Origin of the sequence: Streptomyces sp. NPDC091649, from assembly GCF_044756785.1 — a bacterium.
GTDB lineage: Bacteria > Actinomycetota > Actinomycetes > Streptomycetales > Streptomycetaceae > Streptomyces.
Map to the genome: position 1 here is coordinate 55,847 of NZ_JBIVTR010000004.1, position 54,876 is coordinate 110,722.

A 54,876-nucleotide genomic window follows, 5' to 3' on the forward strand; every position below is an offset into this window, starting at 1 on the left:
CATGAGTCAGGCGCGGGTGGCCCGGTGCAGGGCCACCACGCCGCCGGTCAGGTTGCGCCAGGCGACCTTCGACCAGCCCGCCCGCTGGAGCAGAGCGGCGAGGGCGGGCTGGTCGGGCCAGTCCCGGATCGACTCGGCGAGATAGACGTACGCGTCCGGGTTGGAGGACACCGCGCGGGCGGCCGGCGGGATCGCCCGCATCAGGTACTCCGTGTAGACCGTGCGGAACGGGGTCCAGGTGGGCTGGGAGAACTCGCAGATCACGACCCGCCCGCCGGGCTTCGTGACCCGGTACAGCTCGCGCAGCGCGACCTCGGTGTCCTGGATGTTGCGCAGCCCGAAGGAGATCGTGACGGTGTCGAACGTCTCGTCCCTGAACGGCAGCCTCATGCCGTCGCCCGCGGTGAACGGCATCCAGGGGTGGCGTTCCTTGCCGACCTTGAGCATTCCGAGGGAGAAGTCGCACGGCACGACGTAGGCGCCCGCCCTCACGAAGGGCTGCGAGGAGGTCGCCGTGCCGGCCGCCAGGTCCAGGATCTTCTGCGCGGGGCGGGCGTCGACCGCCTGGGCGACCGCCCGGCGCCACAGCCGGGCCTGGCCGAGCGAGATCACGTCGTTGGTCAGGTCGTAGTTGGCCGCCACACCGTCGAACATCGAGGCGACTTCGTGCGGCTGCTTTTCCAGGGAGGCTCGGGTCACCCTGCCATTCAAGCAGCCCGGCCGCCGCGGACCGCGCCCGGCGGTGCGGAGGCCCGCGGCGCTTCGCCCCCGGCGGGACGGGAGCACAGGGTTCGAACTGATCTTCACTACTCTTCAACCTTTTGGGCACACCGGCGCTCTGTAAGGGGTGGGAGTCCGCCCCGGGGGCGGCCCCGGGGGCACGGAAGCGCGAGGAGAGGGGAGGGCGGATGCCGGCAGGGCCGGACCCCGCCACGGCGGAGGGCGGGAGCGCCGCGTTCGAGGCGTACGCCCGGACCGCGCAGCGCCGGCTGTACCGGACGGCCTACCTGCTGTGCGGAGACGTCGAGGGGGCGCGGGACCTGACGCAGACGACGCTCGCCAAGCTGTTCCAGCACTGGCGCCGGGCGAGCCGGGCGGACAACCTCGACGCCTACGCCAGAACCGTGCTCGTCCGCACCTTCGTGGCCGAACGCCGCCGTACCGTACGCGATCTGCTCGCCCACCACCGCCAAGCGCCCCGCCCGCACCCCGACCCCGCGCCGGGCGCCGACCTCCGCCTCACGCTGCTCTCGCTGCTCGCCGAACTCCCGCCCCGGGCCCGGGCGATGGTCGTCCTGCGCTACTGGGACGACCTGAGCGTGGCGACGGTGGCCTCGCTGCTGGGGTGCAGCGAGTCCACGGTGAAGAGCCAGTGCTCGCGTTCGCTCGTCCGCCTGCGCGCCCGGATGGGCGACGTCCAGCTCTACTCCACCGGAGGCTGAGGCCGGTCATGGCCCCTGAACCGCACGAGCACCTGCCGCCCCGGACGCACGAGGAAGAGCTGTTCCGGGAAGCGCTGCGCCGGACCGTCGGTCCGCTGTCCCTCCAGCCCGACCTGGTTCCCGACGCCGTACGGGAAGGCCACCGGCGGCGCGCCAGAACCCGGGCGTTCGCGGTCGTGGGCGCCTTCGTCGCGGTCACCGCCGTGACCCTGGGCCTCTCCGTGCTCGGTCCCGGGCCGCCGGCCGGCCCGGGCCCGGACACGGGGCCCGCCGCGCCCGCCGGGCCGCCTCTCTCCTCGCCCGTCCCCGCCCTGTCCCCCCAACGTACGGAGCCACGCCCCGACATGCCGAGCCCCACGTCCACCCCCGAGTCGAAGAGGCCCGCGGCCGGGCCGACGACCTCTCCGGCCTCGATACCGTCCGCATACGCCGACGAGGCCCCGGCAGCACCGAGCGGGGCCGCCTCGTGACGCGCCGCCGCTCCACGGGCACCCTGCCGCCCGCGCCCGGGGAACCGGACCGCGACGAGGAAACGTTCCGGCGGCGCGTGCCGCCTCCCCGGGCCTCCGGCCGCCCCCGGAGCGGCTCCCGGTCCGCTTTCCGCTCGCGGCCCCCTGTCCGTTCCCGTTCCCGGGCCGCGGTGCGGTCCCGGGCCCGGCGCCGGCAGCGCAGCCGGCGCCGGGCGGTGGGCCTCGCCGTGCTGGCGCTCACCGTCGTGGCGGGTGCGGCGTTCCTCGCCGGCCGGCCCTGGCAGGGCGGTGGCGGCCCGGCGGACGCGGCGCCGGCCCCGTCCCGTACGGCCCCGGCGGGCGGACCGGACAGCGCGGCGGAGCCGCTGGAGGACTCCCCTCCGCCTCCGCCCTCGCCCTCGCCGTCGCCGTCCCCGTCCGCTTCCGCCTCCGCCGAGACGGACGCCGAGACGGACGCCGTCCGGGCCGAGGACGTCCCCGCCTCCGGGCCGGGCACGTTCACCGTGGCCCGGGCGGGCGTCACGGCGAAGGGCAAGGGCAGCGCCTACCGGGTCGAGGTGGAGGACGGCACGGGCGTCGACCCGGACCGGGCCGCGGCGGCCGTCGCCGCCGTCCTCGCCGACGCGCGCGGCTGGAGCCACGGCGGCGAGCGCGCGTTCCGCCAGGTCGCCGACGGTTCGGCGGGGCTGGTGATCAAGATCGCCACTCCGGCGACCACGGACCGGCTGTGCGGCGCCTACGGCCTGGACACAGGCGGCGAGGTGAACTGCCGGGGCGGCGAGAAGGTGATGGTCAACCTGAAGCGCTGGCTGCTCGGTTCGCCGCAGTTCGACGGGCCCGTCGCGGAGTACCGGGCACTGATCGTCAATCACGAGGTCGGCCACTGGCTGGGGCGCGGCCACGAGACCTGCCCGGGGAAGGGCCGTCCCGCGCCCGCGATGATGCAGCAGATCCACGGCCTGAAGGGCTGCGTCGCCAACGCCTGGCCGTACGACGCGAAGGGACGCTATCTGGGAGGCCCGTCGGTGCCGTGAGCCTCGCGGCGGGTGCCGCGGAGGTGAGCGGCCCCCGGGCGGAGGGCCTCGGACGCCCCCGCCCCGGGGAGCCTCTCTGAAGAGGACGGGGGCGGGCGGCCGCCGGCGAACGCCCCGCCTCAGCGGGCGCGGTGCACGAGCCTGCCCGCGAGCACCGTCGCCACGCAGGCGGCCGCCCCGCCCGCGCTCAGCGCCGCCTCGTCGGGCACGTCGAAGACCGCGAAGTCCGCACGCCCGCCCGCGGTCAGCGGGCCGTGCGCCGTGCCGGCCAGGTCGCCGCCCGCCGCGAAGGGGTCCAGGTCCGGCCGGCCCCCGCGTACGGGCGCGGGCGGGACCCGCACCAGCCCCGACCGGGAGACGGCGGTGCGCAGCTCGGGGCCGTCCGCGTCGAAGGGGCCCGCGATGTGGGTGGTGCCGTGCCGCAGCATCCGCTGGAGCCCGCGCCGGACGGACCCGGCCCGCCGGGTCGCGTCCATCGTCGCCGCGAGCCGTTCGAACGCCTCGCCCCACAGCGGGAGTCCGCCCAGCTCGTCGGCCTCACGCGGGTCGGGGTGGTAGCACCGGGTGAGCAGTTCGAGGGCCCGGTCCTGGCGCAGTCCGGGCGTGAGGAGGCCGGGCCAGCGGCGGACCCGGGCGGCCGGGTGCGCGGCGGCGACCTCCTCGTACGGGCCGAGGGCCGCGATCCGGTCGCCGTCCACCGCGACCGCACCGTCCGGGACGGCCGCCGCGCCGACCGGGAGGACCAGCGGCGCGGCGTGGATCGTGAGCACGGGGCGAGGGCCTTTCGTCGGGATCAGGCCGGACCGGGGGGCGGGGTGCGCTGCGTGCAGCTGCGAGGCGGAGGGCCGAGGCAACGCGGACGGGGCCTCCCCCGCTCAAGCGAGGCCGAGAGGTCGGGGGAGTGTGTGCCGGGCCCCGCGAGCCCGGCACGATCGAGACGAGGGGCCCCAGGGCGTGGCCGGCGGATCTTGACCGGGTCCGAGGCGCCTGCCCGTCCGCTCCGATCCGCCGGACACGCCTAGTTGGCGTCGAGGAGCTTCAGCTCCGGGTGGGCCGTGCCGCCCTCGATCGCGGTGGAGGAGATGTGCGAGACCACGCGCTCGTCGACCGGGTCCATCGCCGGGTCGTCGTGCACGACGAGGTGCTCGTAGGTCGTGGCGCGCTGGGCGGGGACCCGGTCCGCCTTGCGGATCAGGTCGATGATCTCCAGCCGGTTGGAGCGGTGCTTGGCCCCGGCCGAGGAGACGACGTTCTCCTCCAGCATGATCGAGCCGAGGTCGTCCGCGCCGTAGTGCAGCGACAGCTGGCCGACCTCCTTGCCGGTGGTCAGCCAGGAGCCCTGGATGTGGGCGACGTTGTCGAGGAACAGCCGGGCGATGGAGATCATCCGCAGGTACTCGAAGAGCGTGGCCTGCGTCTGGCCCTTCAGCTTGTTGTTCTCCGGCTGGTAGGTGTACGGGATGAAGGCGCGGAAGCCGCCCGTACGGTCCTGGACGTCCCGGATCATGCTCAGGTGCTCGATGCGCTCGGCGTTGGTCTCGCCGGTGCCCATCAGCATGGTGGAGGTGGACTCGACGCCGAGGCCGTGCGCGATCTCCATGATCTCCAGCCACCGTTCGCCGGACTCCTTGAGCGGGGCGATGGCGGTGCGCGGCCGGGCGGGCAGCAGCTCGGCGCCCGCGCCGGCGAAGGAGTCGAGCCCGGCGGCGTGGATGCGGCTGACGGCCTCCTCGGCGGAGACCTTGGAGATCCGGGCCATGTGCTCGATCTCGGAGGCGCCCAGGGAGTGGATGACCAGCTGCGGGAACGCCTTCTTGATCGCGGAGAAGTGCTCCTCGTAGTACTCGACGCCGAAGTCCGGGTGGTGGCCGCCCTGGAACATGATCTGGGTGCCGCCCAGCTCCACGGTCTCCGCGCAGCGGCGCAGGATGTCGTCGAGGTCGCGGGTCCAGCCCTTGGCGGTGTCCTTGGGCGGGGCGTAGAAGGCGCAGAACTTGCAGGCCGTCACACACACGTTGGTGTAGTTGATGTTGCGCTCGATGATGTACGTCGCGATGTGCTCCGTACCCGCGTAGCGGCGGCGGCGTACGGCGTCGGCGGCGGCGCCCAGCGCGTGCAGGGGCGCGGACCGGTAGAGGTCGAGCGCCTCCTCCGGGGTGATCCGACCGCCTTCGGCGGCTCGGTCGAGGACGGGCTGCAGGTCGGCCTTCTCGGTCACCGGGCTGTCACCTTTCGGCGGTTTTGCTAAAGATCCTCGGACCGATCCAGCCTACGCCAGCCCTTTGCGCCCTCAGCCGCCGGACCGGGTGAGCTTCCCGTACGGGAGTCCCGCGGCGCGTTCCTTCGAGCGGTAGTCCAGGGTGCCGTCGTCGCCGAGGCGGAAGACGAGGTCTGCCTCGGCGGTGGTGCACAGGCCGGGCGTGCTGGGGCGGTCCGGGTCGGTGCGCTCGCGGATGTTCAGCTCCTTCGCGGTGCCCGAGACGAGGGTGCCGACGCTGTTGCAGGTGACGGTGATGCCGAGCTGGGAGATCGTCGTGCTCATCCGGACGACCCGTGCGCCGCGCTTCCCCTCGGTGAAGACGGCGGTGAGGGTGCCGTGCGGCTGACCGGTCGTCTTCTCGGTGACCGGCCCCTCCCAGGTGCCCAGGTACGCCTTCGGCAGCTCGCCGGCCGGGGCCTCGCCCGCGTCGGCGGACCCGCCGGGCGACGGCTTCCCGGGGGCGGGCGCGGTGGCCGGGGAGGACGGTGGGTTCGCCGCGCTGTCGCTGCCCCGGTCGCGGTCCGCGTCGCCGCCCGGGAAGAGGCCGTCGAGCAGCCCCGTGCCGAGGGTGACGGCCGCGAGCGCGCCCGCCACGGCCAGGGCGACGGTGCAGCCGGCCCGGCGGTCGCGGCCCTCCCCGGAGGCCCGCCGGTTCTCGGCGGTGAGGCTGAGGGAGAAGCGGGGGCCGCCGTTCCGCTGTCCCGGCAGCCCGCTCGCGCCGTCACCGCCCTGCCGGTAGGTCCCGGCGTGCGTGGTGGGCGGGGGCGTGGTGGGGGCGGCAGCCGCGGGCGGCGGCGCGGGGGGCGGCGGCGGTGTCCCGTACGGCCGCGCGTCCTGCGGGTCCGGGACGGGCGGCCCGAACTCCCCGCCCGGCGCCGCGACCGGTCCCGCACCCAGCGACGCGCTGCTGAACGGCACCGGCCCCGACCGCACCGGCGCGTCCTGCGGTTCCAGGTCCAGCAGCGCCACCGCGGACCGGCTGACCTCGCGCACCAGCCGGCCCGGCAGCCAGCCGCGCGCCACCATCGCCGCCGCCCCGTCGGGGGCGAGCGCACGGGCGAGGTCGGCCGGGGCGGGCCGGACCGCCGGGTCCTTGGCGAGGCAGGCCGCGACCGCCTCGCGCAGCTCGCCCTCCAGGCCGCCCAGTTCGGGTTCCTCGTGGACCACCTTGTAGAGGAGTACGGCGGAGGAGTCGCCCGTAAAGGGCGCCGCGCCCGTCGCCGCGTACGCGAGCACCGCGCCCAGCGAGAAGACGTCGGCCGCGCCGGAGACGTCCCCGCCCCGGATCTGCTCGGGCGCCATGTAGCCGGGCGAGCCGACGGAGACACCGGTGGAGGTGAGCGAGACGGTGGCCCCGAGGGCGCGGGCGATGCCGAAGTCGATGAGGCGGGGGCCGTCGAGGGCGAGCAGCACGTTGGAGGGCTTCACGTCGCGGTGGACGATGCCCTGGCCGTGGACGACGGCGAGGGCCTCGGCGAGGCCCGCGCCCAGGGTGCGTACCGCGTGCTCGGGGAGCGGGCCGTGCTCGGTGATCGCCTGGGAGAGGGGCGGCCCCGCGACGTAGCCGGTCGCCACCCACGGCACCGGGGCTTCCGGGTCGGCGTCCAGGACCGGGGCCGTCCACTGGGCGCCGATGCGCCGGGCGGACTCCACCTCGCGCCGGAACCGGGCGCGGAACTGCTCGTCGAGGGCGAAGTGGGGGTGGACGACCTTGACCGCGACCGTGCGCCCGCCGACGCTGCGGCCGAGATAGACCCGGCCCATACCGCCCGCGCCGAGCCTGCCGAGCAGCCGGTAGGCACCGATGGTGTGCGGTTCGCCCGCTTCCAGCGGCTGCATATGGACTCTCCCCTGTGAACCCTGCGGACGGTGAAACCGTGGACGGTAAACCCGGTGAACGGTCCGTACCCGGACCGAAGCCTAGGGGGCGCTACCGGCGCGTTCACCGGGAAACGGCCGGACCATTCCCCCTTCTCGGGTCACGAGGGGATCTTTTCGCCCTGAGGAAAGGCGCGAATGTGTTGTTCCACCGCCAGGCCATTCCGTATCCGGGAACGCGGTCCTATCCGGGAGGGGAAAGGGAATTCCCTCCATTCCGCCGGGCTCAGCCGCCGAGCAGCTCCACGTGGACGTCGGCCGGGTAGCCGGTGTCCGGGCCCGTCAGGCGGGCGAACTCCCGGACGCCGGCCAGCTGGTCCGGACCGAAGCGGAAGTCGAGCGTGGTGAAGTACCGCTCCAGCACCTCCGCGTCGAAGACCTCCCAGCGGGCCGCCTGCTCCGCGACCTTGGCGACCTCCTCCAGGGAGAGGTCCCGGGAGGCCAGGAACGCCTCGTGGACCTGGGCCGTCCGCTCGGGGTGCGCGGCGAGGAAGTCCTTGCGGGCCGCCCAGACGGCGAAGACGAACGGCAGCCCCGTCCACTCCTTCCACAGCCGGCCCAGGTCGTGGACCTGGAGCCCGAGCCGGGGGGCGTCGTGCAGGTTGGCGCGCAGCGCGGCGTCGCCGATCAGGACGGCGGCGTCCGCCTCCTGCATCATCACGCCCAGGTCGGGCGGGCAGGTGTAGTAGTCGGGCCGGACCCCGTAGCGCTCGGCCAGCAGCAGCTGGGCCAGCCGTACGGAGGTGCGGGAGGTCGAGCCGAGCGCCACCCGGGCCCGGTCGAGCTGCTCCAGCGGGAGCTGGGAGACGATCACACAGGACATGACGGGGCCGTCGCAGCCGACCGCGATGTCGGGGAAGGCCACCAGGTCGTCGGCGTTGCGCAGGTACTCCACGAGGGTGACCGGGCCGATGTCCAGATCCCCCCTGATCAGCTGCTCGCTGAGCCGCTCCGGGGTGTCCTTGGAGAGCTCCAGGTCGAGCAGGGTTCCCGTCCGCGCCAGGCCCCAGTACAGCGGGAGGCAGTTCAGGAACTGGATGTGGCCGACGCGGGGCCGGCTGCGACGGCCATCGTCGCCTTCGCGGGGGGAGACGGTTGAATTGTCCACATCGCGAGGCTAGACCCGCGATCGGCCGCGAGCACCACCGGGGCCCGCACGCCCCGTCCCCGCCTGCCCGCGCTCCGGTCCGCGCCCCTCCGAGGGGCGCCCCGCGAGCCTCTCCGCACGGCGCCCCGCACGGCTCTCCTCACGGCCCTCCGCGAGGCCCTTCCGTCAGACGCCCGGCGGGCTGTCAAACATTCGAGTGAAGTGATCTTTCCCTCTACCGCTCTCCAGAGACTGCGTGCTAGGCTCGCCCGCAAGTTGCAGTTTGGTTTCCCTTGCAGTACAGAGCCTGCGGAGCATGTAACCCGCAGGCTTTTGTAGTTTTCAGACTTGTTTGCAGGTTCTGGAGCAGGGCAACCCTTTGGCCCAAGGAGGGCTTATGGCTACCGGAACCGTCAAGTGGTTCAACGCTGAAAAGGGCTTCGGCTTCATCGCCCAGGACGGCGGCGGCCCGGATGTCTTCGTTCACTACTCCGCGATCAACGCGTCCGGGTTCCGCTCCCTCGAGGAGAACCAGGTCGTGAACTTCGACGTCACTCAGGGACCCAAGGGTCCGCAGGCTGAGAACGTCACCCCGGCCTAGTTGCCCGGGTCGGTCGATCGCGGCCGTCACATAGCAGTACCCAAGGAGCCCCGCTCCCCCGCTTCGGCGGAGGAACGGGGCTCCTGCCTGTGCACGGTCCGGAGTCCCGGATTCCGTCAGGCCACGGCGGGCCGGTCGGCGACCGCGTCGGCCGGGTCCCAGCCGGCCCGGGGCACCGACGCCGGCAGCAGCCGGGTGCAGGGGTCGCGGGGGTCCGCGAGCACCTCGGCGGTCGGCCCCTGCTCGACCGCCGTTCCCCTACGCGGGCCTCCCGGGGCTCAAGCGGGACCCGGCCGGGGACGCGCAGGCGCGGGCGCCGGTGGCGACGGGCGGCGGGCGGCGGGAGGGCGCCCGTACGGGAGGGAGCCCCCGCACGCGGGCCCTCCCTACGCGGGCGCCGGTGGCGACGGGCGGCGGGAGGGCGCACGCCGCGCCTCCCCGCACGCCACGCCTCCCCGCACGCGCCCCACGCCCCGGCCTTCTACGCCCCCGCCCAGAGCCCGTCCTCCGTGAGCCCGAGCAGTTCGATCGCGTTGCCGCGGACGATGCGGTCGACGACCTCCGGGGCCAGGTGGCCCGTCTGCTCCTGGCCGACCTCGCGCGAGCGGGGCCAGGTGGAGTCGGAGTGCGGGTAGTCCGTCTCGTACAGGACGTTGCCGACGCCGATCGCGTCGAGGTTCTTCAGTCCGAAGGCGTCGTCGAAGAAGCAGCCGTGGACGTCTTCGGCGAACAGCTCGGACGGCGGCCGGTGGACCTTCTCGGCAACGCCGCCCCAGGCCCGGTTCTCCTCCCAGACCACGTCGGTGCGCTCCAGGATGTACGGAATCCAGCCGATCTGCCCCTCCGCGTACATGATCCTCAGGTTGGGGAAGCGCTCGAACTTGCCGCTCATCAGCCAGTCGACCATCGAGAAGCAGCAGTTGGCGAAGGTGATGGTGGAGCCGGCGGCGGGCGGGGCGTCGGCGGAGGTGGTCGGCATCCTCGACGAGGAGCCGAAGTGCATGGCGATCACGGTCCCCGTCTCGTCACAGGCGGCGAGGAACGGATCCCAGTCGTCCGTATGTATGGACGGAAGACCGGGATGGGGAGGTATCCCGGAGAACGCGACCGCGCGCACGCCCCGCGCCGCGTTGCGCCGGACCTCGGCGGCGGCCAGCTCCGCGTCCCACAGCGGGACGAGGGTGAGCGGGATGAGGCGTCCGTGCGTCCGGAGTCGGCGTATCGGGACGGGAGCCGGTCCCGCCAGACGTGAGCGGGCTCCACCGTGTGGTCGTCCACCGAGATGATCTTCGGGAAGGTCTCCATGCGTTCCACGGTAGCGCCGAACTGACGACCCGTCAGCTACCGTGCGGGCACGGGCGTCCGGCCCGGCACGGGAACGGCGCCGGGCGCGGCGCGGGACGCGGTCCCCGAATCGTTGTCGAGGGCTTGTGCGGAGGGTCACCCACTGCTGACGAGTCCGCCCGGGACAAGGCAGACTGTTGAGCGCGATACCAGCGGCTCCGCGCGCAACCGGACGGCTGCCGCACATCGAGGCGCGGCGGGCATACGGGCGCGGGCACCACCGGCAGGATCCGCAGACGAGCGGGACCGGCAGGCGAGCAGGACAGGGGGCATCAATGGACCGTGACAGCGGGCCACGCGTGCGCGTACCGGAGCAGCGCGCTCCGGAGAAACCGAGTACGCCGGACACCCTCAGATTCACCGTGCTCGGTCCCGTACGGGCCTGGCGGGGTTCCGAGCTGCTCTCCTCCGGGTCGCCCCAGCAGCGCGCCCTGCTGGCCGCGCTGCTGCTGCGCGAGGGCCGGACGGCCACCGCGGGCGAGCTGATCGACGCGTTCTGGGGCGAGGACCCGCCCTCGCAGGCGCTGGCCACGATCCGGACGTACGCCTCCCGGCTGCGCAAGATCCTCGGCCAGGAGACGCTGGTGAGCGAGTCCGGCGGATACGCGATCCGCACCGACCGGGCCGCTCTCGACCTGACCCTGGCGCAGGACCTCGCGGTGGAGGCCGAGAAGGCCCGCGCGGCCGGTGACCGCGGCCAGGCCCGCACCCTGATCAACAAGGTCCTGGGCCTGTGGGACGGCGAGGCGCTGGCCTCGGTGCCCGGCCCCTACGCGGACAACCAGCGGACCCGGCTGGAGGAGTGGCGGCTCCAGCTCACCGAGACCCGGCTCGACCTGGACCTGGAGGTCGGCTGCCACGCGGAGGCCGTCTCCGAGCTGACCGCGCTCACCGCCGCCCACCCGCTGCGCGAGAAACTGCGGGAGCTGCTGATGGTGGCGCTGTACCGCAGCGGCCGGCAGGCCGAGGCCCTCGCGGTCTACGCGGACACCCGCCGGCTCCTCGCGGAGGAGCTGGGCGTCGACCCGCGCCCGGAACTGGCCCAGCTCCAGCAGCGGATTCTGCGCGCGGACGAGGAGCTGGCCCGCCCGGCGGACGAGCCGGCCACCGCGCCCGCCCCACTGCGGCCCGCGCAACTGCCTGCCACCGTGCCCGACTTCACCGGCCGGGCCGCGTTCGTGGCGGAGCTGGGCGGCCGGCTGGCCACCGCCGGGAGTTCGGTGATGGCCGTCTCCGCGGTGGCCGGGATCGGCGGCGTCGGCAAGACGACACTGGCGGTGCATGTCGCCCACCAGGCCCGCCGGCACTTCCCCGACGGACAGCTCTACGTCGACCTCCAGGGCGCGGGGGCGCGGGCCGCGGAGCCGGAGACGGTCCTCGGCTCCTTCCTGCGGGCGCTCGGCACGGCCGACTCGGCGATCCCCGACACCCTGGACGAGCGGGCCGCGCTGTACCGCTCGACACTGGACGGCCGCCGCATCCTGATCCTCCTCGACAACGCCCACGACGCCGCCCAGATCCGCCCGCTGCTGCCCGGGACGCCCGGGTGCGCCGCCCTGGTGACGAGCCGGGTGCGGATGGTGGACCTGGCCGGGGCCCATCTGGTGGACCTGGACGTCATGTCGCCCGAGGAGGCGCTCCAGCTCTTCACCCGGATCGTCGGCGCGGAGCGGGTCGAGTCGGAACGCGAGGCGGCGCTGGACGTGGTGGCCGCGTGCGGCTTCCTCCCCCTGGCCATCCGCATCGCCGCCTCGCGCCTCGCGGCGCGCCGCACGTGGACGGTCTCGGTCCTCGCCGCCAAGCTCGCGGACGAGCGCCGCCGCCTGGACGAGCTCCAGGCGGGCGACCTCGCGGTGAAGGCCACGTTCGAACTCGGCTACGGCCAGCTGGAACCGGCCCAGGCCCGCGCGTTCCGCCTGCTGGGCCTCGCGGACGGCCCGGACATCTCCCTGGCCGCCGCGGCGGCTCTGCTGGACCTGGAGCCGCACACGGCGGAGGACCTCCTGGAGGCGCTGGTCGACACGAGCCTGGTGGAATCCGCCGCCCCGGGCCGCTACCGGTACCACGACCTGGTGCGGCTCTACGCGCGTGCGTGCGCCGAACGGGACGAACAGCTGCCGGTGGAACGGGAGCTGGCGCTGTCGCGGCTGCTGGACTTCTACCTGGCGACAGCCGCGGGCGTGTACGCGCTGGAGCGGCCGGGGGACCGGCTGGCCGACCACCGCGAGCCCACGCAGTACAGCGGGCTGACGTTCGCCGACCGGCACAGCGCACAGGACTGGCTCTACACGGAGGCGAACTCCCTGCTCGCCTGCGTACGGCAGGCGTCGGGGGCCAAAGCGGTACGCCGGGCGGTCGATCTGCTCTGGGCCACCAAGGACCTCGCGGAGTCGGGCGCGAACTCCAAGCAGTACGAGGCGGCGGCGATCACCATGCGCGACCTGGCCCGGTCGAGCGACGACGCGCGGGCGGAGGGCCGGGCGCTGATCACGCTGACCAACGCCCGTCTCGTGGGGGGCCGGTTCGACCAGGCGAAGCGGGACGCGCAGCGTGCCATGCGGCTGGCCCACGCGGTGGGCGACCCCCTGCCGAGCTGCTGGGCGCCCAACGACCTCGGCATCATCGCGCTGTACCAGAACCGCCACGCGGAAGGAGAGGCTTACCTCGAACAGGCCATCGCCAACTTCCGGGCCGACGACAACCGTCCGGGCGAGGCGAGCGCCCTGTGCAATCTGTCCCGTATCCACCTCGCGATGGGGAATACCGCCAACGCGGTGGCGCTCGCCCAGCAGGGAATCGACATCTACGACGGTCTGGGCCACGCCCTGCGCGGCGCCAACGGACGGTACGCCCTGGGGCTCGCGCTCACCCAGAGCGGGCGGCTCGCCGACGCGACGGAACAACTCCACGAGGCGCTGGCCGTGTTCCGCGACAGCCGGCAACGCCTCTGGGAGGGGATGGCGACGTTCCGCCTGGCGGAGGTGGATCTGGCCGCCGGACTTCCGGCACAGGCGGCCGCCAAGGCCGAGCAGGCGCTGGCCGTGCTGCGCGGTATCGGCGGGGAGTGGCGGCGCGGCAACGTCCTCACCGTCCTGGGCCAGGCGCTGAACGGCATCGGGCAGCCCGGCCGGGCCCAGGTGTGCTGGCGCGAGGCGCTGGAGATCTACGAGAGGCTCGGTTCGGCGGAGATCGAAGCCGTACGGAAGCTGCTGGCTTCGACGCTGCCCGCGTGAGCCCGTGAGCAGCGTTCATCATTCGTTTATCGCGCCCCGACACGATGGTCCCAGTCGTTCCGTCGCGTCGGGGGGCAGACGGGTCGACCTCGGCCGCGGGGGTAGGTTGAACGGCCGACCGACACCCGCCCGGCAACCCGAACGGGGGAGTTGCCGGGCGGGCATGTCGAATCCGATCACAGCCATTCAGGGAGCTGGAGAACACCATGAGCGATGCGAAGAACAAGCCGGTCGTGAAGCCGCTCGACAACCACGCCACCGGCGGGGAAATGACGACGCAGGACAACCACGCGACCGGCGGCGTGATGAAGCCGCTGGACAACCACGCCACCGGAAGCGCGGCCCAGCCGCTGGACAACCACGCCACCGGCGAGCCCGCCTAGACCTTCCCGACGGGGATACGGGGGGAGCGGCCGCGGTGGCGCCGAGGGGGAGCCGCCGCGGCCGCGGTACGGGGGTGTGTGAGGGGCCCGAGTCGGGGGAAGCGCTCGGGCCCCTCCGCATGTCCTGGCCCGACACGTCCTGGCCCGACGCCTACAGGCCCCGCAGCTGCACCCTCGGCCGGCACAGCTTCCCCAGGTCGTCCAGGTCGGACGTGAACAGCGCCGTCCGGCCGGTCTGCCGATGCGCGACGGCGGCGAGCGCGGCGTCGACGGCGTACTTGTGGCCGTGCAGTCCGGCCTCGCGCAGAAGGCGGATCGCCTCGTCGGCGATGTCCTTGGTGACGGGTTCGACGACGATCCCGGACATCGCCCAGTCCCACACCGGCCGCCGGATCTTGTTGTGGTACGCCTCGACCAAGGTCATCGAACTGGTCACCACACGGATGCCCGCCCGGTGGGCGTCCTTGAGCCGACTCTTCATCTCCGGGTTGCCGAGGGCCGCCCGCGAGACGGCCTCGCAGTCCAGTACGTAAGTGATGTCCGGCATCAGGCGGCTGCGTGGTTCCGGCGTGCGGGAGCATCCGCTTCCTGGTCGGCGAACCACTGCTCGATCTCGCGGCGCTCGGCCTCGGCCGCCGTCAGGTCGGCCTCGGTGACGGCTCCGTATTCGTCCTCCAGGCGCTTCACCAGCTCCCCCAGCCGGTCATGCTCACGCTGCCGCTCTACGGCCCGCGTGACATAGGCGCTGAACGCGCCGGGGCCCACCTCGCTGCGGATCTCTTCCGCCAGTTCCTCCGGCAGGGTGACCGTGTACTTCTTGGTTGCCATACTTTCGACCATACCGCCGGGCGGCTCCTGACACCCCCTGCGCTCACCCCTTCCAGTGAGATCGAACAAGCTCCCCCACCTGCGGGCCTACCGCCCCCGCAGCTCCCCCTTCACCACCTTGCCGCTCGCGTTGCGCGGCAGCTCCGGGACGAACTCCACCGCCCTCGGCACCTTGAAGTTCGCCATCTCGCGGCGGGACCAGGCGATCAGGTCGTCGGCGGTGAGCGTGGCGCCCCGGCGGCGGACCGCGTACGCCTTGCCGACCTCGCCGAGCCGCGGGTCCGGGACGCCGACGACCGCCACGTCGGGGTGGAGGCCGAGGAGCTGCTCCGTCCCGGGCGCGGGTGGGCCCTGCCCGTCCGTCCCGGCCGTGCGGGGCACCCGGCCTCAGAGGGCCTCGACGGTCACTTCGCAGCCCTTGACCCGGGACACCTTGCGGGGGCTCTCCATCCGCAGGGTGAAGGTGCGGACCTCGCCGCCGTCGAGGTTCACGGTGGTCTCGGCGGTGTCCATGGTGTTGCCGAGGCCGTCGACGAACCGCACGTCGATCTCGTACGCCTGCGAGCCCGGCTCGTTCGCCCGCAGCTCGATCAGCGCCGAGGTGACCGCCTTGCGCTTGCCCTTGCGGGGCTTGGCGCAGCGGATGATCCGGTAGGCGGGGGCGTCGGACGCGGTGGGCGTCGGGGTCCCGTAGGAGGAGCCGGACGAGCCGGAGGACGAGGAGTCGTCGTAGTCGTCGTCGTAGTCGTGGTCGCGGTAGCCGTTGTTGCTCTTCTTCGAGCTGGAGCAGCCGCCGCCCGAGCTGCCGCTCTTGCTCTTGCCGCTCTTGCCACCGCTGGTGGAGGTGGAGAATCCGGTGAGCGCGAGCACCACCACGACCAGGACCGCCGCGAGCTTCGTCTGTCGCCGCATCATGGATGCAGCCCCCCTTTGGGTTCGGTTGCCGTACGCCGCACCGATGGCGTGCGTCGTCACCCTCAGCATGCCGTGTGCGATCCCCTCTGCGAGTCATGACCCTGTCACGGTCCGGTCATGGTCCGCGTGGCGGGTGTGATCGTCCCGGCGTAGCGTCGGCCGGGGGCCCGTGTACAGCCGGACGACGCCCTGGAGGCTGACGATGATCCGCAACGTCCTCGGCTCCCTCATCGCCCTGGCCGGGGCGGCCTCGGCCGTGCTGAGCCCCTTCCGCGACTGGTACGACGGGCGGGCGGGGCGCGACTACCGGGTGCGGGACCTCTTCGGGGGGGTCACCGCCACCGAGTCGGGGGTGCTGGTCTCGGTCCTGCTGCCGTTCCTGGCCACCGCGCTGCTGGTGATCGCGGGCGTGGTACTGCGCTCGCGGCTCGTGGTCGCCCTGGCGGGGGTCGTGACGCTGGGCTTCACGGTCCTGTGGATGGTCCGCCAGGGGCAGGCGGCCGGCTCTCTGGCGGTGGCCGGAGACGGGTCCGGGCTCCAGATGGGCGTGGCGAACGCGCTGGCGGGCGGGGTGCTGATGCTGATCGGGGCGTTGCTGATGAGGGGACGCGCCCGGCGTGGCCGGCGGAGCCGGCGGGAGCGGGAGCCGGTGGAGCCGTACGGTGCGCCGGCGGCGGACCAGGTGGACACCTGGCCGCCGACGCAGGAGCCGGGGATGTCCGTGCAGACGTCACCGTGGCCGGAGCCGGAGGCGGACCCGTACACGGGGCCCGATCCCCGTGACCCCCGTACGCGGGTGCCGCACCCGGCGGACGACCCCCGCGACCCGGTGCATCCGCCGCACCCGCCGCACCCGCCGGGTTGACGGTCACTCCGACGAGGGCCTCGTGTCCTCGGGCGCCGGACGGGCCGGGTGCGTGCCCGACGGGCCGGAAGGGAGGGCCCGTCCGGCGATTGAGGACGAAGCAGGGCTCAGGTCCGGGCGCGGTTCCCCGTGCCCGTCCCCTTCAGCGCGTCCAGCGCGTACACGCAGCGGTCCTTGCTGCACGCGTAGACCACGCCTGCCCGGGCCACGGGCGACCCCGTGATCTCGCCGCCCGTGGCGAGCTTCCAGCGCAGCTGGCCGCCCGCTGCGTCCAGGGTGTACAGGACGTGGTCCGCCGAGCCGAAGTGCACCCGGCCGTCCGCCACCACCGGCGAGCCCACCACGTCGCCGCCCGCCGCGAAGCGCCACTTCGGGGTGCCGGTGACCGCGTCGAGGGTGTAGAGCGCGCTGCCGCTGCCGACGTGCACGTTGCCCACCGCGACGAGCACCGGCTCGATGGAGGAGCGGGCTTCCGTGGCGATCCGCCAGCGGTCCTTGCCGGTCGTCGCGTCCAACGCGTACACCGTGCCGAGGTAGTCCGCGAGGTAGACCCCGCCGCCGGTCACCGCCGGGCCCGGCGCGAACGCGGGCGGCGACAGGAAGACCGCCGGCGACTCGAAGTGCCAGCGCACCCGGCCGGAGCCGGTGTCCACCGCCAGCACCCGGGTGCCCGCCGCGATGTAGACGTAGCCGTCGGGGGCCGGGGTGACCCGGACCGGGACGCCGCCGCAGGAGGCCGCGTCGCCGATGGGGTACGACCAGCGTTCGATGCCGGTCCGGGCGTCCAGCGCGCGCAGCCGGGCGTCCTGCCAGACGTACACCGAGCCGTCGTGGATGACCGGGCCGGCCTCCGCCGTCTCGAAGTCGCTCTGCGCACCGGTGACTTCCCACAGCTTCTCGCCGTTGGACGCCTCCCAGCCCTGGACGCCGCCGCCCCGGGTCGCGGTCAGGACCGTGCCCCGGTCGGCCCGGACCGCGTACACCCAGGCATCGGTCGCCAGCCGCCACTGCTCGGCGCCGGTCGTGGCGTCCAGCGCGTACAGCGAGGGGCCGTCCGAGGCGTGGATCCTGCCTCCCTCGACGGCCATCGCCCACGCCACGTCCCGGGTCTTGAACTGGCGCCGCCCGTTGCCCACGTCCAGCGCGTGGACCTCGAAGGACGTCACGTACAGCAGGTCGCCGGAGACCACGGGCGTGCCCCACACGTCGTTGGACATGCGGAAGCGCCAGGGCCGCCAGCGATCGGGGGCGGGGGGCGCGCCGTCCGGGGCGGGGCCCGGGGCCGGGACGGGGGCGACGGGCGCGGTGGCCGCCGACGAACCGTTCACTCCGGCGGGCGGGCGGACCCAGCCGGTCGCGGCGGCCGGGTGCGCGGCGGCCGCTCCCCGCCCCTCCCCCGCACGCGGGCCGGGTCCGATCGGCACCTTCGCGCCGGGCAGATGAACAGGCCCGCCGTCGGGAGCGGCGGAGGGGCCCGCGGAGAGGGCCGGGCCGGGCCCGCCGGACAGCGGCGAGGGAGAGGCCAGCGGGGACGGCGAGCGCAGGTCCGCCCCGCTGCGCCAGGCGGTGTCCCGCTCCGGGATCCCGGGGGGATGCGGCGGGGGCGGCGGAGGCGTCACCGGGGCGGTGCGCCCGCCGCCCCGGCGCCGCTCGATCATCGCGGTGGCCGGGGACGGCAGCCAGGCCGAGGCCGTACCGCTGTCGTCGCCGCCGGAGGCGAAGAGGTGCGGGGCGAGCTGTGCCTGGAGATCGGCGGGGCTGGGCCGCTGGGTGGCGTCCATCTGCATGCACGACTCGATCAGCGGACGCAGGTCGTCGGGCAGCCCCTCGGTGTCGGGGCCCTCGCGCAGCAGCATGAACACCGTCTCGACCGGGTTGGCCCCGTGGAAGGGGGCGTGCCCGGTGGCGGCGAAGACGAGCGTGGAGCCGAGCGAGAAGATGTCGCTGGCCCCGGTGACGCTGCGGGAGTCCCGGGCCTGCTCGGGCGACATGTAGGCGGGCGTGCCGACCGCGACGTTCGTCATGGTGAGCCGGGTGTTGGAGACGCCGGACGCGATGCCGAAGTCGATCACCCGGGGGCCGTCCTCGACGACGAGGACGTTGGACGGCTTCAGGTCGCGGTGGACGAGGCCCGCGCCGTGGATGGACTGGAGGGCCTCGGCGATGCCGGCGGCCAGCCAGCGCACCGCCTGGGTCGGCATGGGGCCGCACTCGTTCACTATCTCTTCGAGCGAGGGCGCCGGCACATAGGCGGTGGCGAGCCAGGGCACGGCGGCGCGGGGGTCGGCGTCGACCACGGCGGCGGTGTAGAACCCGCTGACCGCGCGGGCGGCCTCGACCTCGCGCGTGAAGCGGACCCGGAAGAGCTGGTCCTCGGCGAGTTCGGTCCGCACCGTCTTGATCGCCACCCGCCGGCCGGACGCCGAGCGCGCGAGATAGACCAGCCCCATGCCGCCGGCCCCGAGTCGTCCCAGCACCTCGAACGGGCCGATCCGCCTCGGGTCGTGCTGCGTCAGCTGCTCCACCACTTGCCTGCCACCTCCCCGTTGCGGACCTCGGCGACGAAGTCCGCGAATTACCGCCCGGTCGCATTCCGCCCTGCGCAGGCGCCCTGTGCAGGGTCTCACCACTCGGCATCACCTGGCGGTACGCACCCCGATTCTTCCTGGCCCGGGCGTCGGTTGCGAACCCGGGGGCGGACCGGGGTGTCTCATGCCGCTTCGGGCGGTATCCGCTCACACCCCCGCACCTCGATCACGGGGGGGCGGAAGGGAGGGTGACGGGGGTCACGGGGTGCGGAAGGCGCTACGGAAGCGGTTCGCGGGGTTGCAGCACGGCGAAGGAGGCTCCCTGGTCGTCGTGGAGGACGGCCATCCGGCCGTAGGGGATGTCGAAGGGCGGCTGGGAGACCCGGCCGCCGAGCCGGACGGCGAGTTCGGCGGCGGCGTCGCAGTCGGCGACGGCGAAGTAGACGAGGAAGTAGCTGGGCATCTCGGCCGGGAACGCGTCCGTGATGACGCTGCGGCCGCCGACGGCGGTGTCCGGGCCCGGTTCGGCGCCCGCCGGGGACCACATCCGGAAGTCGACCAGCGCCTCGGCGTCGTCGGACACGTCGTGGCCCGTCTCGTCCAGGTCGGTGCCGCGGAAGCCGAAGACCTTCTCGTAGAAGGGGTCCACCCGGTCGGGCTGCCGGGTGTAGACCTCGGTCCAGCAGAAGGAGGCGGGGTCGTTGCGCTTCTCGAAGCCCGCGCGCTCCTGCGGCTGCCAGAGCCCGAAGACCGCCCCTCCGGGGTCGGCCGCCTGCGCCACGATCGCGGTGCCGCCCGCCCGTACCGGGTCGGTGATGATCTGGCCGCCGTGTTCGCGGATCGCGGCGACGGTGGCCCGGATGTCGTCGGTGGAGAAGTAGACGCCCCAGGCCGTGGGCATCCGGCCGTCCTTCTTGGCGGCGAGTCCGGCGACCGGTCGGCCGTCGCTCAGCGCGTCCGCGAAGGGCATGCCGTCGCCGACCCGGAAGGTCCAGCCGAAGAGCCCGCCGTAGAACCGCTTGCCCGCTTCGAGGTCGGAGAGCTGCACGTCCGCCCAGCACGGCGCGGAATGCGCGAATGCGGCCATGGGCCCGAATCCTTCCGTAGCAGTGACGCCCGTCACAGTCAACGTAGCCTCGCCCCGGGTCCCGCGCCCCCCGGCGTACGGCTGACGTGCCCCGCGAGCGCCCGGGCGCCCCCTTGGCGAACTTTTGCCCGATAGATGAAGGGCATGCTCACCATGTGGACCAAAGTTGTCCACCGAAGTTGTCCACAGGCTGTTGATAACATTTACCGAGGCCACCACCCCCAGCCTCGGGGCCCTCGCGCACCGCGGCCGAAAACCGCCGTTGCCCGCCCGCGCATACCCCGCCGGTCCTGCGGCGTTCCCCATTTGCAGTCGGCCGAATCGCGCTCCCATCACCCCTCGGTAAGCTGACGGCATGACAGGACAAGTACGCACCGTCGACGGCCGCGTGGCCGGTCGACGCGGTCAGGCGACGCGGCAGAAGCTGCTCGACTGCCTCAGCGAGATGCTCAGCTCCTCGCCGTACCGGGACGTCAAAGTCATCGACGTCGCCCGGAAGGCCGGGACTTCACCCGCGACTTTCTACCAGTACTTCCCCGACGTGGAGGGCGCCGTCCTCGAAATCGCCGAGGAGGTCGCCAAGGAGGGCGCCGGACTGACCGAACTGGTCGCCGGGCGTTCCTGGGTCGGCAAGGCCGGCTGGGCCACCTCCGAGCAACTCGTCGAGGGATTCCTCGACTTCTGGCGGCACAACGACGCGATCCTCCGGGTGATCGACCTCGGCGCGGCCGAGGGGGACAAGCGGTTCTACAAGATCCGTATGAAGATCCTCAACTCGGTCACCAACTCCCTCACGGAGTCCGTGAAGGAGCTTCAGAGCAAGGGCAAGGTCGACAAGGACGTCAGTCCGGCGGCGATGGCCGGCTCCCTGGTGGCGATGCTGGCCGCGGTAGCCTCGCACCAGAAGGGTTTCACCACCTGGGGGGTGAAGCAGGCCGAACTGCGGCCCAACCTCGCCCTGCTGGTCCACCTCGGCATCACCGGCAGGAAGCCGACGAAGTAGCCCGCGCCGGAGGCCCGCCGGCCCCGGCCCCCCCTCCCCGCCGGGCGGGCGCCCGCCCACCCGGACACCCCACGTCCTGTCTCACCGACGGCGGACCACTCACGCGCTCCCGCGGGTGGTCCGCCGTCGGCGTTCCCGGACGGGGCCCCGCCCGACGGCCCGGGCCGACGTCAAGGCGGGCCGCCGCACGTCGAACCTGTCGTTCGGGGCACGCGGACCGCTTCAGTTCGAGGTGCCGTACGGGCACTCGTTGATCGCCAAGTACGCGATGGCCGCCCGCCGCCACATGCACGCGTACGGCACGACACTGGAGCAGCTCGCCGAGGTGGCGGTGACGGCGCGGGCGAACGCGGCGGCGAACCCGGAGGCGATGTTCCGGGACCCGATCACGGTCGACGACGTCCTCAACGGCCCGGTGATCGCGGACCCGTTCACCAAGCTGCACTGCTGCATCCGCGGCGACGGGAGGTGGGCGGTGCTGCTGGCCGCCGAGGAGTACGTCCCCGACACCGCGAAGGAGCCCGTCCGGATCCTGGGGCCCGGGGAGCACGTCTCGCACGCCGCGATGTCCGAGTGGGAGGACTTCACGGTCTCCCCCGCCGCCGTCTCCGACCGCCTCGCCTTCGAACGGGCCGGGGTGCGGCCCGCCGACATCGACCTGGCCGAGATCTACGACGCCTTCACGCACATGACGCTGGTGACGCTGGAGGACCTGGGCTTCCGCGCGAAGGGCGAGGGCGGGGCGTTCGTGGAGAAGGGCCGCACCGGGCTGCTCGGCGAGCTCCCGGTGAACACGGACGGCGGCGGCCTGTCCGCCTGCCACCCCGGGATGCGCGGGCTGTTCCTGCTGGTGAAGGCGGTGCGGCAACTGCGCGCGAGGCCGGTGAGCGCCAGGTGTTCAAGGCCGGGGGGCGCCTCCCGGAGCTGGCGGCGGCCTCCGGGAGCGGGCGGCTGGTTCTGCTCGTCGGGGACGGTGGTGCTGGGGCGGGGGTGACGGGGTCCGGCCCCGTGCGTCCCTGCGGACGGAGCCCTGTGCGGTCCAATGGCCTCCATGAGCGACCACACACCGCACCGCTTCCGCGACCTCCTGCACGCCCAGCGCGTCTGGGACACCGAGCTGCCGTCCTTCGATCCGGAGTCGGCCCCGCCCGTCCCGGTCCCCCTCTTCCACGCCTGGTTCGCCGAGGCCGTCGCGGCGGGGCAGCCGGAGCCGCACGCGATGAGCCTCGCCACCGCCGACACCGAGGGCCTCCCCGACGTACGCACGCTGCTCCTCCACGACGCCGACGAGCGCGGCTTCCACTTCGCCACCCACGCCACCAGCGCCAAAGGCCACCAGCTCGCCGCCCGCCCGCACGCCGCGCTCGGCTTCTACTGGCCCGCGCAGGGCCGACAGGTACGGGTCCGGGGCCCGGTCGTCCGCTGCACGCCCGCCGAGAGCCACGCCGACCTGCACGCCCGCTCCACCGGGGCGCTCGCCGCCGCGCTGACCGGGACCCAGAGCGAGGCCGTCGGCTCGGTGGCGGAGCTGCACCGGGCGGCGGACGCGGCCTGGGAGCGGGCCCGGGCCGAACCGGACACGGAGGCCCCGGCCTGGACCCGGTACGTGGTCGAGCCGGCCGAGGCCGAGTTCTTCCAGGGTGACGCCCGGCGACGCCACATCCGGCTGCGCTACCGGCGCCGGGAGAGCGGCCCGGCGAACGACGGCTGGACGCGCGAGCTGCTCTGGCCCTGACCGGCCCGGACAGCGACCGGCCCAGACGGCACTTTTACCCGGTTCTCACCGTAAGGGGGCACTATGGGAGTCAGGTGAGAGGTGAGCTGTTGGGAGGCACCGATGCCACGAGCCCGTTCGCGTTACGCCCCCGACCGGGGTCTGACCGGTCGCATGGTGACCACCATGTTCCTGATCGGCCTGCTCTACGTCGTCTTCGTGGGCGTGCTCCTCGCGGCCCTGCAAGGCTCCTGGCCGATCATCCTGGTCATCACGGGCGGCCTGTTCATCGCCCAGTTCTGGTTCAGCGACCGCATCGCCGCGTACGGCATGGGGGCCCGCGAGGTCACCCCCGAGCAGGCCCCCGAGCTGCACGGCACCATCGACCGCATCTGCGCGCTGGCCGACATGCCCAAGCCGAAGGTGGCCATCGCGGAGAGCGACGTGCCGAACGCGTTCGCCACCGGCCGGAGCGAGAAGACGGCCCTTGTCTGCGCCACGACGGGCCTGCTGCGCCGGCTGGAGCCGCAGGAGCTGGAGGGGGTCCTCGCCCACGAGATGTCGCACGTCGCGCACCGGGACGTCGCCGTCATGACGATCGCCTCGTTCCTCGGGGTGCTGGCGGGCATCATCACCCGTATCGCCCTGTGGGGCGGCTTCGCCCGCAGCAGGCCGGGCAACGACCCGGCGGGCATCCTCCTGCTGCTGATCCCGCTGATCAGCGCCGTCGTGTACGCGATCAGCTTCCTGCTGACCCGGCTGCTCTCGCGCTACCGCGAGCTGTCCGCCGACCGGGCCGCCGCCCTGCTCACCGGCCGGCCCTCCTCGCTCGCCTCCGCCCTGACGAAGATCAGCGGGCAGATGGCCCGCATTCCCACGGAGGACCTGCGGAAGGCGGAGCCGTACAACGCGTTCTACTTCGTCCCGGCGTTCTCCTCGAAGGAGAGCCTGGGCCGGCTGTTCTCCTCCCACCCGACGCTGGAACAGCGCCTGGACCAGCTGTCCCGCATCTCCACCGACCTGTCCCGTTGAGCGACGTCAAGGAGTGACGACCGTGGGCCTGCTCGACGTGATCCTCGGCCGGAGCAAACCCGTCCGCCCCGACCTCGACCAGCTCTTCGCCGTCCCCTCGGCCACTCTCACCCTCCAGGCCGCCACCGGCCTCGCCCCGACCGGCCTGGGCTCGGTCTGCTTCGCGGGAGTGGAGGGCGGCGGTTTCTCACGCCTCCAGGAGGACGTACGGGAGCTGCTGGACGCGGACACGGAGCGCGGCGGCATTCCGGTGGAGTTCAGCCGGGACGCGTACGGCTACACCTGGCTGCTGGCCAGCCACCCGGCGGACGACTCGGCCGCCCTGGTCAACGACCTGCACGCGGTCAACACACTGCTCCAGGACGGCGGCTTCGGCCCGCACCTGCTCTGCTCGCTGATCAGCTTCCGGGACGCGGAGGGGCGTGCGCTGGCGTTGGTGTACCTCTACAAGCGCGGCACGTTCTACCCGTTCGCCCCGCTGCCCGGCGGTGCCGAGAAGCGGGACAACCAGCTGGAGCTCCAGGTCAGGGGCGCACTCGGCGACGACCTCCGGGTGGAGAAGGACCTGTCCCGGTGGTTCCCGGTGTGGGGTGCGCCGGGGCTGTGATCAGCCGCTGACGGTGGTGGCGTGGTCCAGGAACGCGGTCCAGGCGGCCGGGGCCACGGCGAAGGTGGGCCCGTCGGTGACCTTGGAGTCGCGGACGTGGACGGTGTGGGGGCAGGTGGCGACCTCCACGCAGGCTTCGCCCTCGTTGTTGCTGTAGCTGGACTTGTGCCAGTCGTAGGCGACTTCGATGCAGGCCCCGCCCTCGTTGTTGCTGTAGCTGGACTTGAACCAGGTCAGTCCGGGTCCGTGGCTCACAGTTGTCTCACCTTCGTCTCGATGATCTCCGCCGACTTCCAGGGGTTGAGCGCCTGGGCCCGCAGAATGCCGAAGAGGTCGAGCTGGTCGCTCACCTGCTCCGGCTTCGAGATCAACCTATCGCCGCCCTGCCCCTCCGCGAACAGCAGATTGCGGCCTTCCGCCGTGGACATCAACTGCATGGGCCCGTTCAACCCGGCATGTGTGTGCTGGTCCGACGGCATCACCTGCACCGTCAGGTGGTTGAATCGCTCGATGCAGTCCAGCAGGTGACGCAACTGCTCCTTCAGCACCTCCGGTCCGCCCAGCGTCCGGTCCAGAACCGACTCCTCGATGACGTACCCGATACGCGGCGGCGGCTTCCGGGTCAGCACCGCCTGCCGTTCCAGCCGCGCTTCGACATGCCGGACGATCTCGGCCTCCGAGTACGCCGGTACGCGTGACCGGTACAGCGCGTTCGCGTACGCCTCGGTCTGGAGCAGGCCCGGGATCAGCATCGTCTCGTACGCGCTGATGACCCGCGCGAGCCGTTCCAGCCGCGCCCAGTCCAGGAACTTCGGCGGGTACTTCTCCTCGTCCACCAGCTCGCAGCACGCCTCCAACGCCCCGCCCGCCGCGAACGCCCGCTCCGCGTCCATCAGCAGGTCGCGCGAGGGGATGCGTTCCGCCCGCTCGACCGCGCCCATCAGCGACTCCGAGATCAGCAGTTGATCCGCCGCCGCCTTCTGCGTGAGCCCGGCCCGTGCCCGGTGGATACGGATCAGCTCCCCCACGAGCCGCCGTCCGTGCGTCAGTTCACCACTGACCCCCACAGCCATCACCGCCCTCCCCACATCACGTCGATGTGGACCGTGTCCTGCTGGTCACGCTACGCAGTCGGCGGAATGCTCGTAGCCATGACGAGCAAGAAGCACCCCGAATGGGTACCCGGCACCGGGCACCGACTGCACCTCTCCGGTATCCACTTCGACGCCATCCGGCTCCGGGGCGTCCGGGGCGAGGCCGTGCTCCAGCATCTGGCCACCCTGACGGAGGGCGAACCGGGCCCGGTCGTGCGGGAGATGGCGGGGGCCCGGTGGACGTACTTCCTGATCCCGCCGGGGTCGAGCGACGGGTACGACTGGCCGCCGGGCGCGAAGTGCTTCGGGCCGGCCGCGCGCGATCAGTGGGTGGGCATCCCCGCCCCGGACGGCAACACGTATCCGCTGAGCTGGCGGTGCGGGGCACCGGAGGAGGACGAGTTCGTGGACGCGGAGCTGCTGCACGGGCTGGTGATGGCCCAGTTGGCCCCGGCGGCGGCGACGGAGGAGTGAGCACCGGGCCGGGCGGGGGCTCACGGGCTCACGGGCTCACGGGCTCAGCATGATGCCGTGACGTGCGGGCCCCAGGCTCGCCCGGTAGCGGCGGACGCCCCAGCTGCGGTGTTCCAGCTCGGCGGCGACCAGCACCTCCGCCGTGTTCACCGCACCGGGGACCAGCTCCACCAGGGCGGCCACCGGGTGGTCGCCGACCAGCGGCAGGCGGCGCAGGCTGCGGAACTCCCACTGCGGGTCCGGCTGGGACGCCCCGTGGCCGCGCACGATCCACTCCTCCCGGCCGGGGCCCGCGTCCGGCTGCCGCTCGACGCCCACGTCCACGATGCCAGTGCTGACCGTGAAGCTGAGGCCGGTGCCGGGGCCGGCCGCCGCCGGGCGGGTACGTTCGCCCGGGTCGATGAGCCGGGCCACCGGCCGTACGGCGGGGTCCGGAGTGGTGAGGGAGACCGCCAGGGAGGCGTGCCGGAAGACACCCGGTGACTGCGGGGTCTCCGGACGGAAGGAGCACACCAGCAGCAGGTGGCGGTAGTCCCGCCCGGGCGTGCCGCGGACCTGGGTGAGCCAGTCGGCGGGGGCGCCCGGGTGGTCGGCGGGCAGCAGGTCCCAGCCGAAGGTGAGCCGGCCGCGAAGCGGCGCGTCGTCGCCCGGGGAGCCGAGCGTGCGCTCCGGCACGAGGGCGACATCGTGCAGCCGGACCTCGGTCATGTGCTGGCTCCCTTGCTCCGGCCCAGTAGAAAGGTGAACGCTCCCCAGTCACGGTATGCGGGGTACCTGGCCCGGGTGGCGGTCTGTGCCGCGCGGAACGCGCGCTCAAGATCCTCTCCCGATGCGGCCCGCACGTGCAGGCGATGGTAGAAGTACGCGGCCGGTTCTGGGCGTACGGCCCACAGGCAGCCCACGACGCCCTGCACACCGGCGGTGAGCAGGGCGGCCGGGACGCCGCGCACGTTGTCCGCCCGGTCGAAGCGGCCCAGCGCCGATTCGCAGGCGGCGAGCGTGACCAGGCGGACGCCGCTCAGGTCGAGTTCGAGGAAGTCGTGGGCGAAGACCCGGCCGTCGTCGTCATCGTCCGGGGTGAGGTAGAGGCAGTGCAGCCAGGGGGCGTCCTGGTCCAGCGTGCCGTGGACGGCGAGGTGGACCACGTCGGCCGTGGCGAGTTCGGCGAGCAGTCCGGCCCGAGTGGCGGCCGGACCGGTCACCGCGTCCGCGCCGACCGCTGTGGCAACGGCCCGGGCGTGCTCCTCCAGCGCGGGTTCGGCGGGCAGGCCGTAAGGGACGCCGCCGGCGGCCGAGGCCAGGACGGCGGTGCGGCGGGGGCGTACGGGGGCGTCGGCGGGGAGGAGCGCTTCGAGACCGGCGATGGTGGTGACGGTCCAGTCGTCGGCGATCGGGCGGCCCCCGGCGGTGCAGAGCGCGACCGGCAGGTAGTGCAGTGCGCCGTGCGGCCAGAGCAGGAGCCGGTCCTTGCCCCGGGCGCGCCACACGGCCCACCGGTCGCCCGCGACGAGCGGGAGTTCGTGTCCCGTGAGCAGGCGGCGGCCCTCCGGTGTCACGTCGCCGAAGAGCGGGTCGCGTTCGACCTCCGTGCGGACCGCCTCGACCAGGTCGGCGACGGGGTGCCGGTCGGCGTAGGCCGCGGCCCGTTCCGGCCCGCCGTCGGCGGGGTCGCCGAGCTGCACGATCATCGCGCTGTCCTCGCGGGTGACGGCGAGCAGGACGGCCGCACCGTTCACGGCGGTGGGCAGGAACCAGGTGAGCAGGACCGTGCGGTCGTCCAGCAGCTCCGCCGTACGCGCCCACAGGTGCGCGTCGTCCACGAACGCCGCCGAGCGGCTGCGCAGTTCGTCGTCGATGAACGAGGAGATGCGCCGACGCAGGTTACGGGCGAACTCCTCGCGTTCGTCGCCGCCCCGGGCGGCCCCGCCGCCCGCGCTGCCCTCGCCGCCTCCGCCGCTCTCATGGTCCTCGGCGCCTTCGCCTCCGGGGCGGTCCTCGGCGTCCAGCGCGCCGAGCAGGTTCGCCGTCGCGCCGCCGGGGGCGGTGGGGCTCTCCAGGGCGCGGAGTTTCTCGACGTAGTTCGCGATGTGCGGGGGTGGGGTGACCGGGCCGTCGATCCGGCGCCACGCGCCCGCCTCCGGGCCCTTGCCCGCCTGGTGGAGGCCGAGCATCAGGGCCACCGGCAGGGTCTCGGTCTCGACGGTGAGCTGCCATACGGCGGCGTGGACGAGGTCGCGCAGCACCTCGCCGAGCGCCGGGGCCCCGCTGGTGTCGAAGTTGGGGACGTCCACGATGATCGCGTACACGGCGTTCCTGAGGGCGTCGCCGCGCAGCAGCGGTATCTCCCGGAGGACGGGCAGCAAGCACGCCTGGGCCAGGTCCTGCTGGCCCAGGGAGGCGTAGGACAGAGCTGCGTACGTGGAGTGGCCCCACGGGAAGGGGACCGCGTCGGAGACCGGCTCGCCCTGCTCCACGGCCAGGCGGTACAGGTCCGCCGTCAGCAGTCTGACCGCCGCGCTGTCGCCCGGTCCCGCCTGCCGCAGGAGGCCGGCGCCCAGCGCGGGCTGCCGTCGGCCGCGGGCGTGGGCGGCGGCGTGCAGCAGCGCGGCGGACCGCCGGGCCGCCGGCCAGGACGCCGGAAAGGACCGCGGGAGGGGGCCGCCTGGGGCCGGGCAGCCGGTGGGGTCGTCGGGGAGTGCGTGCAGCCGGGCCTCCGTCAGCTGCCGGCGGTGCGCGGGGCCCCGGAGGAGGGAGAAGCTGTCGGCCCAGTCCAGTGCGGCACGGAGCAGCGGCCGGTCGGCGCGTTCCCGGGCGAGGCTGACGCCCTGGTCGACGGTGCGGGCGGCGACGGCACCGCCGTACGCGGCGAGGAAGGCCCCCGCGTCCGAGCCGAACACGTTCTCGCGTACGGCGTCGACGAGCGTGTCCGGCACGTCGGCCACCGACCGGAGCAGGAAGAGCAGCAGGTCCGGCGGAGCGGCCCCGGGCGCCTCGTACAGCGCGGCGAACGCGGCCCGCGCGGTCTCCTGGTCCACGCCTCCGTCCTCCCCGAGCACCTGGGCCAGCGCGGCCAGGACCGCCGGGCGCAGCGCGCTGCCCGGTCCGCGCTCCCGGTCGTCCGACTCGGCCGCCCTCAGCAGCAGTCGGCCCGCCTCCGCCCGCAGCCGCGAGTCGAACCGCAACGGCCGCTCCCCGCCGGGCCACGGCCGGTGCGGCGGAGAGCGGTACACGCCGGCGGCGAGCTGGGCGGCCCGCACGGTCCACGCCTCACCGGCGTACCCGTCGCCGCCCCGGTCCTCCGGCCCCCGCACCGCCAGCCGCAGCCTGGCGGCCGCCAGGAGGGCCGCCGCCAGGTCCGGGGAGCCCTCCAGCTCCGCGACGAGGCGGCCCGCCACCGCGTCGGCCTCCTCGAACACCGAGCGATCGCACCGCTGCGCCAGAACCGGCGCCGCGCTCTCGACCGTACGCAGCACCGCCTGCCGCCAGGTGGACTCCGCACCGCACTCCTCGGCGACCTCGGCCACCAGCCGCCAGTAGTGGTGGAGGACGTCGGCGGGCGCGTCCCGGCTCCGGGACGCCTCGGCGGTCAGCGCGTTCAGCATCGCCTCGGCGGTCAGTCCGCGCGCTTCCTCCAGCTCCCGCTCCAGTCCGCGCCGCGTCCGTTCCATGCCCCGGGCCCGCAGCTTGGCCGTGTCGAGGGACAGCACCCGGTCCCCGACATGGAGCGCCAGCTCCAGCAGGACGGACACCGGGTCGAGGACGTAGGTGACGGTGGGCGGACCGGCCTCCGCGTGGCCGGGCGGTCCGAACCGCACCCGGCCGGCGCAGACCATCCCCCGCCGCGTCTCGTCGGTCAGCACGCCGGCCATGTCGCCCGCGGCCGGCAGCACATGGGACACCACCAGGACGAGCGATCCGGCGCCGGCCGCCGTCTCCATCCAGCCGGCCGGCAGGTCCAGGCCGAGGTCGTACGCCAACTCCAGGCCGCCGGGGCCGAAGACGGCGAAGACGCCCGCCGCGTCCCGGTGGACGCACCACCGTGCGTCGACGGGGTCCGCGAACGGCAGTCCGTCCAGCGAGGTGAGCACGGCCAGCCCGCGCGCGCGGGCCCGGGTGAACAGGCTTCCGCCGGGACCGGCACCGGTGAACGGGCTGAGCCCCGCCTGCCCGACCGCCAGTCCGGCGTGCCGGACTCCGTCCACCTCCGCCAGGAACGCCCAGCCCGTGACATCCCCCGACCGTCGCACGCCGCTGCCCCCTCGCACCCGCGGATCATGGTCCCGGCGTCACCCTTCCACAGGCGGCGCACGCGGGCGGGCCGTTTCCCGGCGGAACCCGGCCGCCCGGCCCCTCCCGACGTCGCGGAATCCGGCGGCCCGGCCGCCTCCCGGGCTTCGCGGAGCCGGGGCCGGGGCCGGGGCCGGAAGGCCGGTGCGGAACCCGTCAGCCCCGGGGCCGGAAGACCGCCACGGCCTCGCCGCCGTTCTCCTCCGCGCCCCGGAACGTGCAGGCGATGCCCGTACCGCGTTCGAACCAGCCCTTCTTGTCCTTGTGCCGCCAGCTGTCCAGCCACCACAGGCCGAGACCTGTGCACAGGACGGCGAGCCATTCCGCACCGCTGAGCCGGATCGTCTGCATCGGGCCTCCGCTCGTCGCAATCTGACGATACGTCAATTCACCGGACACCCGCGCCCCGCGCAAGAGGCGCGCACGAGAGCCCAGGAACCGCGCGGCACCGGGAGCGCCCCGCCGCCGCACCGCGCCGCACCGCCGCACCCCGCCCCGTGATCAATTCGCAATCGATTTCCCTCTTGACCGAGACCCATCAACAGAGCGGGCGATTACGCTCCGAACCATGCCCAACAGCCCGTCCCCGTCCTCCGCCGGCAGTCACGTCGCCGCCCTCACCGACCGTACGGACGACCGTCCCGTCTACGTCATCGGCGGCGGGCCGGGAGGTCTCGCCGCCGCCGCCGCGCTGCGCGCCAGGGGCGTCCGGGCAGTGGTCCTGGAGAAGTCGGACCGGGTCGGCTCCTCCTGGCGCGGCCACTACGACCGGCTGCGCCTGCACACCACCCGCCGCTGGTCGGCGCTGCCGGGGCTGAAAATGCCGCGCGGGTTCGGGCGCTGGGTGGGCCGGGACGACATGGTGCGGTATCTGGAGAAGTACACCGAGCACCACGAGCTGGAAGTGGTGACGGGCGTCGAGGTGACCAGGATCGACCCGGCCCCCGACGGCTCCGGTGACTGGCAGCTCACGGCGACGGGTGGACGGGTCCTGCGGGGCCGCGCGGTCGTCGTCGCCACCGGCTTCAACCACACCCCGCACGTCCCCCGTTGGCCCGGGAGCGAGACGTTCACGGGCGAGCTGCTGCACGCGGCGGGGTACCGCAACCCGGCCCCGTACGCGGACCGGGACGTCCTGGTCGTCGGCATCGGCAACACGGGCGCGGAGATCGCGGCGGACCTCGCCGAGGGCGGGGCCTCCCGGGTCCGGATCGCGGTGCGCAACGCCCCGCACATCGTGCGCCGCTCGACGGCGGGCGTGCCCGCGCAGGCGGCGGGCATACTGATACGCCGCGTACCGGTGTGGCTCGCCGACCGGGCGGGCCGCCTGCTGAGCCGCGTCGCCACTCCCGACCTCAGCGGCCAGGGCCTCGCCCGGCCCACGACGGGCCTGTACACCCGCATGAAGGACGGCGCGACGCCGGTCCAGGACGTCGGCCTGACAGACTCGGTGAAGAAGGGCCGGGTCGTCCCCGTGGCGACGGTCGCCTCCTTCGACCGGGACACGGTGGTCCTGGCCGACGGCACCCGCATCACCCCGGACGCCGTCATCGCGGCCACCGGCTACGACCGTGCCCTGGAGCCCCTGCTCGGCCATCTGGACGTCCTGGACGCCCGGGGCCGCCCGGTCGCCCACGGCGGCCGGTCGCCAAAGGGCGCCCCGGGCCTCTACTTCACCGGCTTCACCAACCCGATCAGCGGGATGCTGCGCGAACTGGCCCTGGACGCCGAGAAGATCGCCAGGACGGTCGCGCGGACCGGCGCCGGCCTCCCGGCGCGGGGCCGGGGCTGAACGGCCCCGACCGGCTCCGGCGACCCCGCTCACAGGGGGGCCGGGCGGCGGACGGGGCGGGCGGGACCGGTGCGGGTGTCACCCGCGCGCGGTCGCGACGGTGAGACCCGCCATCCGGTCCAGACTGCGGGAGGTGGCCTCATCGGCCGGTGTCATCACGGTCATCCGGTGCCCCGTCTCGGGAACACCGGTGGAGACGAAGTTCAGCCGGAGCTGCCCGACCAGAGGGCTGTCGAGGCGTTTCGTCTCGTACCGCTGCGGCAGCACGTCGTGACGGGCCCACAGCCGGGCGAACTCCTTCGACCGTTCCCGGAGGTCGTCCACGATCCCGGCGGCGGCCGGAGTGCCGATGTCGGCGCCGACCTCGGCGTGCAGCCTCGCGACCATCCGGGCGGCGACCAGGTCACTGTCGACGTAGCGGCTGCGCCAGTCGGGGTCGGTGAAGAACTGCACCGCGCAGTTGCGTTCGCCGGGCGGGATGAGGTCCATGTCGGTGAACAGGAACCGGTAGGCGCGGTTGTAGGCCACCACATCGAACAGCGGGGTCTGGAGGCACGCGGGGAACGGGTCCAGCTTGTCCAGCACCGGCTGGAACGCCGCGGCGAGCCCGGGATCGCACTCGGCGGTCTCGGGATCCGGCGTACTCGGCCCCCCGGCGAGCCGGTACAGGTGCCGCCTCTCGGTGTCGTCCAGTTGCAGGGCCCGGGCGACCGCCTGAAGGACCTGGGTGCTGACGTTGATGGGCCGTCCCTGTTCGAGCCAGGTGTACCAGGTGACGCCGACCCCCGCGAGGACGGCGACCTCTTCGCGCCGCAGTCCGGGTGTCCGCCGTCGCCCCGTGGACGGGAGACCTGCCTGCTGCGGGGTCACCCGTTCGCGCCGACTGCGGAGGAAGTCGCCGACCTCGCGCCGGATCGCGGCGGGCCTGGCCTCGGTCATCTGCGTCCTTCCGTACGGAGACCTCGTATCCGGGTGCTGTCAGTACCCCCATAAACAGGCTCCTGGTTCCAGGATAAGCGGCGTCCCATGATCGGCGGCATGACCACTCCTTCCGCTCCGCACGACAGCCCTTCCTCCCCTGCACGCGAACCCGGCGGTGGCGGCCGCGCCGCGCCGCCGCCACCGCGCCTGTCCACGCCTCCGGCTCCGGGCCTGTCCACGCCTCCGGCTCCGGCTCCGGGCCTCGGGACGGGCCGGCTCCTGACGACCCTGTCGGCGCTGCTGCTGTCGGTGGTCAGCTTCGCGGCGGCGGGCATCGCCGTCCCGGACATCGGCGCTTCTCTGGGGGCCACGGCCGCCGAGCAGTCGTTGGTGGTGTCGGTGTACGCGTTGGGGTTCGCCATTCCGATGGTCCTCGGGGGCAGGCTCGGGGATCTGTACGGGCGGCGCCGGCTCTTCCTGCTCGGCATGGCCGGGTTCACCCTGTTCTCGCTGGTCGCGACCCTGGCTCCGAGCATCACCGTGCTGATCGCGGCGCGAGCCCTCACCGGGATCTCCGCGGCGGCCATGGTCCCCCAGGTGCTGGCGACGATCACGGCGTCCACCCAGGGGGCCGAACGCGCCCGTGCCGTCGCGCTGTTCGGTGCGACCGCGGGCGGGGCCACGGCGGTCGGCCAGGTCCTCGGCGGCGTGCTGCTGTCCGTCCCCCTGCTCGGTGCTCCCTGGCGCATGATCTTCGCGATGAGCGTACTCATGGGCGCGATCGCGTTCGCCGCGGCCCTGCGCTGGCTGCCCGACACCGGTGCGCCCGGCCACCGGTCGCTCGACCTGACCGGGACGGCGCTGCTCGGGCTCGCCCTGCTGGCGCTCATGATCCCGATCTCCCTGGGCGGCGCCCTGGGCTGGCCGGTCTGGTGCTGGGTGATGCTGGGGGCGGCGCCGGTGCTGTTCGCGGCCTTCTGGCAGTGGCAGTTGCGGCTGCACCGGGGCGACCGCGTTCCGCTCGTCCCGCCGCCCCTGTTCCGGCTCGGCTCCTACCGGATCGGGCTGGTGATGGCGTTGGTGCTCCAGTCCGCGTTCGGCGGGTTCACGTTCCTCTACGCCATCTCCACGCAGACGGGGCTCGGATGGTCCCCCATGCACGCGGCCCTCGTCCTGCTGCCGTTCTCCCTGTGCTTCCTGACCGTGTCGATCTGGTCGGGGAAGCTCGCGCCCCGTTTCGGGTTCCGCAGGCTCCTCACCATCGGCGGACTCGTCCAGGCCGCGCTTCTGGGCGCCACAGCCACCTCCGTGTTCCTCCAGGGCGCCGGTCTGAACTCGTGGACGTTCGCCGCCCTCCTCGTCGGCGTCGGCGTCGGTCAGGCCCTCATGTTCGGGCCGCTCGTCGGCGCGATGATCGCCGAGGTGCCGCCGGCCTCGGCGGGAGCGGCGTCCGGTGTGCTGCAAACCACACAGCAGGCCGCGATGGGCCTCGGCGTCGCCGTCGCGGGTGGACTGCTCGGTGCGGCCCTGGCCGGTTCCACAGCCCCGACGGGCCAGGCGTACACGAGCGCGCTGGCGATCTGCATGCTCGTCCAGGCCGCCTTCGCCGTCGCGTTCGCCCTGTGCGCACTCGCCCTGCCCCGGCGCTGACGGCGCCGGGCCGCCGCCGGGGCCCGGCGCGCGTGCCGGGTCCTTCGCCGTTCCGGGCGGGCCCGCGCCCGCCGGGCCGGCGAAGGCGCCGCGCCCACGTCGTCACGCACCGCCCGGACCGTGCCCGGACCGGCTCGCGGGGGCGTGGGCCGTGGGGCGGACGGCGTCGGGCCCGGTCGGCTCCGGACCGGCGCCGGACGCCCCGGTCATCAGCCTTCCCTCCCGGGCGTGGTGACGGCGTCGGGCGCGAACTTCCGGCGCCAGGCGAGAGCCACGTAGACGAGGCCGATCAGGACGGGGACCTCGATGAGCGGGCCGACGACACCGGACAGGGCCTGGCCGGAGGTGACGCCGAAGGTGGCGATGGCGACGGCGATGGCGAGTTCGAAGTTGTTGCCCGCCGCGGTGAAGGCGAGCGTCGTGGTGCGGTCGTAGGCGAGCCCGAGGCCCTTGCCGAGGAGGAAGGTCCCGAAGAACATGATCGCGAAGTAGACCAGCAGGGGCAGGGCGATCCGCACGACGTCGAGCGGCTGCGAGGTGATCGTCTTCCCCTGGAGGGCGAAGAGGACGATGATCGTGAACAGCAGGCCGTACAGCGCCCAGGGGCCGATCTTCGGCAGGAAGCGCTGCTCGTAGGAGTCGCGGCCCATCCGCTTCTCGCCGAGACGGCGGGTGAGGAAGCCGGCGAGCAGCGGCACGCCGAGGAAGATGACGACGTTCAGGGCGATGTGCCACACGGACACGTCCAGGCCCTGGCCGTCTCCGAGGTTCATCCACCGGGGCAGCAGGTCGAGGTAGAACCAGCCCAGCAGCCCGAACGCCAGCACTTGGAAGACCGAGTTCAGGGCGACGAGGACGGCCGCGGCCTCCCGGTCGCCGCAGGCGAGGTCGTTCCAGATGATGACCATGGCGATGCAGCGGGCGAGGCCGACGATGATCAGGCCGGTGCGGTACTCGGGCAGGTCCGGCAGGAAGATCCAGGCCAGGGCGAACATGACCGCGGGGCCCGCGATCCAGTTGATGACCAGGGAGGAGACCAGCAGCTTGCGGTCTCCCGTGACCGTGTCGAGCCGGTCGTAGCGGACCTTGGCCAGCACCGGGTACATCATGACCAGCAGGCCGAGCGCGATCGGCAGGGAGATCCCGCCGATCTCGATCTTCGCCAGGGCGTCGTTCATCCCGGGGACGAGGCGCCCCAGGCCCAGGCCCACGGCCATGGCGAGCAGAATCCACACCGCGAGGTAGCGGTCGAGGGTGGAGAGCTTCCTGACGATCGAGCCGTCCCCGCCCGGGGCGGCGTCCGGGGCGGCGGCGGTGGCGGGTTCGGTGGAGGTCACGGGCAGGCCCTCTTGTTCTCGGCGGCGGAACGCGCGGCCCCGGCCAGCGCGGCGAACTGCTCGGAGAGTCCGGCCAGGACCTCCGGGCACAGCCTGTAGTAGGTGAAGCGGCCGCACGGCTCGGTCTCCACCAGTCCGGCCTCGCGCAGCACCTTCAGGTGGTTGGACAGATTCGTCTGCTTGGCTCCGGTCTCCTCGACCAGGTGCGTCGTGCAGAGCGTCTCGCGGGCGAGCAGGGTCACGATCCGGAGGCGGAGCGGATCACCCAGCACCCGGATCACATCAGGATCGACTGAAGTCAGCATGCGCTGATACTGTCACATCACCACTCGCTGATACCAGCGGGGGCTGAAGTCAGTGGCGGAGCCGTGTTCCGCCGTACGACGGGAGACAACGATCACCATGGCCGAGTCCTCGGGCAAGCCGTCCGTCCTGTTCGTCTGCGTCCACAACGCCGGCCGGTCCCAGATGGCCGCGGCCTGGCTGACCCACCTGGCCGGGGACCGCGTCGAGGTCCGCTCCGCGGGGTCGGCCCCGGGCGACGCCGTCAACCCGGCCGCCGTCGAGGCGATGGCCGAGGTGGGCATCGACATCTCCGCCGAGACGCCGAAGGTGCTCACCGTGGACGCGGTCCGCTCGTCCGACGTCTGCATCACGATGGGCTGCGGCGACACCTGCCCCGTCTTCCCCGGCAAGCGCTATCTCGACTGGAAGCTGGAGGACCCGGCCGGCCGGGGAGTGGCCGCCGTCCGCCCGATCCGCGACGAGATCAGGACCCTCGTCGAGGGCCTGATCAAGGAGATCGCGCCGCGCCGGACCCCGTGAGCCCGGCACGGTCCACGCGCGAGACCCGAGGCCGCCCCCGTAACCCCTGACGGGACGGCCTCAGTCGAGCAGACGCCGCAGCACCAGGCTCTCGACATGGTCGTGCGTCCGCTCCCCGTGGCCGAAGGCGACGTAGTGCGCCGCCAGCCGCACCGACGCCACGAGGGACGGGGGCGGGACGGCCGTCATACGCCAGGCAGCGAGGGGGGAGTGACGGCCGTCACTCCCGGCCGATGTCACATCGTCCCGGACTCGTTCCGTCCTGTGTGTGCAGCCACTGACGACACCGGAGGAGCACACCATGAACGCCCGACTCAACGCCTTCACCAACCCGGTCGCGGGGAAGATCGTCAAGCACCTGATCGCGGCCGGGAAGGCCGTCGAGGACACGGCTCTGCCCGCCGTGACACAGGAGCTGGTGAAGATCCGCGCGAGCCAGATCAACGGCTGCGGCGGCTGTCTCGACATGCACACCAAGGAAGCCGCCGCGGCCGGTGAGACCTCGCTGCGCCTCAACCTGCTCGCCGCCTGGCGGGAGGCCACCTGCTTCACCGACGCCGAGCGCGCCGCACTGGAGCTGACGGAGCAGGGCACCCGCATCGCGGACGGTGCGGGCGGGGTCCCGGACGAGGTCTGGGCGAACGCCACCGAGCACTACGACGAGGAGCAGCTCATCGCCCTGGTCTCCCTGATCGCCCTGATCAACACCTTCAACCGGCTGAACGTCATCCTCCAGCAGCCGGCCGGCGGCTACCGGCCGGGGCAGCTCGCACACCTCTCCTGAGCGCCGCCCCGGCGGCCCGCGGCCCCGGCGCCCGGTGCGGGACAGCGCCGGGCGCGGGGCCCTCGGGGGCCCCGGGGCCCCCGCTTCGCCGGGCCCCTGCCCCCGAAGCCTTCCGAACCGGGTACACCGTGGGAACGGCTCTGCCTAGGGTGGCGGCATGGACGTGTTCGACGAGCTGTTGCGGGGCGTGCGGGGCAGGGGTGCGGTGTTCGGGCGCTCGGTGCTGTCCGCACCGTGGTCACTGCGGTTCTCGGAGGGGGCGTATCTGACCCTGTGCCTGCCGCTGCGCGGTGCGGGGTGGCTCGTGCCGGAGGGCGGCAACCCGCTGCGGGTGGAGGTCGGCGAGGGCGCGATCGTCCGGGGCCCGGCCCCGTTCCTCTTCACCGACGACCCGGCCGACGGTACGGGGGCGGGGCGGGTCGACGGCGTACGCGAGGTGCACTGGGACCGGCTCCGGGACAGCGGCGGCGCACCCGACGACGGGCCCGAATTCGACTGCCCCACCGTGCTGTTGGCCGCCACCTACGACGTGCAGGCGCAGGTGCCCCAGCGGCTCCTGCGGGCACTGCCGCCGGCCCTCGTGGTGCCCGACCAGCAGGACTGCGCGCCGATGCGCGACTACCTGGAGGCGCAGATCGGCCGCGGGCGGCCGGGCGACCAGATCGTGCTCGACCGGCTGCTCGACTGGATGCTGGTGTGCACGCTGCGGGACTGGTTCGACCGGCCCGAGGCCGACCGGCCGGGGTGGTACGGCGCGCTCGGCGACGACGTGGCGGGGCCGGCCCTGCGGGCGATGCACGCGGACCCGGCCCACCCCTGGACGACGGCGGAGCTGGCGAGCCGGGCGGGGGTGTCCCGGACGACCCTGGCGAAGCGGTTCACCGAGCTCGTCGGGGAGGGCCCGGTGGCCTACCTGACCGAGTGGCGGATGACCCTCGCGGCCGACCTGCTGACCCGCCCGGAGCTGACCGTGGCGGCCGTGGCCCGGCGCGTCGGTTACGCGGACGCGTTCGGCTTCAGCGCGGCCTTCAAACGGCTGCGCGGCGCGAGCCCGAGCGCGTTCCGGCGGGAGGCGGCGGCCGTCGGTGGGATGGAGGCGGCCGCCCCGGTGGGGTGAGCCGCCTCCCGCGCGGGCCGGGCCGGACCGGCCGCCCGTGCCCTCGGGGGACTCACCCCACCGGCCCGAGACGGACGCGCCCGGCGGCGCCGGCGGGGCGCGCCCGGCCTCCAGCGCCCCGGGCTCCAGGACTCCAGGCTCCAGGGCCCCGGGCTCCAGGACTCCAGGCTCCGGGCGCCCCGCAGACGTCGGCGGGGCGCCCGGAGTCCCAAGGTTCTTCCTCCCGGACGGAGCCCGCCCGCCTCCTCAACGGGCGAGCCCGTCCGGTCCCCGGCCTCAGCTCCAGGCGCCCTGCGCCGCCGCGTCCCTGACGAAGTCGGCGAAGTCCCGCGGCTCCCGGCCGAGCGCACGGCGCACCCCGTCCAGGACGGGCGCCTCACGGCTCGTGGTGATCGGCTTCAGCGCGTCGGTCCAGAGGCCGGCCTCCCAGTCCGTGAAGCCCTGGGCGGCGAGCCCGGCCCGGAAGCCGGCCGCGTCGACGGGGACGTACGAGGCGCGCTTGCCGGTCTCCTTCGCGATCTCGTCCAGGGCGTCGGCGATGCCGAGCGCGCGGGGGCCCGAGAGTCCGTACTCCTCGCCCGCGTGGCCGTCCTCGGTGAGCGCGGCGACGGCCACCGCCGCGATGTCGTCGGCGTCGACGAACGCGGCCTTCCCGTCCCCGGTGGGCAGGGCCAGTTCACCCCCGCGTACGCCGTCGAGGAAGACGCCCTCGCTGAAGTTCTGGGCGAACCAGCCGGGCCGCAGGATCGTCCAGGTCACCCCGGAGGCGCGTACGGCCCGCTCGCCCTCGCCGTGCGGCCCCCCGTCGTCGTAGCCGGGACCGAAGTAGCCGGGCTCGTCCGTACCCCGGGCCGAGAGCAGCACCAGCCGCCGGACCCCGCTCGCGACGGCCTGTTCGACGAACGCGGGCGTCGGGGACGGCGAGGCGTCGAGCGGGACGATGTAGACGGCGGCGGCCCCGTCCAGGGCGGCCGCCCAGGTGGTGGGATCCGCCCAGTCGAACGGGGTGTCGCCGGACCGCGAGGCCGCCCGGGTCTCCACTCCCAGCTCACGGAGCCGGGCCACCACCCGGCGGCCGGTCTTGCCGGTGCCGCCGGTCACGAGTACGGGTTCCAGCGCGGAGGTCGTGTCTGTCTGAGTCATGGCACCAGCCTCACGCGGCAGGGCTGCCGGCGCCCATGGCTCAGCGTCCGGGAGAGATGTCCGAACGTCCGGCGCGACCGGCACGCCCGGCGCGACGCCCGGCGACCGGCATTCGCTCCCGGCGGCCAGACGGCCCGGCCCGGCGGAACACGACCGAGGCCCGAATCCTGGGGATTCGGGCCTCGGTCGTGTTCTTCAGTAGCGGGGACAGGATTTGAACCTGCGACCTCTGGGTTATGAGCCCAGCGAGCTACCGAGCTGCTCCACCCCGCGTCGGTAAACACCACTCTACGCCACGGAATACCTCTCCGTGACCACAGGAGGGCCCGCCCCCGACCAGCGGGACCTCCACCGCGTGACGACGGCGCCCCCGCCCGCGACGACAGCACGCCCGGCCCGCACGGCAGGCCCGTACGACCGGCCGGCGCTCACGCGAGCGCGCCTTTGCCTGCACACCCATTCCTGACACAGCATCAGTTCGATAAAGTGACAGCGTGTCAGCTAACCGGCCGGCCCCGCCTGTTCATCGGGCGGGACATCGAGCAGGAGTGGGCGGAACGATGCTTGGATCGACTCACGGCACCCTCACCACCGGCTTCCGCGCCCGGGTGGTGGCCTGCGGCAAGGAGCCGCACGCCGCCGTCGTCAGCCTGCCGACGGCCTCGGACCGGGGCGGCCTCGACGTCAGCGGGCGACCGCTGCACCTGACCGTGCCCGATCTGGACCGCTTCTTCCGGCCCCGCTCGGTGGCCGTCGTCGGCGCGTCCGACGCCGAGGGCCGCCCCAACGCCGGCATCACCCGGCAGCTCATCGCCTGGGCGGAACGCGTCGGGGCCCGGCTGCACCCGGTACACCAGGCCCGGCCGACCGTGTTCGGCCGGGCCTGCTTCCCCTCGGTCGCCGAGGTTCCCGGGCCGGTCGACCTCGCGGTCCTGCTGGTCGCGGACCCGCTTCCGGTGATCGAGGAGCCGGGTGAGGCGAAGGTGCCCTTCGCCGTCACCTTCGCCTCCGGTTTCGCCGAGACCGGGGAGGCGGGTGCGGCGGCCCAGGACCGGCTTGCGGCTGGCCCCACCCGCGCCCTCGCCCTGACGAAGCAGCTGGTGAACGCCTCGCTGGACGGCGACCGGGCCACGGCGTTCGCGGCCGAGGCGGCGGCCCAGGAGATCAACATGGCCACGCGGGACGCCGGCGAGGGGGTGGCCTCGTTCGTCGAGCGCCGAACGCCGTCGTACCGGGGGCACTGAGGCCGTAGCTTCCGGCCGGCCGGCTCCGGAACGCCGGGCCGGTGCCGGTCCCCGGAACACCGACATGCCGTGCGGGGGTCATCCGGTGGTCGGCGGGTTGAACCGGGAGAGGGCCGGCTCCGACCAGCGCAGCGGGGAGGCGGCCGTGATCTCCCGTACGGCGTCGACCTGGAACTCCACGAGGCGCTCCGCCCCCGGCGTACGGGTCACCTCGTCCCCGTCCCACACCGTGCGGGCCGAGCCGGAGAGGTGCAAAGCCGTCCCGGTGTCCCAGCCGGGCAGCAGGATGCCTGCGGCCGGGTTCAGTTCGAGGTTGCCCAGGGTCAGGAACATGGCGTTGCCCTGGTAGTCCGGCCAGCGCAGCAGCCGGGGCGAGAGCACCTCGACGAAGCCCGGATTGCCTCCCCGGTGCGAGGCGTCGGCGTCGCCCCGGTCGGAGGCGGTGGCGACGAAGAAGGTGTCCGCGGCCCGCAGCGCCTCCTGCTGCGCGGGGTTCAGAGCGTCGCTGTCGGTGACCGTGCGCTGCTCCACCGCCTGCCCCCGGGGCGCGAGTTCACGGTGACGGCGTTGCTGGATGTACTTGGGGCAGTTGGAGACGACCTGGTCGAGATCGACGCGGAGCCGGCCCCCGTCGCGGACCGCCCGGCCGTTCATCCGCATCCGTCGGCGGGCGGCCGGGGAGATGGCGATCATGCCGATCCGGGCAGGACCGGACGGCCCACCGGAAGCGGGAGCAAAGGCGGAAGCAGCCCCCGCACCGGCCCTCGCCCCCGCCCCCGCACCGGCACCGGCACCGGCGAGCAGCCCCGCCAGCGGGTCTCCGGGCAGTGGCAGCGCGTCGACGAGCAGGGTCTGCGGCGCGGGGACGCTCAAGAACCCCGGGCGGCCCAGGAGCTGAGTCGCCCAGATCCGCCCCCGTTCGTCCGCGCCGCCCACCACCACGAAGGGCTGTTCGGCGAGGAAGTCCGCCGCCACCGCCGGGACCGCGTTCCGGATGACGGGCTCGGCGTGCGCCGCCTGCCGGGTGAGGCCCGCCCGCTTTTGCGCGGCGATCTCGCCTCGGTGGTAGCCGCTCATGGCCGCCCTTCCTCTCTGTCGTGTCCGGCCGGGGATCCGGGACGCCGGGTCTAGAAGAAGCCGCAGGTGGGGGCGCCGGCGGTCGGGGCGTCGGCCGGGTCGGCCCCGGTGGGCGCGTAGATCTCCAGACGAATGCCGTCCGGGTCGGTGAAGAAGATGCCGCCCGAGGCCCCGTTCTCGCCGTGCGGCACGACGCCGTCGTAGCTGAACCCGGCCCCCAGGCCGCGCAGGACCTCCTCCGTGGCCCGCACCTCCTCGATGGAGTCCACCTGGAAGGAGAGGTGGTGCAGACCGGGCAGGTCCGTGGTGAACGCGCCCCCGCTCTGCTCCCACAGGGTCACCTGGAGCTGGGAGCCCCGGCCCAGGAAGGCCCACCGCCGATCGGCGTCCTTGCCCTCGGCGAGGACCTCGAAGTCGAAGACCTCGCGGTAGAAGGCCAGCGAACGGGCCAGGTCGGTGACGTTGAGACCGACGTGTCCGGTCTGCAGGTTCTTGGCCTTGCTCATGATCGATCCCCATGTCCTCGGGCGGGGCCACGAGTCGATCCCGTAACCGCTCAACATGAGTTTGAAGGTTAGATACGAACCGCGTCAACCAGTGATCTTCATTTGGCTGGTTACCATCGACAGAGCGTCCGCCCTCGCCGCACGACGGAAGGAGCCCAGCCGTGCCGCACCCCTCCGGGACCGACCCCCGGCCGCTGACCGGCGAGCCACTCGCCCTCGACCTGCTCAACACCCGGTGGATCGACGGGAGCGGGCCACACGACCTGCTCGATTCCGTGGCCGGTCTGGCGGTCTGGCTGGACGGCGCCCCGGTACGCGAGCAGCTCGGGCCGGGCCCCGTCCCGGCCGCCGACCGCAGCACGCTGGACCGCCTGCTGCACGCCCGCGCGGCGCTCGACGCACTGGCCGCCCGTCAGGATCCAGCCACTCCCGACGGCGCTTTCCGGCTCAACGAGGTGCTCTCGCACGGGCGCATCCGGCGGACGCTGGGGCCCGACGGGGAGCCGGCGTCCGTCGTGGAGATGGACGACCCGTCCTGGGCGCCCGCCTGGTACGCGGCGGAGAACTGGCTGCGCCTGATCGCGGACCGGCCCGACCGCATCCGCCCCTGTGCGAACCACGCCTGCGTCCTGCACTTCTACGACGTCTCCAAGAACGGGACCCGCCGGTGGTGCTCCATGGCCGGCTGCGGCAACCGCGCGAAGGCCCGACGCCACCACGCCCGCCACTCCGGCGACTGAGCCCACGCGAAGTCACCCGGGGCCACACGGGACCGCACCCGCACCCGCACCCGCACCATCGGGCGCGGCGGAACCCTTCCCATCTGACGGACCGTCAGCTCTAATGGGCGGTGTGATGGGACACGCAGCCATGGCCGCCACCGCCGTCCGGTACCTCAGGTCCGTCGGCGCCCCCACGACAGCCGTGCCGGGGGCTCCGGCCGAGACGCTGCCCCGGCCGGAACTGAGAGCCGTCCGGGACGACGAACGGCCGCCCGTCGCCCCGGAGGAATTCCGGCGCGTCCTGGGCCACTTCGCGAGCGGCGTCACCGTGATCACCGCGCGCGACGCGGCCGGTCCGGCGGGCTTCGCGTGCCAGTCCTTCGCCTCGCTCTCGCTGGACCCGCCGCTGGTGTCCTTCATGGTCGCCCGTACGTCGACGACCTGGCCGCGCATCGCCCGCGCCGGGGCGTTCTGCGTGAACGTCCTGGGGGCCGGACAGGGCCCGCTGTGCAGGGGGTTCGCGGTGAGCGGGGCCGACAAGTTCGCGGGAGTGGCCTACGCGGAGGCCCCGGCGACCGGGCCGCTGCTGGACTCCGTACCCGCCTGGATCGACTGCCGCGTCCACGCCGTCCACACCGGCGGCGACCACCTCATCGTGGTCGGCCGGGTGGAGGCCCTGGGGGCGGTGGAGGAGGCGGAGCCGCTGCTGTTCCACCGGGGCGCGTTCGGCCGGTTCAGCCGCTGAGCCGGCCGGCGTCCACCGGCTTCCCCGCTCCCGCGGCCACCGGGTCCGCCCCGTCCGCGTCCACCGGGTGCGCCCCGTCCGCGTCCACCGGGTCCGCCCCGTCCGCGTCCACCGGGTGCGCCCCGCCGCCGGCCTCGTGCGGGTCACGGCGCCGGCGGATCACCAGCGCCATCAGGGCGGCCATCGCGCACAGCGCCCCCGCCGCGTACCAGACCACGTCGTAGCTGCCGAACACGTCCCGCGCGACGCCGCCGAGGAACGCCACCACGGCCGCGCCCACCTGGTGCGAGGCCAGCACCCAGCCGAAGACGATCGCGCTGTCCTCGCCGTACGCCTCGCGGCAGAGCGCCAGCGTCGGCGGGACCGTGGCCACCCAGTCCAGTCCGTAGAACACGATGAAGAAGATCATCGGCGGCTGCACCTCGGGCGCCAGCAGCATCGGCAGGAACAGCAGCGAGATCCCGCGCAACGCGTAGTAGACGGCGAGCAGTCGGCGGGCGTCGAAGCGGTCGGTGAGCCAGCCGGAGAAGACCGTGCCGATGACGTCGAAGACCCCGATCACCGCGAGCAGCGAGGCGGCTGCCGTGATCGGCATGCCGTGGTCGTGGGCGGAGGGGACGAAGTGGGTACGGACCAGACCGTTGGTGGAGGCCCCGCAGATCGCGAAGGTGCCCGCGAGCAGCCAGAACGGACCGGTGCGGGCCGCGTCGAACAGCACCCGCACCGTCCGGCGCGCGGCGCCCCGGGCCGGCGCGGGCTTGGGCACGAAGTCGCCGCCGTACGGGGCGAGCCCCGCACCGGCCGGGTGGTCGCGCATCAGCAGCCAGACGAACGGGACGACGACGAGGGACGCCAGGGCCACGGTGACCGAGGCGGGCCGCCAGCCGTGCTGGTCGACGATCCAGGCGCAGAGCGGGAGGAAGACGAGCTGCCCTGAGGCGCCGGCCGCGGTGAGGATGCCGGTGACCAGGCCCCTGCGGGCCACGAACCAGCGGTTGGTGACGGTGGCGGCGAACGCCATCGCCATGGAACCGGTGCCGAGGCCGACGAGCAGTCCCCAGTAGATCATCAGCTGCCAGGAGGCGGTCATCCAGACGCTGGCCACGGCCCCGGCCGCCACCATGGTGAGCGCGGTCGCCACGACCCGCCGGATGCCGAAGCGGTCCATGAGCGCGGCGGCGAACGGCGCGGTCAGCCCGTACAGCGCCATGTCGATGGAGACCGCGAGCCCGATCTCGCCCCGGGACCAGCCGAACTCGGTGTGGAGCGGGTCGATGAGCAGTCCGGGCAGTGAGTTGAACGCCGCACCGCCGATGATCGTCACGAAGGTGACGGCGGCGACGATCCACGCCCGGTGGACGGAGAAGGGGAACCGGCGGCCGGGTCGCCCCGGGGCGGCTCCGGAGCCGGTGGTCTTGGTCAGGTAGGTCACGTCAGCCAGCATCCGGGGCCGGACGGGTGCGGACGAGTGGCCGGAATGACACGCTTCGCAGGGATCGGGCCACCCCCCGGCCCCGTCCCGCCATCCGGACCCGCCCACGCCCGCCGCCATCAGCCATCAGCCATCAGGTCTTCGAGGTCCTGGAGACGCGGGCGGGCGGCCAGCGGAGCGAAGAAGTGAACCGCGAGCGGGCCGAGCCGGTCAGCGGCGGAGCCGAGTGGCCCCCGCGTGGACGGACCAGGCCGCCGCCGCGCCCACCGCGTACCAGAGCAGGTCCGGCGCGTTGAACGTCGAGCCGAGCACCAGCCGGGCCGCCGTGCTGCGCGCCGACAGCTCCGCCGGTACGCCGGTGAGCTGCGCGAACTCCACCGCCCAGCTCAGGCCGAGCGCTGTGGCGGCCACGACGGCCGGCCGCGCGCGGGGCGCGCAGCAGGCGACGAGGGTGCAGAGCAGCACCGTGTAGAGCGCGCTCCCCGCGTACTTGGCGAAGGCGCCGTCCGCCCCGGCGCGCACGGCGAGGCCCGCGGCGACGGTGACGACGGCCGCCACCGCCGCGACCGCGCGGGCCGTGGGCGCCGAGGGTGCTGTAGACGCCGAGGGTCGCTCCCGAAGCCTCATGCGAGCCCGGTCCTCTCTAGCCGCCGGATCGGCCGGACCACCCACAGCACTGCCACCACCCCGATGTCGATCACGGCCGCCGCCACCGGCGGTTCGGGCGCACCGACCGCCTCGGCCACCGGGGCCGCCAGGGCGCGGCCCGCCGCGACCGTCCGGAGCGAGCCTGCCACATCGTAGGCGTGCAGCGGGTTCAGGGCCTCCGGCGGGACGTGCGCCTGGACCGTCGTGGACCACATCACCAGCCAGAACGCGGCCGCCCCGCCCGCCGGCGACCGCCCCGCCGCCAACACACCGCGACGGGCATCCCGAGCGCCGGCACCAGAAGCCTCACCGCCGCCGGGTGCGAGGGGCGCAGCCGCAGGGCGAGGAGCGGGGCGGGGGCGTGGGGGTGTCGCACGCGGCGTCGGGAATGGACGCGCGCTCTGCCGGCTTCTCCATCACGTCGCTAACCTGTACCGGCTCGTGGTCTATACCAGGTTTGTTCGTGATCTTCGAGGAGGCCGCCGTGCCGCACCGCGTCGTCGTCCTGGCCCTCGACGGGCTGCTCCCCTTCGAACTGGGCATTCCGCAGCGGATCTTCGGCCGCACTCTCCGCGCGGACCCGGGCGGCGGGGGCGGGAAGCTGTACGACGTGGTGACCTGCTCGGTCCGGCCGCCGGGTCCCGTCCGCACCGACGCGGACTTCTCCGTCCTCGTGGAGCACGGGCCGGAGGCGCTCGCCACCGCCGACACGGTGGTCGTCCCCGCCTCCTACGAGCTGGGCCCGGTCTTCGAGGAGGGCCGGCTCACCGACGAGCTGGCCGCCGCGCTCGCCCTCGTCCGGCCCGGCACGCGGATGGTCTCCATCTGCACCGGCAGTTACGTCCTCGCGGCGGCCGGATACCTCGACGGCCGCCCCGCCACCACGCACTGGTCGTCCGCCGACCACTTCCAGCGGACCTTCCCGCAGGTCCGCGTCGACCCGGACGTCCTGTTCATCGACGACGGCGACGTGCTCACCTCGGCCGGGGTCGCCGCGGGGATCGACCTCTGCCTGCACCTGGTGCGGCGCGATCACGGGACGGCCGTCGCGAACGAGATCGCCCGCCGCACGGTGGTGCCCCCGCACCGGGACGGCGGGCAGGCCCAGTACATCCACCGTCCGGTCCCCGAGCCGCAGTTCGCGACCACGACCGCCGCCCGGGCCTGGGCGCTGGCCCGTCTGGACCGGCCGATCCTGCTGCGGGACATGGCGGAGCAGGAGGCGATGAGCGTACGGACGTTCACCCGCCGCTTCCGCGAGGAGGTCGGGATCAGCCCCGGCCAGTGGCTCACCCAGCAGCGGGTCGAGCGGGCCAGGCACCTGCTGGAGTCGACGGACCTGTCGATCGACCAGGTGGCCCGGGACGCGGGGTTCGGCACGCCGACCTCGCTGCGCCAGCACCTCCAGGCGGCCCTGGGCGTGCCGCCGACCGTCTACCGGCGTACGTTCCGGTCCACCGCCGGTACCCTTTCCTGAGACCCCGTCCCGCCGTACCCGCGGCCGGCCGCCGGGCCGGACTTCGCGTCCGTCTCCGGCGCGGCCGGCCGCTCACCCGGACCCGGCACTCCGCCGGAGTGCCGCCGGAAGGCGTCACGGAGTCTCAGAAGACCAGGACTCCCCGGGCCACCCGCCCGCGGTGCGCGTCGTCGGCCGCCTTGGCGAAGTCCTCCACCGGGTACGTCTCGGTGACCAGTCCGTCCAGCAGCAGCCGGTCGGCCCGGTAGAGGTCCGCGTACAGGGCGATGTCGCGCTGGGGCCGCGAGGAGCCGTAGCGGCAGCCGAGGACCGACTTGTCCAGGTACATCGAGGAGACCAGGAACGACGCCTCGGCGCTCGCCGCCGGGACGCCCAGCAGGACCGCCTGGCCGTGCCGGTCGAGCAGGTCGATCGCCTGCCGGATCAGTTCGGTGCGGCCGACGCACTCGAAGGCGTGGTCGGCCCCGTCGGGCAGGATGTCCCGCACCCCTTCGGCGCTCGCCAGGAAGTACGTGGCGCCGAACCGCCGGGCCACCGCCTCCTTCGCGGGGTTGCTGTCGACGGCGACGACGGTGAGCGCGCCCGCCAGCCGGGCGCCCTGGAGCACGTCGAGGCCGACGCCGCCGGTGCCGATGACCACGACGGTGTCGCCCCGGTCGGCCTTCGCCCGGTTGAGGACGGCCCCGACGCCGGTCAGGACCCCGCAGCCGATCAGGGCCGCCGAGGTGAGGGGCAGGTCGGCCGGGATCTACACCGCCTGGACGGCGCGTACCACGGTCCGCTCCGCGAACGCGGAGGTGGAGGCGGACTGGAACAGGCTCTCCCCGCCCCGTGAGAACGGCCGCCCCGGCCGCCCGATCGCCTTCCGGCACATGGTCGGCCTCCCCCGGTCGCACTGGGCGCAGGTCCCGCAGCCGGCGAGGGTGAGCGCGACGTGATCACCGGGCCGTACGTGGCCGACGCCCGGCCCGACCGCTTCCACCACGCCCGCGCCCTCGTGGCCGAGCACGACGGGGGCCGGAAAGGGGATCGTGGCGTCGATCACCGACAGATCGCTGTGGCAGAGTCCGGCGGCGGCGACCGCCACCAGCACCTCTCCCGGGCCCCGGGTCCCGTGTCTCCAGGTCGTCCACGACCTCGGTCCGCGTGCCGTCGAAGACGACGCCCCTCATCTCGGCTCCCTCGGTAGGCCGAGCACCCGCTCGGCGATGATGTTCCGCTGGATCTCGTCGGAGCCGCCGTAGAGGGTGTCGGCCCGGCTGAAGAGGAACAGGTGCTGTGCCTCGTCGAGTTCGTAGGGGCGCTCCGCCGAACAGGGTTCCGGGCCGGCGGCCCCCGCCTCGCCCGCGACCCGCACGGCCAGTTCGCCGAGCCGCTGGTGCCGGCCGCCCCACAGCAGCTTCGCCACGCTGGGCGCGCCCGGGTCGCCGGTGGAGCCCAGGGTGCGCAGGGCGTGCCGGCGCATGGTGTCCAGCTCCGCCCACTGCCGCACGATCCGGGCCCGGATGACCGGGTCCTCGGCGGCCCCGTTCGCCACCGCCGCGGCGACCACCCTGCCCAGCTCCTCGGCGAACCCGATCTGCTGGGCGAGGGTGGACACCCCGCGCTCCAGGGCGAGGAGGCCCATGGCGACCTGCCAGCCGTTGCCCTCGCCGCCGACGGCCTCGGCGGCCCGCGCCCCGTCGAGGAAGACCTCGTTGAACTCGCTGGTCCCGGTCGGCTGGCGGATCGGCCGCACCTCGATCCGCCCCGGCTGGTCCATCTCCACCAGCAGGAACGACAGCCCGTGGTGGCGGGTGGAGCCGGGGTCGGTGCGGGCGAGGACGAAGCACCAGTCGGCGTCCAGGGCGAGCGAGGTCCAGATCTTCTGCCCGGTCACGGCGTAACCGCCCGTCCCGTCCGGTACGGCGGCGGTCCGCACCCCGGAGGCCGGTTCGGAGCCCTCGACGGAGACGCCGTAGTCGTTGACGACGACCCGCGCCCCCTCCGCTGCCGCGGCGAGCGCGACGGCCCGCCCGATGCCCCGGCCGGCCCCCGTCACGGCGACCACCCTGCCTGCCAAGAAGTTCCCCATCCTGTCGGTGCGCACGCCCGAGTGGTTCCACGCCCGGAACGTGGCGGCCGTCGCCAACGACACCCTGACCTTTGAGATCTTCCCGCCGGAGATCGAGGACCTATGGATGCCGGTGCACGCGCTGCACCTGGTCGAGATGGGCATGCTCCAGGGCCAGAACTGGAATCTGGAGGCCCTGCCCGACGCCTGCGCGGAGGAGGGCCGGCACGCCTTCCTGCTCAGCGCGGCACCGGAACCGTTCGCCGGGGCCACCGGTTCGCCGGTGGCCCCGGTCGCGGTCCTGTGAACGGCTTCCGCGAGGAGGACAGGGGCGCTCTCAGGCCAGGTTGGTGAAGAGGCAGGAGGGCGCCTCGCACCCCTCGCCGCCCTGGCCGGCGACCGGGCGCGCTTCCGGCAGGCGCACCGGGCCGCTCCGGTCGACCTCGCACCAGATCTGCTTCCCGGCGCCCTCCGGCAGCCAGCCCCAGCGGTCCGCCAGGCCGTCCACCAGCTCCAGGCCCCGGCCGCCGGTGTCGTCGCCCTCCGCGTGCCGCTGGAGCGGCGGGCGGTCGCTGGCGTCCGCGACCTCGACCCGGACGGTCCCGGCCCCGCCGAAGAGCATCCGCAGCACAGCCGGACAGCCCGTGTGGACGACGGCGTTGGTGACCAGCTCCGAGATCAGCAGGATGAGCGTCTCGGCGAGCGGCTCGTCATCTCCTATCCCGGAACCGACCAGGCGCGACCGCGCCCACCTACGGGCCCGCCCCACCTCCGCGGGGTCCGGACCGACCTCCAGCTGAACCTGAAGCACCTGCACCGCTCACACCATCCGAACCGGCGGACACATCGCCTCGCGCCTCCTCAGGGTCACGGAACGTGATTCCCTTGCGCGACAGCATGGTTGACGTACAGTCACCGCAACAAGCGCTTCGGGCATATTCCAGCGCGAAGGAGTACGCGTGGTGCATACTGTGCGACGCACGCTGCGGGGAGTCGAACAGGAGCGCGCGGGGACCGCGAGAATCGCTTCCCGGGCAGGCCCGGCACCTCTCCCGTGAGAGCCCTCGCCCCGGACCGGAGCCGCCGCACAGGCCGCCCCCGGATCTCCCGGTTCCAGAACCACTCGCATCCCACGGAGCGTACCCGAGCCGGGCCCCGACTCCGCCCGGTGACGAATCACGCAAAGGGCGCAAGCCGACGCGTCCCCGGTCCGGCTGCGCTGAGTCACCCTCCGGCCCCTGCTTCCGGGACGGCCCGGCCGGACGCCGCCGACCTGCCCGGACCCCGCCGCACGGTCCCCAGGTCCGCGGCCAGAAGCTTCTGTGCCCCGGCCCCGGTGAGCCAGCTCGCGGACCGGAGCCAGGCGCGTTTCAGGTGGAGGTGAACATCTGCCTCCCAGGTGAAGCCCGCCCCGCCGTGAATCTGGAGGCAGTCGCGTGCGTTGCGTACGGCCGCTCGTCGGCGAGCAGTTTGGCCGCCGCGATCTCCACCGGGGCACCGGTCCGGGCCGCCGCGTACACGGCGGCGCGGGCCGGTTCGGTACGGGCGAGCATGTCGGCGCAGAGATGTTTGACCGCCTGGAACGATCCGATGGGCGATCCGAACTGCTGGCGTGTTCCGGCGTGTTGAACGGCCATCTCGGTGGTCCGGGCGGCGCTGCCGAGCTGTTCGGCGGCGGTGAGCAGCGCACCCTCGCGGCGAATGCGCTCCGAGTGCGCCGTGGTGCGCTCCGTCGCCGCCGTCGCGTCCCTGACTCCAGCCGCCCCCCTCGCCACCGCCGCCGTCCGCTCCGCCACCCGGCCCGGCCCCGTCCGGTGCAGCGGGGTGAGCGGGTCCATCGACCGGACGGGCCGGGCGGCGGCGGCGAAGGCGCGCAGCGCCTCCCCGACGAGGGCTTCGGCGCCCACCAGTACCGCGTCCGCCTCCGCCAGGTGCGCCACCGGCACCTCCCCGTCCACGGCCGTCACCACCGCCTCGCCCCCCCGCACCAGGCCGGCCGCGAGGTGGGTGGCGGCCAGCGGGCCCGGCAGCAGCGCCCGGCCCGCCTCCTCGAAGAGCAGTACCGCCTCGGGCAGACCGAGGCCCACCCCGCCCGCCTCCTCCGGCAGCCGCAGCGCGAAGAACCCGGCCTCGCCCAGCTCCCGCCACAGGGCCCGGTCCAGGGCCCAGCCCCGGTCCACCGCCGCCCGCAGCCGGTCCCGGTCGAACACCGCGCCGAGCAGGTCGCGCATGCGGGCACCACCTCCGGCCCCAAGGGCGTCCTGCACACCGACCGCTCCCTGATCGCGGGCGGCTCCTGCCTGGCCCACGCCCTGCGCCTCTCGGAGCGGGACGTGGGCTCGATGGCCTTCCCGTACGCCCATGTCGCCGGGCCCGACTACACGGTGATGCTGCTGTTGTACGGGTTCCCGACGCCGAACGCGGCGAACGCGTCTGCGCGGAGGTCGAACAGCCGCCCGGCGCCCCGCCGCTGACCCTGGCCGGGGTCTCGGCCCACCTGCGGGAACCGGGCCTGTCCGTGCACAAGCTGCCCGAGCAGCTGGAGGTGCTCGACGCGCTGCCGCGCGACGAGACGCTGCGCAAGGTGCTCAAATACCGGCTGCGGGAACGGTTCGGCGGATGAGGCCGGGGGTCTCGGGGGCGGTGCGCCGCCCCCGAGGCCCCCGGGTTCCTACGCGTCGGGCTCGATCACCGTGAAGTACACGGAGAAAGCGGCCACCACATCGCTCTCCGCGACCCGCCCGTCCCGGTCCGTGTCCAGGCTCTGCGCGGCGATGCCCGCGATCTCGGCGCCGGCCCCCAGAACCCGGAGCGCCCGCTCCACGTCCGCCACCGCCGCCCTGCCGTCGTTCCCGCCGTTGGCGACCGCGATGGCCGCCCGCAGGAACGGCCGGGCGATCTCGGCGAACCGCTCGGGACTGTCCCGGAGCCGCTTCACCGCCCCGCCCACGAACTCCTCACGGGTGACCCGCTGGTCCCCGTCCACATCGGCGATCCCCGCCATGCCCTGCCAGAATGCCTCGGCACCGGTGTAGAGCGCCTGTCCCTTGTCGCAACGGGCCGTCGTACCGAACTCGGTGAGCAGGCGTGCCGCCGCGGCGTTGAAATCGGCACGATCGATATAGCCGTTGCCGTCCTGGTCGAAGGCGGCGAAGCGGTGCGCGATCTTTCGCTCGTACTCTGCGCTGTCCATGCGGGGAGCGTACGACGCCCGGAGCGCTCACGTGTCACCGAGCAGCGCTTCCTGTGTGACAACCTCGCATCACCGGGCCCGCGGACCATGCGGAAGCCGTCCGCCGCCCGACGGAAAACACGTGCGGTGGGCGTCAGGCGCTCAGCGGCCTGCATTCCTCGTCGGTCGCCGACCGCGCGTCCGGGTAGACGTCGAACAGACGGCGTACGCCGAGCGCCCCGAGCACCTTGTTGACGTGCGAACCGTCCTCCGCGCCCCGGGCGGGCAGAATCAGCCGCAGCCGGCCGCCGCAGGACTTCATCAGCCGGCGCGAGGCGATCAGCACGCCGACGCCGCTGGAGTCGCAGAAGAACACCTCGGACAGATCGAGCACCACATCGTGCTGCCCCTCCGCCACCGCCCCGTGGACGGACTGGCGCACGACGGGTGAGGTCACCAGGTCGAGTTCGCCGCTCATGCGCAGCACGGTCCAGGAGCCCTGCTCCCCCTCGTCCACCTTGAGCGTCACGCGACTGGACCTCTCGTTCCGGGGCTCCCGGCAATGATCCGGAAGTTTCCGTTCCTTCTCGCGGCTGCCCAACCGCAGTCCCATGAAACACCGCCGCACCCACCTGGGCCCAGGAGATTTCCGGCAGAAAGGAGCACTTCGGCCCGTTTCCGCTGATCAGAGTGGTCGAGGAGGCATCCAGGCCGAAAATCGACTACCGTCGTCGGCCACGCGCCGCGAGGCGAGAGTTGCCGCAAAGGCGCGTGCGCCGCCCGCCCGGCGGACTACATTCGGTCCTCACGGGCACAGGGTGGCTCACGGAGCTTGGGCGACAGGGCCGGGGGCTGGGGGGTTCATGGCGAAGGACACGGCGCCCCGCTGGGACCGCAGGATGCAGCAGAGGCTGGCCCGCGGGGAGGCGGCGGCGCTCGGCGAGCTCTACGACCGGTTCGCGGCCCTCGTCCACAGCCAGGCGCACCGGATGCTCGACGACGAGGACGCCGCCGACCTGGTGACCCGCGAGGTCTTCGCCCAGGTCTGGGAGAACCCCGAGGCGTACGACCCGAAGCAGGGCTCGATGCGCTCCTGGATGGCCCGTCTCGCCCACCGCCAGTCCGTCCGGCGGCTGCGCCGGGCCGCGGCCTCCGCCCGCGAGGCGGGGCACGGCGAGGGCGCGGAGGCCGACCCGGAAGGGCTGGAGCGGCGGGTCCGCAGCGCCACGGCCGCCGCCCGGGCCGACTACATCGTCTCCTCGATGCCCGCACCGCTGCGGCAGGCCCTGGAGCTGGCCTACATCCACCGCCGGGACTACCGGCAGACCGCCGCCGATCTCGGCGTCACCGAGGACGAGGCGCGCCGTCGGCTCCGGCTGGGGCTCCAGTTGCTCTCCACGGCCGACGCCCACCCGCTCGAAGGGTCCGCGCCGCCCGGTTACGGACGCGTCCGGTGAGCGGCGACGGACGCGGGGGCGCGCGGGGCGACGGCGAGGAGGTGCGCGGCGCTCGCCGGATACCCGGCCCGCGCGGGGCGGCGGACGACCTCGGCCCGGAGGCCGCACCGTCTCCCGCGCCTCCGCCGTCGGGCGGGTGGTCCCGCGAGGAGGCCGTGCCGGAACAGTCCGCTCCGCAGACGCCGGGGGCCGGGGAGCTCGCGACGTCCCGCGGGGCCGAGCCCGGTGCCGGGGCCGAGCCCGGTGCCGGGGCCGGGGACGAGCCGGAGTTCACGGCCGGGTTCGACTTCGCGGCCGAGCCGGATGCCGGGCAAGAGTTCGCGGCCGGGCCGGAACGCACGGCCGGGCAAGAGTTCGCGGCCGGGCCCGAGTCCGCGTTCGCGGCCGGCTCCGGGCCGTACGCCCCGGAGCCGCTCATGACCTCCGTCCCGGCCCTCCCCCACCGGGTCCTCAAGGCCCTGCTCGGCGCCTGGGCGCTGTCCGCCTGTTCGGCCGAGGAGACCGCCGCCGTCGAGGACCACCTCACCGAGTGCGCACCGTGCGCGGACGAGGCTCTGCGGCTGCGGAACGCGGTGGGGCTGCTGCACACCGACGGCTTCCTGGACCTC

At 73.8% G+C, this 54,876-nt stretch carries 50 protein-coding genes, 1 tRNA gene and 9 pseudogenes (1 of these 60 running past the window's edge); 26 read left to right on the forward strand and 34 right to left on the reverse strand.

Annotated elements, in window-relative coordinates; translation table 11 throughout:
• Nucleotides 1-6: 6 nt before the first annotated feature.
• Nucleotides 7-699 (reverse strand): demethylmenaquinone methyltransferase, encoded by a 693-nt coding sequence (locus ACIQMU_RS09910; protein ID WP_352242890.1) that lies wholly within the window; start codon nt 697-699, stop codon nt 7-9.
• A 209-nt stretch (nt 700-908) separates the two neighbouring features.
• On the opposite strand from ACIQMU_RS09910, the gene ACIQMU_RS09915 reads away from it, so the two are divergent.
• From ACIQMU_RS09915 to ACIQMU_RS09925, 3 genes are read left to right on the forward strand one after another with little or no spacing between them, the layout of a single operon-like run.
• Nucleotides 909-1,442, forward strand: a complete 534-nt coding sequence (locus tag ACIQMU_RS09915; protein WP_402688609.1) for a SigE family RNA polymerase sigma factor — start codon at nt 909-911, stop codon at nt 1,440-1,442.
• 8 nt (nt 1,443-1,450) lie between these two features.
• Nucleotides 1,451-1,912 (forward strand): hypothetical protein, encoded by a 462-nt coding sequence (locus ACIQMU_RS09920; protein WP_352242892.1) that lies wholly within the window; start codon nt 1,451-1,453, stop codon nt 1,910-1,912.
• A complete protein-coding gene (locus ACIQMU_RS09925) occupies nt 1,909-2,946 on the forward strand; it encodes a DUF3152 domain-containing protein (RefSeq protein WP_402688610.1) in 1,038 nt (345 codons plus the stop codon). Before ACIQMU_RS09920 ends, ACIQMU_RS09925 begins: the two co-directional genes overlap by 4 nt.
• Before the next feature lie 119 nt (nt 2,947-3,065).
• On the opposite strand, the gene ACIQMU_RS09930 is transcribed toward ACIQMU_RS09925, so the two are convergent.
• The 4 genes from ACIQMU_RS09930 to ACIQMU_RS09945 form a co-directional block, all read right to left on the reverse strand.
• Entirely contained in the window at nt 3,066-3,716 is a 651-nt protein-coding gene (locus ACIQMU_RS09930) for an imidazolonepropionase-like domain-containing protein (RefSeq protein WP_352242894.1), read from the reverse strand.
• A 248-nt stretch (nt 3,717-3,964) separates the two neighbouring features.
• Nucleotides 3,965-5,164: a cyclic dehypoxanthinyl futalosine synthase gene (mqnC, locus tag ACIQMU_RS09935; protein ID WP_352242895.1), complete on the reverse strand. Its 1,200-nt coding sequence runs from the start codon at nt 5,162-5,164 to the stop codon at nt 3,965-3,967.
• 72 nt (nt 5,165-5,236) lie between these two features.
• Nucleotides 5,237-7,045, reverse strand: a complete 1,809-nt coding sequence (locus ACIQMU_RS09940; protein WP_352242896.1) for a serine/threonine-protein kinase — start codon at nt 7,043-7,045, stop codon at nt 5,237-5,239.
• Between the two features lie 265 nt (nt 7,046-7,310).
• Nucleotides 7,311-8,192 (reverse strand): menaquinone biosynthesis protein, encoded by an 882-nt coding sequence (locus ACIQMU_RS09945; RefSeq protein WP_352242897.1) that lies wholly within the window; start codon nt 8,190-8,192, stop codon nt 7,311-7,313.
• Nucleotides 8,193-8,568: 376 nt separating this feature from the next.
• Here ACIQMU_RS09945 and ACIQMU_RS09950 point away from each other — a divergent pair, with 376 nt between their 5' ends.
• Nucleotides 8,569-8,772, forward strand: a complete 204-nt coding sequence (locus ACIQMU_RS09950) for a cold-shock protein (protein ID WP_003967102.1) — start codon at nt 8,569-8,571, stop codon at nt 8,770-8,772.
• 481 nt (nt 8,773-9,253) lie between these two features.
• On the opposite strand, the pseudogene ACIQMU_RS09955 reads toward ACIQMU_RS09950, so the two are convergent.
• A pseudogene (locus ACIQMU_RS09955) lies at nt 9,254-10,077 on the reverse strand (amidohydrolase family protein).
• Between the two features lie 314 nt (nt 10,078-10,391).
• Here ACIQMU_RS09955 and ACIQMU_RS09960 point away from each other — a divergent pair.
• Entirely contained in the window at nt 10,392-13,349 is a 2,958-nt protein-coding gene (locus tag ACIQMU_RS09960) for a BTAD domain-containing putative transcriptional regulator (RefSeq protein ID WP_352242898.1), read from the forward strand.
• Between the two features lie 206 nt (nt 13,350-13,555).
• Nucleotides 13,556-13,732: a hypothetical protein gene (locus ACIQMU_RS09965; RefSeq protein ID WP_352242899.1), complete on the forward strand. Its 177-nt coding sequence runs from the start codon at nt 13,556-13,558 to the stop codon at nt 13,730-13,732.
• A gap of 151 nt (nt 13,733-13,883) precedes the next feature.
• Here ACIQMU_RS09965 and ACIQMU_RS09970 read toward each other — a convergent pair whose 3' ends face one another.
• The 4 genes and pseudogenes from ACIQMU_RS09970 to ACIQMU_RS09985 form a co-directional block, all read right to left on the reverse strand.
• Complete coding sequence (locus tag ACIQMU_RS09970; RefSeq protein ID WP_352242900.1) at nt 13,884-14,279, reverse strand: PIN domain-containing protein; 396 nt, start codon at nt 14,277-14,279, stop codon at nt 13,884-13,886.
• Nucleotides 14,279-14,560, reverse strand: coding sequence for a hypothetical protein (locus ACIQMU_RS09975; RefSeq protein ID WP_352242901.1), 282 nt, complete (start codon nt 14,558-14,560; stop codon nt 14,279-14,281). The genes ACIQMU_RS09970 and ACIQMU_RS09975 overlap by 1 nt, the downstream gene beginning before the upstream one ends.
• Nucleotides 14,561-14,647: 87 nt before the next feature.
• Nucleotides 14,648-14,890, reverse strand: a pseudogene (locus ACIQMU_RS09980) (fatty acid--CoA ligase family protein); the annotation flags it as partial.
• A gap of 57 nt (nt 14,891-14,947) precedes the next feature.
• Nucleotides 14,948-15,475 carry a hypothetical protein gene (locus ACIQMU_RS09985; RefSeq protein ID WP_402688611.1) on the reverse strand — a complete coding sequence of 176 codons (528 nt, stop codon included), beginning with the start codon at nt 15,473-15,475 and terminating at the stop codon, nt 14,948-14,950.
• 202 nt (nt 15,476-15,677) lie between these two features.
• Here ACIQMU_RS09985 and ACIQMU_RS09990 point away from each other — a divergent pair, with 202 nt between their 5' ends.
• On the forward strand, nt 15,678-16,340 hold the full coding sequence (locus ACIQMU_RS09990) for a hypothetical protein (protein WP_402688612.1): 663 nt from the start codon (nt 15,678-15,680) through the stop codon (nt 16,338-16,340).
• A 107-nt stretch (nt 16,341-16,447) separates the two neighbouring features.
• Here the strand turns inward: ACIQMU_RS09990 and ACIQMU_RS09995 are convergent, their stop codons facing one another.
• Both ACIQMU_RS09995 and ACIQMU_RS10000 read right to left on the reverse strand, forming a co-directional pair.
• Nucleotides 16,448-18,868: a serine/threonine-protein kinase gene (locus tag ACIQMU_RS09995; protein WP_402688613.1), complete on the reverse strand. Its 2,421-nt coding sequence runs from the start codon at nt 18,866-18,868 to the stop codon at nt 16,448-16,450.
• A 277-nt stretch (nt 18,869-19,145) separates the two neighbouring features.
• Nucleotides 19,146-19,955: a VOC family protein gene (locus ACIQMU_RS10000; protein ID WP_402688614.1), complete on the reverse strand. Its 810-nt coding sequence runs from the start codon at nt 19,953-19,955 to the stop codon at nt 19,146-19,148.
• 355 nt (nt 19,956-20,310) lie between these two features.
• Between ACIQMU_RS10000 and ACIQMU_RS10005 the strand changes: the two genes are divergently transcribed.
• The 5 genes from ACIQMU_RS10005 (at nt 20,311) to ACIQMU_RS10025 (ending at nt 24,311) form a co-directional block, all read left to right on the forward strand.
• On the forward strand, nt 20,311-20,958 hold the full coding sequence (locus tag ACIQMU_RS10005) for a TetR family transcriptional regulator (protein WP_352242906.1): 648 nt from the start codon (nt 20,311-20,313) through the stop codon (nt 20,956-20,958).
• Nucleotides 20,959-21,208: 250 nt separating this feature from the next.
• Complete coding sequence (locus ACIQMU_RS10010; RefSeq protein ID WP_402688615.1) at nt 21,209-21,952, forward strand: thiolase C-terminal domain-containing protein; 744 nt, start codon at nt 21,209-21,211, stop codon at nt 21,950-21,952.
• A gap of 48 nt (nt 21,953-22,000) precedes the next feature.
• Nucleotides 22,001-22,693 carry a pyridoxal 5'-phosphate synthase gene (locus tag ACIQMU_RS10015; RefSeq protein WP_402688616.1) on the forward strand — a complete coding sequence of 231 codons (693 nt, stop codon included), beginning with the start codon at nt 22,001-22,003 and terminating at the stop codon, nt 22,691-22,693.
• A 102-nt stretch (nt 22,694-22,795) separates the two neighbouring features.
• Nucleotides 22,796-23,704 (forward strand): zinc metalloprotease HtpX, encoded by a 909-nt coding sequence (htpX, locus tag ACIQMU_RS10020; RefSeq protein ID WP_402688617.1) that lies wholly within the window; start codon nt 22,796-22,798, stop codon nt 23,702-23,704.
• 22 nt (nt 23,705-23,726) lie between these two features.
• A complete protein-coding gene (locus ACIQMU_RS10025) occupies nt 23,727-24,311 on the forward strand; it encodes a hypothetical protein (protein ID WP_402688618.1) in 585 nt (194 codons plus the stop codon).
• Here the strand turns inward: ACIQMU_RS10025 and ACIQMU_RS10030 are convergent, their stop codons facing one another.
• On the reverse strand, nt 24,312-24,566 hold the full coding sequence (locus tag ACIQMU_RS10030; protein ID WP_402688619.1) for a DUF397 domain-containing protein: 255 nt from the start codon (nt 24,564-24,566) through the stop codon (nt 24,312-24,314).
• Nucleotides 24,563-25,384: a Scr1 family TA system antitoxin-like transcriptional regulator gene (locus ACIQMU_RS10035; RefSeq protein ID WP_402688620.1), complete on the reverse strand. Its 822-nt coding sequence runs from the start codon at nt 25,382-25,384 to the stop codon at nt 24,563-24,565. The genes ACIQMU_RS10030 and ACIQMU_RS10035 overlap by 4 nt, the downstream gene beginning before the upstream one ends.
• 78 nt (nt 25,385-25,462) lie before the next feature.
• Here ACIQMU_RS10035 and ACIQMU_RS10040 point away from each other — a divergent pair, with 78 nt between their 5' ends.
• Nucleotides 25,463-25,879, forward strand: coding sequence for a hypothetical protein (locus tag ACIQMU_RS10040; RefSeq protein ID WP_402688621.1), 417 nt, complete (start codon nt 25,463-25,465; stop codon nt 25,877-25,879).
• Between the two features lie 36 nt (nt 25,880-25,915).
• Here ACIQMU_RS10040 and ACIQMU_RS10045 read toward each other — a convergent pair whose 3' ends face one another.
• The 3 genes and pseudogenes from ACIQMU_RS10045 to ACIQMU_RS10055 form a co-directional block, all read right to left on the reverse strand.
• Nucleotides 25,916-26,587, reverse strand: coding sequence for a hypothetical protein (locus ACIQMU_RS10045; RefSeq protein WP_402688622.1), 672 nt, complete (start codon nt 26,585-26,587; stop codon nt 25,916-25,918).
• Nucleotides 26,584-30,126: a CHAT domain-containing protein gene (locus ACIQMU_RS10050; RefSeq protein ID WP_402688623.1), complete on the reverse strand. Its 3,543-nt coding sequence runs from the start codon at nt 30,124-30,126 to the stop codon at nt 26,584-26,586. Before ACIQMU_RS10050 ends, ACIQMU_RS10045 begins: the two co-directional genes overlap by 4 nt.
• Nucleotides 30,127-30,388: 262 nt before the next feature.
• Nucleotides 30,389-30,517, reverse strand: a pseudogene (locus tag ACIQMU_RS10055) (DoxX family protein); the annotation flags it as partial.
• Between the two features lie 217 nt (nt 30,518-30,734).
• Between ACIQMU_RS10055 and ACIQMU_RS10060 the strand changes: the two are divergent.
• Complete coding sequence (locus tag ACIQMU_RS10060; protein ID WP_402688624.1) at nt 30,735-31,958, forward strand: flavin-containing monooxygenase; 1,224 nt, start codon at nt 30,735-30,737, stop codon at nt 31,956-31,958.
• A 78-nt stretch (nt 31,959-32,036) separates the two neighbouring features.
• Here ACIQMU_RS10060 and ACIQMU_RS10065 read toward each other — a convergent pair whose 3' ends face one another.
• A complete protein-coding gene (locus tag ACIQMU_RS10065) occupies nt 32,037-32,897 on the reverse strand; it encodes a helix-turn-helix transcriptional regulator (protein ID WP_352242916.1) in 861 nt (286 codons plus the stop codon).
• Nucleotides 32,898-32,996: 99 nt separating this feature from the next.
• Here ACIQMU_RS10065 and ACIQMU_RS10070 point away from each other — a divergent pair, with 99 nt between their 5' ends.
• On the forward strand, nt 32,997-34,529 hold the full coding sequence (locus ACIQMU_RS10070) for an MFS transporter (RefSeq protein WP_352242917.1): 1,533 nt from the start codon (nt 32,997-32,999) through the stop codon (nt 34,527-34,529).
• A 209-nt stretch (nt 34,530-34,738) separates the two neighbouring features.
• Here ACIQMU_RS10070 and arsB read toward each other — a convergent pair whose 3' ends face one another.
• A complete protein-coding gene (arsB, locus tag ACIQMU_RS10075) occupies nt 34,739-35,866 on the reverse strand; it encodes an ACR3 family arsenite efflux transporter (protein ID WP_352242918.1) in 1,128 nt (375 codons plus the stop codon).
• A complete protein-coding gene (locus tag ACIQMU_RS10080) occupies nt 35,863-36,171 on the reverse strand; it encodes a metalloregulator ArsR/SmtB family transcription factor (protein WP_352242919.1) in 309 nt (102 codons plus the stop codon). Before ACIQMU_RS10080 ends, arsB begins: the two co-directional genes overlap by 4 nt.
• 97 nt (nt 36,172-36,268) lie before the next feature.
• On the opposite strand from ACIQMU_RS10080, the gene ACIQMU_RS10085 reads away from it, so the two are divergent.
• Nucleotides 36,269-36,691, forward strand: coding sequence for an arsenate reductase ArsC (locus tag ACIQMU_RS10085; protein WP_352242920.1), 423 nt, complete (start codon nt 36,269-36,271; stop codon nt 36,689-36,691).
• 60 nt (nt 36,692-36,751) lie between these two features.
• On the opposite strand, the gene ACIQMU_RS10090 is transcribed toward ACIQMU_RS10085, so the two are convergent.
• On the reverse strand, nt 36,752-36,880 hold the full coding sequence (locus ACIQMU_RS10090; RefSeq protein WP_352242921.1) for a hypothetical protein: 129 nt from the start codon (nt 36,878-36,880) through the stop codon (nt 36,752-36,754).
• A gap of 112 nt (nt 36,881-36,992) precedes the next feature.
• Between ACIQMU_RS10090 and ACIQMU_RS10095 the strand changes: the two genes are divergently transcribed.
• Together ACIQMU_RS10095 and ACIQMU_RS10100 are read left to right on the forward strand one after the other, a co-directional pair.
• Nucleotides 36,993-37,475 carry a carboxymuconolactone decarboxylase family protein gene (locus tag ACIQMU_RS10095; protein ID WP_352242922.1) on the forward strand — a complete coding sequence of 161 codons (483 nt, stop codon included), beginning with the start codon at nt 36,993-36,995 and terminating at the stop codon, nt 37,473-37,475.
• Nucleotides 37,476-37,632: 157 nt separating this feature from the next.
• The gene (locus ACIQMU_RS10100) at nt 37,633-38,592 is read left to right on the forward strand and encodes an AraC family transcriptional regulator (protein ID WP_402688625.1); all 960 of its coding nucleotides are present in this window, start codon (nt 37,633-37,635) and stop codon (nt 38,590-38,592) included.
• A 276-nt stretch (nt 38,593-38,868) separates the two neighbouring features.
• Here ACIQMU_RS10100 and ACIQMU_RS10105 read toward each other — a convergent pair whose 3' ends face one another.
• Nucleotides 38,869-39,735 carry an NAD(P)H-binding protein gene (locus ACIQMU_RS10105; protein ID WP_352242924.1) on the reverse strand — a complete coding sequence of 289 codons (867 nt, stop codon included), beginning with the start codon at nt 39,733-39,735 and terminating at the stop codon, nt 38,869-38,871.
• Between the two features lie 199 nt (nt 39,736-39,934).
• Nucleotides 39,935-40,008: transfer RNA gene (locus tag ACIQMU_RS10110), tRNA-Met, on the reverse strand.
• Nucleotides 40,009-40,295: 287 nt separating this feature from the next.
• On the opposite strand from ACIQMU_RS10110, the pseudogene ACIQMU_RS10115 reads away from it, so the two are divergent.
• Nucleotides 40,296-40,814: pseudogene (locus tag ACIQMU_RS10115) on the forward strand (CoA-binding protein); the annotation flags it as partial.
• Between the two features lie 243 nt (nt 40,815-41,057).
• On the opposite strand, the gene ACIQMU_RS10120 reads toward ACIQMU_RS10115, so the two are convergent.
• Both ACIQMU_RS10120 and ACIQMU_RS10125 read right to left on the reverse strand, forming a co-directional pair.
• The gene (locus tag ACIQMU_RS10120; RefSeq protein ID WP_402688626.1) at nt 41,058-42,056 is read right to left on the reverse strand and encodes a pyridoxamine 5'-phosphate oxidase family protein; all 999 of its coding nucleotides are present in this window, start codon (nt 42,054-42,056) and stop codon (nt 41,058-41,060) included.
• Between the two features lie 50 nt (nt 42,057-42,106).
• Entirely contained in the window at nt 42,107-42,562 is a 456-nt protein-coding gene (locus tag ACIQMU_RS10125) for a VOC family protein (RefSeq protein WP_352242926.1), read from the reverse strand.
• A gap of 161 nt (nt 42,563-42,723) precedes the next feature.
• Between ACIQMU_RS10125 and ACIQMU_RS10130 the strand changes: the two genes are divergently transcribed.
• Both ACIQMU_RS10130 and ACIQMU_RS10135 read left to right on the forward strand, forming a co-directional pair.
• On the forward strand, nt 42,724-43,302 hold the full coding sequence (locus ACIQMU_RS10130; RefSeq protein ID WP_402688627.1) for a CGNR zinc finger domain-containing protein: 579 nt from the start codon (nt 42,724-42,726) through the stop codon (nt 43,300-43,302).
• 130 nt (nt 43,303-43,432) lie between these two features.
• Nucleotides 43,433-44,029 carry a flavin reductase family protein gene (locus ACIQMU_RS10135; RefSeq protein ID WP_402688748.1) on the forward strand — a complete coding sequence of 199 codons (597 nt, stop codon included), beginning with the start codon at nt 43,433-43,435 and terminating at the stop codon, nt 44,027-44,029.
• Here ACIQMU_RS10135 and ACIQMU_RS10140 read toward each other — a convergent pair.
• From ACIQMU_RS10140 to ACIQMU_RS10150, 3 genes and pseudogenes are all read right to left on the reverse strand, one after another.
• Nucleotides 44,019-45,473: an MFS transporter gene (locus ACIQMU_RS10140; protein WP_402688628.1), complete on the reverse strand. Its 1,455-nt coding sequence runs from the start codon at nt 45,471-45,473 to the stop codon at nt 44,019-44,021. The two genes, ACIQMU_RS10135 and ACIQMU_RS10140, sit on opposite strands and share 11 nt — an antisense overlap.
• 198 nt (nt 45,474-45,671) lie before the next feature.
• On the reverse strand, nt 45,672-46,088 hold the full coding sequence (locus tag ACIQMU_RS10145; RefSeq protein ID WP_352242930.1) for a DUF2809 domain-containing protein: 417 nt from the start codon (nt 46,086-46,088) through the stop codon (nt 45,672-45,674).
• Nucleotides 46,085-46,458 (reverse strand): annotated as a pseudogene (locus ACIQMU_RS10150) (MFS transporter); the annotation flags it as partial. The gene ACIQMU_RS10145 and the pseudogene ACIQMU_RS10150, both read right to left, overlap by 4 nt.
• Before the next feature lie 135 nt (nt 46,459-46,593).
• Between ACIQMU_RS10150 and ACIQMU_RS10155 the strand changes: the two are divergent.
• Nucleotides 46,594-47,586, forward strand: a complete 993-nt coding sequence (locus ACIQMU_RS10155) for a helix-turn-helix domain-containing protein (RefSeq protein WP_352242960.1) — start codon at nt 46,594-46,596, stop codon at nt 47,584-47,586.
• Between the two features lie 124 nt (nt 47,587-47,710).
• Here the strand turns inward: ACIQMU_RS10155 and ACIQMU_RS10160 are convergent.
• Nucleotides 47,711-48,758, reverse strand: a pseudogene (locus ACIQMU_RS10160) (alcohol dehydrogenase catalytic domain-containing protein).
• Nucleotides 48,755-49,648, reverse strand: coding sequence for an acyl-CoA dehydrogenase family protein (locus tag ACIQMU_RS10165; protein ID WP_402688629.1), 894 nt, complete (start codon nt 49,646-49,648; stop codon nt 48,755-48,757). The pseudogene ACIQMU_RS10160 and the gene ACIQMU_RS10165 overlap by 4 nt, the downstream one beginning before the upstream one ends.
• Before the next feature lie 7 nt (nt 49,649-49,655).
• Here ACIQMU_RS10165 and ACIQMU_RS10170 point away from each other — a divergent pair.
• Nucleotides 49,656-49,946 (forward strand): annotated as a pseudogene (locus ACIQMU_RS10170) (cyclase family protein); the annotation flags it as partial.
• Nucleotides 49,947-49,976: 30 nt separating this feature from the next.
• Here ACIQMU_RS10170 and ACIQMU_RS10175 read toward each other — a convergent pair.
• Nucleotides 49,977-50,456: an ATP-binding protein gene (locus ACIQMU_RS10175; RefSeq protein WP_356729329.1), complete on the reverse strand. Its 480-nt coding sequence runs from the start codon at nt 50,454-50,456 to the stop codon at nt 49,977-49,979.
• A gap of 407 nt (nt 50,457-50,863) precedes the next feature.
• A pseudogene (locus tag ACIQMU_RS10180) lies at nt 50,864-51,849 on the reverse strand (acyl-CoA dehydrogenase family protein).
• Here ACIQMU_RS10180 and ACIQMU_RS10185 point away from each other — a divergent pair.
• A pseudogene (locus tag ACIQMU_RS10185) lies at nt 51,792-52,262 on the forward strand (hypothetical protein); the annotation flags it as partial. The pseudogenes ACIQMU_RS10180 and ACIQMU_RS10185 overlap by 58 nt on opposite strands.
• A 48-nt stretch (nt 52,263-52,310) precedes the next feature.
• Here ACIQMU_RS10185 and ACIQMU_RS10190 read toward each other — a convergent pair.
• Nucleotides 52,311-52,832: an EF-hand domain-containing protein gene (locus ACIQMU_RS10190; RefSeq protein WP_352242933.1), complete on the reverse strand. Its 522-nt coding sequence runs from the start codon at nt 52,830-52,832 to the stop codon at nt 52,311-52,313.
• Nucleotides 52,833-52,965: 133 nt separating this feature from the next.
• Nucleotides 52,966-53,340, reverse strand: coding sequence for an STAS domain-containing protein (locus ACIQMU_RS10195; protein ID WP_352242935.1), 375 nt, complete (start codon nt 53,338-53,340; stop codon nt 52,966-52,968).
• A 334-nt stretch (nt 53,341-53,674) separates the two neighbouring features.
• On the opposite strand from ACIQMU_RS10195, the gene ACIQMU_RS10200 reads away from it, so the two are divergent.
• On the forward strand, nt 53,675-54,268 hold the full coding sequence (locus tag ACIQMU_RS10200; protein ID WP_352242936.1) for a sigma-70 family RNA polymerase sigma factor: 594 nt from the start codon (nt 53,675-53,677) through the stop codon (nt 54,266-54,268).
• Nucleotides 54,265-54,876, forward strand: partial view of a zf-HC2 domain-containing protein gene (locus tag ACIQMU_RS10205; RefSeq protein ID WP_402688630.1) — the 5' end (the start) only. 924 nt of this gene lie beyond the right edge of the window; the window shows 612 of its 1,536 coding nt (coding positions 1-612); the start codon lies at nt 54,265-54,267; its stop codon lies off the right edge, out of view. Before ACIQMU_RS10200 ends, ACIQMU_RS10205 begins: the two co-directional genes overlap by 4 nt.

Bases quoted from the DNA above. Each gene is read 5' to 3' on its own strand.
- htpX (WP_402688617.1), top strand. From the start codon at position 22,796: ATGCCACGAGCCCGTTCGCGTTACGCCCCCGACCGGGGTCTGACCGGT.
- ACIQMU_RS09970 (WP_352242900.1), bottom strand. From the start codon at position 14,279: ATGCCGGACATCACTTACGTACTGGACTGCGAGGCCGTCTCGCGGGCG.
- ACIQMU_RS09975 (WP_352242901.1), bottom strand. From the start codon at position 14,560: ATGGCAACCAAGAAGTACACGGTCACCCTGCCGGAGGAACTGGCGGAA.
- ACIQMU_RS09985 (WP_402688611.1), bottom strand. From the start codon at position 15,475: ATGATGCGGCGACAGACGAAGCTCGCGGCGGTCCTGGTCGTGGTGGTG.
- ACIQMU_RS10145 (WP_352242930.1), bottom strand. From the start codon at position 46,088: ATGAGGCTTCGGGAGCGACCCTCGGCGTCTACAGCACCCTCGGCGCCC.
- ACIQMU_RS10100 (WP_402688625.1), top strand. From the start codon at position 37,633: ATGGACGTGTTCGACGAGCTGTTGCGGGGCGTGCGGGGCAGGGGTGCG.
- ACIQMU_RS10140 (WP_402688628.1), bottom strand. From the start codon at position 45,473: ATGCTGGCTGACGTGACCTACCTGACCAAGACCACCGGCTCCGGAGCC.
- ACIQMU_RS10040 (WP_402688621.1), top strand. From the start codon at position 25,463: ATGACGAGCAAGAAGCACCCCGAATGGGTACCCGGCACCGGGCACCGA.
- ACIQMU_RS10190 (WP_352242933.1), bottom strand. From the start codon at position 52,832: ATGGACAGCGCAGAGTACGAGCGAAAGATCGCGCACCGCTTCGCCGCC.
- ACIQMU_RS09950 (WP_003967102.1), top strand. From the start codon at position 8,569: ATGGCTACCGGAACCGTCAAGTGGTTCAACGCTGAAAAGGGCTTCGGC.
- ACIQMU_RS09965 (WP_352242899.1), top strand. From the start codon at position 13,556: ATGAGCGATGCGAAGAACAAGCCGGTCGTGAAGCCGCTCGACAACCAC.
- ACIQMU_RS10105 (WP_352242924.1), bottom strand. From the start codon at position 39,735: ATGACTCAGACAGACACGACCTCCGCGCTGGAACCCGTACTCGTGACC.
- ACIQMU_RS09990 (WP_402688612.1), top strand. From the start codon at position 15,678: ATGATCCGCAACGTCCTCGGCTCCCTCATCGCCCTGGCCGGGGCGGCC.
- ACIQMU_RS10090 (WP_352242921.1), bottom strand. From the start codon at position 36,880: ATGACGGCCGTCCCGCCCCCGTCCCTCGTGGCGTCGGTGCGGCTGGCG.
- ACIQMU_RS09960 (WP_352242898.1), top strand. From the start codon at position 10,392: ATGGACCGTGACAGCGGGCCACGCGTGCGCGTACCGGAGCAGCGCGCT.
- ACIQMU_RS10085 (WP_352242920.1), top strand. From the start codon at position 36,269: ATGGCCGAGTCCTCGGGCAAGCCGTCCGTCCTGTTCGTCTGCGTCCAC.
- ACIQMU_RS10200 (WP_352242936.1), top strand. From the start codon at position 53,675: ATGGCGAAGGACACGGCGCCCCGCTGGGACCGCAGGATGCAGCAGAGG.
- ACIQMU_RS09940 (WP_352242896.1), bottom strand. From the start codon at position 7,045: ATGCAGCCGCTGGAAGCGGGCGAACCGCACACCATCGGTGCCTACCGG.
- ACIQMU_RS10045 (WP_402688622.1), bottom strand. From the start codon at position 26,587: ATGACCGAGGTCCGGCTGCACGATGTCGCCCTCGTGCCGGAGCGCACG.
- ACIQMU_RS10120 (WP_402688626.1), bottom strand. From the start codon at position 42,056: ATGAGCGGCTACCACCGAGGCGAGATCGCCGCGCAAAAGCGGGCGGGC.
- ACIQMU_RS10015 (WP_402688616.1), top strand. From the start codon at position 22,001: ATGGCCTCCATGAGCGACCACACACCGCACCGCTTCCGCGACCTCCTG.
- ACIQMU_RS09920 (WP_352242892.1), top strand. From the start codon at position 1,451: ATGGCCCCTGAACCGCACGAGCACCTGCCGCCCCGGACGCACGAGGAA.
- ACIQMU_RS10035 (WP_402688620.1), bottom strand. From the start codon at position 25,384: ATGGCTGTGGGGGTCAGTGGTGAACTGACGCACGGACGGCGGCTCGTG.
- ACIQMU_RS10065 (WP_352242916.1), bottom strand. From the start codon at position 32,897: ATGACCGAGGCCAGGCCCGCCGCGATCCGGCGCGAGGTCGGCGACTTC.
- ACIQMU_RS09915 (WP_402688609.1), top strand. From the start codon at position 909: ATGCCGGCAGGGCCGGACCCCGCCACGGCGGAGGGCGGGAGCGCCGCG.
- ACIQMU_RS10060 (WP_402688624.1), top strand. From the start codon at position 30,735: ATGCCCAACAGCCCGTCCCCGTCCTCCGCCGGCAGTCACGTCGCCGCC.
- ACIQMU_RS10125 (WP_352242926.1), bottom strand. From the start codon at position 42,562: ATGAGCAAGGCCAAGAACCTGCAGACCGGACACGTCGGTCTCAACGTC.
- ACIQMU_RS10005 (WP_352242906.1), top strand. From the start codon at position 20,311: ATGACAGGACAAGTACGCACCGTCGACGGCCGCGTGGCCGGTCGACGC.
- ACIQMU_RS10135 (WP_402688748.1), top strand. From the start codon at position 43,433: ATGGCCGCCACCGCCGTCCGGTACCTCAGGTCCGTCGGCGCCCCCACG.
- ACIQMU_RS10095 (WP_352242922.1), top strand. From the start codon at position 36,993: ATGAACGCCCGACTCAACGCCTTCACCAACCCGGTCGCGGGGAAGATC.
- ACIQMU_RS10080 (WP_352242919.1), bottom strand. From the start codon at position 36,171: ATGCTGACTTCAGTCGATCCTGATGTGATCCGGGTGCTGGGTGATCCG.
- ACIQMU_RS10000 (WP_402688614.1), bottom strand. From the start codon at position 19,955: ATGGCCGCATTCGCGCATTCCGCGCCGTGCTGGGCGGACGTGCAGCTC.
- ACIQMU_RS10070 (WP_352242917.1), top strand. From the start codon at position 32,997: ATGACCACTCCTTCCGCTCCGCACGACAGCCCTTCCTCCCCTGCACGC.